The sequence below is a fragment of the Cyclobacterium sp. 1_MG-2023 genome (assembly GCF_030546805.1).
Lineage (GTDB): Bacteria > Bacteroidota > Bacteroidia > Cytophagales > Cyclobacteriaceae > Cyclobacterium.
The window spans coordinates 115,343-173,013 of the sequence record NZ_JAUOPC010000010.1 but is presented as its reverse complement, the minus strand read 5'-3'; the positions used below and the strand labels follow the sequence as shown (position 1 = coordinate 173,013).

The window sequence follows — 57,671 nt, the reverse complement described above, 5'->3', positions numbered from 1 at the left end:
CTTCTTGGAATACCCTCATCTTATTGTGGCCTTTAAAAATAGTCGGCTGTACATAGTATCCTGTTTCCAACCCACTGTTCAGGCCTGCTTTATCTCCACCACACAGAATCTGAGCCCCTTCTTTTTTACCAATATCCATATAAGACATGATTTTCTCTAACTGATCATTGGATGATTGTGCGCCCATCATGGTGTCTTCCGCCAAGGGATGCCCCATTTTTATGGCCTTGGTTCTTTCGATAACCTTTTCCATAAAGACATCATATATATCTTCATGAACTAAAATTCTGGAAGGGCAAGTACAAACCTCACCTTGATTAAAGGCAAACAAAACAGCCCCTTCTACAGCCTTATCAAAATAATCATCATCGGCATCCCCCACGGATTTCATGAAAATATTTGGAGATTTACCACCCAACTCCATGGTCACAGGCACCAAATTCTCAGAGGCATATTGCATAATCAATCGGCCCGTGGTTGTTTCTCCTGTGAAGGAAACCTTGGCCACCCTTTTTGAACTGGCTAAAGGCTTTCCTGCCTCCGGACCAAAACCGGTAATCACATTTAGTACTCCGGGAGGCAATATATCTCCGATCAACTCCATCATTACCATGATGCTTGTGGGCGTTTGTTCCGCCGGTTTTACAATGGTACAACAGCCTGCTGCCAAGGCCGGAGCAATTTTCCAGGTAGCCATTAATAAAGGGAAGTTCCAAGGGATGATTTGAGCTACCACACCTAATGGTTCATGTAAGGCTATACTTACCGTATTTTCGTCATGCTCAGAAATTGTACTTTCATCGGCTCTTATCACACCGGCAAAATACCTGAAATGGTCAATTACCAAGGGCAAGTCCGCCCCTCTGGTTTCTCTCAATGCCTTTCCATTGTCTACCGTCTCAATTCGAGCCAGCATTTCGAGATTGTCTTCAATTACATCCGCAATTTTATTTAATAATTTACTTCTCTCTGCCGGAGAAGTTTTGGACCAAGTTTTGAAGGCTTCATGGGCAGCATCCAGAGCCAATTCCACATCCTCCTTGTTTCCTCTCGCTGCCTTGGTAAATGGCTTTCCATCTATGGGAGAAATATTATCAAAATATTCACCAGTAGTAGGCGCCACCCACTTGCCTCCAATAAAATGATCGTATTTTTCTTTCACCTCCGGTCTTTCCACCGGCTTATTTTGGGATAATGTTTGTGTTGACATTTTTTTATTATTTTGAGTTTTATCAAATTTAGTAGTAAATTAATTTCTAAAATCGACCTGAAGGACCATCTTATCCACTTGATTTATCATTTTTAAGAATTTATGTGGTAATTAATATTAATAGAGGTTGAAAAAATATAAGGCAAAGTTTATGCTACCCAAAATAACCTATCGTTAATTAATTATGCCACGAAAACCCATCATAGCAGGAGTACCTTGGAGAAATGAAAGAGACCTGAAAACACTTGTCGAAAACAGGACAACCTATTCATTAAACAATTGTGAGCTCAATATTTTTGAAACACATAAGCAGGCTTCAAGTGTCAATCTAAGTTTTGGTGACTTGGTATTGACAACAATGATTAAAGGCAAAAAAGTAATGCACCTTTTTGATAAACCGGGCTTTGACTACCTGCCCGGCGAATCCGTAATTGTCCCTCCCAACGAAATAATGAAAATTGATTTTCCTGAAGCCAAATGGGACAATCCTACACAATGTATAGCCCTCTCAATTTCTCAGGAAATGATTGAAAATACTTTTAACCTATTGAATGAAAAATTACCCGATAAGGTTTGGCAAAAGCAATGGGGACTGGATTTGAATTATTTTCATCTAATAAATAATCAGGATTTATCCGAAATCATCAATCGTTTTATTAGAATAGGCGTGAAGGAAAGGTCTAAAGAAAAAGACCTGATAGCAAGTTTGGCTTTAAAGGAATTACTAATCCGATTGTCCCAGACTCAGGCGAGGGACATTCTAGAAAAGACCTATAAATCGCTGGCAAATAGCAATAGAATTGCCCACGTGGTTAACTATATCAAACAAAATTTGCAGGAAGATTTAACATTGGAAGTTTTAAGCGCCAAGGCTTGTATGAGTAAAACACACTTTTCGCGAACATTCAAAGAAGAGTTTGGTATCAGTCCTATGGAATACATCTTAGAACAAAGATTAAATAATGCGGCTCAATTATTACAGCAATCAGCCTTTCAGGTTCAACAAGTATGTGCAATGGCAGGATTTAATAATGTTACTTACTTTATCAGGGCATTTAAAAATAAGTTTGGGGAAACGCCGAAAGTATATCAGGCCAGGCACATTTACCTGCCTTAATTCGAGCTTATTTTAAAGATACGAATTTCTGTTTTGTCAATTTTTATTAAACCCAAAACATGCAATAGACAATCGATTAGGTGCTGAAATTACATCAAAATCAGCCGACTCGTTGCTGTTTTCAATTTCACCATATCAATGCTATGCTAAAACCTCCAAACCCCATTTTTTGGTAAAGCTGATATTTAGGGATTAGTTATTATTGCTAATAGCAATAATAACTCTTGCGCCGTTTTTTAATTCTTGAATCTAAATTGAGGTTTTTATAAAAAAATTCACCTTATTTTTTCACCCAAAAGATAGCCTATTAACTAGCCTCTCCAATTAAGTAACAATTACAAAAAACAGTTCTGCTGTGGTACATTCTTATTGCATAGGGGTATTTAACTAACAATCACTAATAATTAAACAATGAAGAAGACTTTTAAAGCTGGGCTTGTTATACTGATCGCCCTGTTAAATTGCAATTATCTCTTGGGGCAAGAGAATACGGAGCAATTCTGGAAACCTATAGAAGACAACCCCTATTTGCAGGAACGTAGGGAGGTAATCCCAACTGATAAGCCCGTAGAGCAAGTGGCAATATTGAATGAAGCTGTGTATACAGTAAAAGATGGGAGGTTATTGATTTTGCAAGGGCAGCAACTAGTACCGGTAAAAGGAGCCCCGGAAGAAATTCATAAAATTGAAGTATTAAAAGGTGATCTATGGGTAAGCAGCAATTCAGGTCTCTATCTTTTTGATGCAAAAAAATGGAGTAAAATCAGCGCTGAAAAATTTGTTGATTTCTGTCTACACCTGAATCAAGTCCATGTGGCTACCTCTGAATCCATTTTCAAATATGAAAATGGAAAAATAACAAATATTATGCCTGAAGGAGGCTATCTTTCTAGTGATGTAACCATGTTTATGGAAGATGGTAGTCAACTCCTTGCAGACCCTGTAACCTTAGGGCCCATTACAGCCATAGAAAGTTATAGCCAAACCTTGCATATTTTGCAACCTGGTAAATTGGTACAATTGGCTGGAAAGGTGGTCAATGAACACCTGATTGACTGGGGTAATTTACCCTCAAAAAACACCAGAGACTTACTTAGTATAGGAAGTAAACTTTATATCAGTACAGACCGAGGTTTAGGCCTACTGAGAGGGACCTCTCTTACGCAGATTAAAGGAGAAGATGGCTTACCGGTAGAAAACACGGCGCAAATGATCCGAGGTTTTGACAGCGACATGTGGATAGGAACTACTCGGGGTCTGATCAGAATGACTGCTGATGAATTCCATTATTTTGGTTCCGGGCTTTGGTTACCTGACAATAAGGTCAATGGTATTGCAAGCACCAAAAATAAAGTAATAGCTGCCACTGATGGAGGATTGGGAATTATTCACTATGAACCTTATACCCTACAGAAAAAAGCAGCCCATTACGAAGAATGGATGGAGGCTTACGGCCATAAAAGAATGGGCTTTACCCATTTATTATCCAAGAGAAATGGAGAATGGGTTAGAGATATCAGTGACAATGATGGCGCCCATACGGCCACTTATTTAGCAGCCATGAGTTATAAATACGCTGTGACCGGTGATGAAGCGGACAGAGAAGAAGCATTGGATGCTTTTCAGGCCATGTTATTTTTGGAAAGGGTTACACCTATAGATGGTCTAATTTCAAGAGCTGTTTTCTCAAGAAAGGGAGATCCGGGAACTTTGGACAATAGAGGATCAGGCGGTCTGCCTGCCAAATGGTATGCTACTGCAGATAGCTTATGGTACTGGAAAGGAGATGCCTCAAGTGATGAAGTCATTGCCCATTATTATTCAGTAGCTATCTTCCATGATTTGGTGGCCAAAGGAAAAGAGAAGGAACTGGCAAAGGAGCACATGACAAGAATGACCTCCTATATTATGGAAAATGGCTGGAAATTAGTTGATGCCGATGGGGAAACTACCAGGTGGGGCCGATGGAATCCGGAATATTTGCTAAGGCCATATGGCTATGAAGACAGAGGTATAAATGGCTTGGAAGTACTGGCGTTTACTTATGCCACTTATGCACTAACCGGAGAGGATAAATACAAAAAGGGTTATGATCAATTGGTGAAATGGGGATACCCTGAAAACACAATCAAGCAAAAGAAAACTTTCCCACCTTCACAAATCGCTCCATGGGATGACAACCTAGCCTTAGAGTCTTATATGATTTTACTTCCTTATGAAAAAGATCCTGACTTGCGCTCCACCTATTTACGAAGTTTGGAAAGGACTTTCGAAATCAAACGCATGGAAAAAATTCCATGGTTTAATTTTACCTATGCAGCCTTAACAGGCAATGATGCAGATCTCGGAGCCGCCACTCAACATCTCAGGGAATGGCCACTGGACTGTACCGATTATAGTTATAATAACTCTCACAGAGATGATTTGTTTGTAGAAGACGGATACATTTCTTACGAAGGTGGGGTAAAGGCCATGTCTCCTAGAGAAGTTGCTGCCCTTAGGGAATCCAGAAGAGCGATTGTTTTGGATGGTGGCAGAAATGGCAATAGGATTATGGAGCCAACCGGCTATTTAAGAGATTATTGGAAAGGCAGGTATTACGGTTTTATTACTGCACCAACAGTTACGGATAAAAATTTAGTGACTGTGGAAAAATTTAGTGAATCCAATCTAGGTGCAAAACCTTATAATGGAACCAAAAGGCCTGATTATTTAAAATAATTTGAATAAAATTAAAAGCTAAAATAGGTGACTAGGCTAAAATAGCTTCAGTCACCTATTTTTTTGACTTATATTAAATCAGTAAAAAAAAATTGGACTAAACCTCTGTCTATTCACCAATTATAAGTTCAACCAATAATTCAATTTCATCACAAAAGCTCTTTGTTTAGAGGCAAATGAATCCGGGAAATAATTGTCTGTATACACCATGAATAAATCCGAAACAGGAGCATATCGCCATTGTAAACGGGTATTGATATTAATATTGTCGATCTGATTATTGTATTGTATAAAAGTCGTCCAAAAGAGACTTCTAGTGAAGGTTAAATCAAACCTCGGGCCGATCAAAATTAAATCCACATCTTTTTGAGGTTCCGGTAGCCTTAGCCGACTGTAACTTAAATTCATGGATATATTGGCAGTATAACCTACCCTCCATTGTGCTGTCCCCATGAAATTGGCCAAATTTCCATTATAATATTGACCGACTTGACCTGTTCCTACCAAGGAAAAAGCTTTTCTTGGATCAGTCTTCATTTCTACTCCAAAATAATTGTATCTATAAGAAGTGCCCTGAGCTAAAGGTTCTCCACCAGTCCTTGTAGGGTCAAAAGGAAAAAATAAATAGGTATATTGATTATTGACACTAAAAGTAACTTCTGCATAAGAATGCAAGCGAACCAAGTAATTCAGGGTATGCAGTTCATCGGTGATCCCCAATGCCGGTGTCCATAAGGTCTCCGACTCAAATCCCGGCCCATGACGATTGATAAGTTTAGAATCCGGAAAAAAAGTGTAACTCATGATTGGTGCAATTCTCTGGTAACCAACTCTAGGAGTATACCCCACCAAAGGATTGTAGTTTTCGCCTACTTTGGAATAAGACAAACCTGCCATTAAGTTTACATCGGTAAAAGTAAGTTGAGCATGGCCTGTTCCTGTATTCTGCTGTTTATCTACTTCAAATGTTTTGTGGTAAAAAAACTTTCCAGTCCATCGGTTATCTTTTGAAAACAAATTGTAATCAATACCCACCAATCGATTGTGTTGGCCATTGACCAAATTCAAGCCCCCCTGTTCCATATCCATGGTTTCTCTATTGATAAGCATTACTCCTACATTGGAACGGTTAAAAACCTTACGCTGCAAGGCAGCCACTGTAAAGTTTTTTCCTGAGATTCCTCTGAGTGGATCGTTGGCGGTCTGCATATTCATCGCTCCTATTCTCCAGTCTTCGTTCAACTTCCCACTTAACCTAGCACCATATAGGATCTGATTTTGCACATTTTGACCTGTATTTTCGTCCCTGTCCACGCCTATTCTTCTAGAGAAAAAAGGCCTGATTCTGTCTGTCCCGAAATCAGCAAAAAGATCCACATTCTCCAGAAAGAACTGTCGTCTTTCCGGAAAAAAGATTTCAAAACGATCTAAATTGGTCACCTGTTCATCTACTTCAACTTGAGAAAAATCAGGATTAACGGTAAGGTCCAAATTCATTGCAGGACCTATCCCGATTTTAGCATCCCCTCCAAAGGATGGTTTCATTGGTTCCTTTATCCCCTTGATAGAATTATTGGACGAGGCAACTGCCGCATAAGGGATTATAGAATAATTTCCTCCTGATTTGGGCAAAGGTTCAGAAAAATGAAGGTTACGTGAAAAAGCAGTATGGGTCACATTAAAGGTTTTAGGAATGGGAGTCCATGTAGTTTTTTCGGAGTATTTACTGTCTATCCTATAAAAATTAATGTTCCAGTCTTTTGCTCCATCCTTATACCTTAAGGTAGACAAGGGAATACCTATTTCCACAATCCAATGGTCCTCATGTATCGTTGCCTCTGAATACCACTTATTGTCCCAAGCCAAATTAAAGTCGGTAGATAGCAATCCACCATTACCTACCATGGCCTCCCTTTGCACACCATAGGGATTGACCCCAAAAATATAGCCATTGGTTTTGTCATTGAAGGTGTCAATCACAATACTGATTCCATCGTTTTGATTGCCCCGATAATCCCTTCTTAAGGAAGTACTCACATATTTTTCACGAGGCTCGGGGTTTAAAAGTATGGCGGCTATATAAATGAATTTATCATCAAAAGCTACCTTTACCTTGGTCTCAGCAATGGCCTTCTCCGTATCTGTAGGGAAAGTCTGAATAAAATCACTTTGCCAGCCTACCTCTCTCCAAATTGGTTCATTGAGAATCCCATCTATATTGACCGGCTTCTCTGCCTTCTCCGCAAAAATCCCGGGATGCCCAGCCTCTTGACCTAAAAGAATAATAGATGTAAATAATGAAATTATGGAGGTGAAAATTAGTCTATACATAAATAAAGGTGTTCAAAGGCTAAGTTAAGCCTTCAAACACCAAATATTTTATTAGTTTTACACTAATGGTATATTAAAAAGTAATTTATAATAACTTTTAATTATTCCTTATTTGTCACCCAAACATTTATGTAACCGGTGGGCAACTCCATCACTACTTTTAAATTCTCGTATTCTGTCTTCAGATCTAATACATCAGCCTGATCAGCAAGCGAGACCTCTCCAACAAGTCGATAAATATCCATTTCACCATATTTGAATTGATTGGTGGCTGTGACCCATATTTTTGCCTTAGCCTTGGATGAATAACTTTTCCAAGATAGTTTGAGTGATTTACCATCCAATTCGCCGGACAAATGACTGGCATAAGCTTCTCCTAAAAGTCCGGCCCCATCCAGCTCCATGGCTTGATTTTTAGGAATATTAATGTCCATAAAATGCGCAATGGTTGGGAAAATAGATACTATTCCCGGCGTTTGTTGAAAAACAGCATTGAATTTTTTATTGGTAACAATCCATGTTGCACGCTCCTCATCAGTTTGTCCTCCATGTCCACGACCTCCAACTTTTCTTCCATGATCAGTCGTAATTATGATCATCCAATCCTCATTATGCGCCTCCATTCTCTTCTGTATCGCATTCCAAATTAACCCCACCTGCCTGTCTGCTTCCTGAATACCTGCATCCATCTGTGGGCTTTCCCCAAATCTGTGCCCCATGTCATCTGTATATTGTAAATACACCCACGTCATGTCTGGACTTTTCTCCAATACATCATTTGCTGCATAAGCAGCAACAGCTTGATCAATTCTTTTGATATAATCACTTTTATCGTCATGAGGATAAGAAAGCGTATCTATTTCCAAGCCATCAAAATGATAATCCAACTGCAAATGACCTGTTGCTTCTAAATTCTCTCCCACCAGCTTTGTTCTATTGTCCAACCAAGTAGAATAAACTGCAGTGGTTTTATGCGGGTAACTGTTCTTAAAATTTCTGAATATGGTTGGGTAATTGTAGTTCGGTTGACGAATTCCATTGCCTTTGACATTGTGTTTGTTTACCCAAACTCCTGTTAGCAAACTATTGTATCCCACAGCTGAAATGGTAGGTGTTTCTGAATAGCCTCCTTTTTCACCTCCCACATAAGCATGACTGTAACCACCTTGGGAAGCAATATCATCAAGGTTTGGTGTTGGATTTTGCTCCAAAAGCTCCCTTTGGATTCCATCTAAAATAATAAAAAGGGTCTTTTTCTCTTGGGCATTGGCAACCAATGTAAGCATGGTGCTAAACATAAAAATAATGGCCAACCTCATTGTGTTTTTCTTCATCTATTTAGGGTATTAAATTCAATTATAGATTAACATAAGTAAGCTGTTAAAACCAAATGGTTCCAACAGCTTACCTGATACTCTTTTCTTAACTGTTTATTCCCAACCAAAAATTTGTTCAAGGTTTGGATTGAGTGTTACCTGTTGTATAGGGATAGGTCTATAATAGTACTTGGGCTCGATAAAATTTCTAGGAGTGACTTCAGTAACCATGGTTCCTCCATCTTCACCATTTTCAAGATAGACTGTCACATTATCATCTATGGTACCCGCTTTATAATAAATAAGCTTTTCCCCCAGCTCATTCACTTCCTTATTATCATCTTCAGGGATATCAGTATTTTCATCTACTAATTTCACATCCGGAATACCATCCCCTGTTAAATCAAAATTTCCCAGTCCTGAAAAATACATGCCTTCCGGAATATTTTCCATCAATTTGCCTGCCCCATAGCGCATCAAATCATCAAATCTATAACCTTCAACAGCCAATTCCACTCTTCTTTCCCTACGGATTTCTAGTAATACACCTGCCATTGGGCCGGCAACATTGGGGTATTTGTTTTGCATAAAAGGATCAGGTTGTGCATTTGCCTGGTTTATGTTCAATGCCGGCATTCCTACTCTACTTCTTAGTAGATTGATGGATGCGTCCAAATCTGCTTGGGTTAATGTTCCCAGCTCAGCTATAGCTTCAGCATAGATCAAAAGTACCTCTGCAAACCTATACACAGGAAAGTCTAAGCCTCCCAATTCAAGGTTGTCGGTAGTATTACTATATCCTTTGTGTTGGTAGTAACCGGTAAAATTTCTGTTCAGTAAAGGAATATACGCACTGGTTTCCGGTTCTCTGATCCAGCCGGGATAAACCAAAGTTTGGTACAATCTAGGATCTCTGTTTTGAAATTCTTCTACATAAGAAAAATTTTCAAAGTCCGGCTTGTCAGTAAAGCTAGAGCCGTCTGCCATCAGATAAGCCTGAACCAAATCTCTGGCCGGAGATTGTTCATAAGTCCCAAAAACCCCGGTATTGACATCACTACTTTTGTCCTTATTACGGTCATAAGCATTAAACAATATCACTTCACTATTACTTGTCAAGTCTTGCCTATTGAACAATGCCTTATAATCATTTTCAGGCATACCGGTATTATAAATACTGAATTCCCCAGAATCCATTATGATTTTTGAAATCTCACTTGCCTTGGTCAAGAAAGTATTGGCTGTACTCTGCAAAGCCAATTCATCATGGTACTTTCTAAAAGTTCCCTCATAAAGGGCAAACCTTGCATAAAACAGCTTCACAGCCCAATTTCCGGGAGTACCGGTTGGCACCTCTTCTCGCACATGTTGGCTGGCGAACTCCAAATCCTCCATGATTCCATCTACTACCATTTCCCTGGAATCCCTACCCTTGTACAATTCTTCATCTGTAGGAGAAAGCAATTGATCATACCAAGGCACATCAGAATAACGTTGTACCATATCAGAATAAAAAATGGCCCTGTAATACCTGGCTATTCCTTCAAAATGTTCAATCGCTTCAACACTTGCATCCGCCTGTCGGCTATTTTCTAAGAAATAATTAATATTTCTTAACCTACTCCAATCCCATCCACCGGTTATGTTTTGAGAATTTGGCGTACCTGTCATGACGCTTTTCACTTCAACCGCTCCGGTAGTAGCAAGGTTATCACTACTTTGATCTGCTTGGTACTCGAACATGCCCGGAAGTGACAATAATCCATTGACGTAAAGCTCCAAATCCTGTTCTGTTTTGAAAAACTCTTCAGGAGCAATGGAAGTTTGCGGATACCTGTCCATAAAATCTTCATCGCATGAGGCAATCCAGAATATATTCAGTATGAATAAATAATATGTATATTTTTTCATTTTAATTTTTCGTTTATAGGTCAATATTTACCCCAAATGAAAACTTTCTTTGGAATGGGTAAGCCCATCCATTACCTCCATTGATGGCTTCAGGATCAAGAAATGACTTGATGGCTGAAAACTCATATAAGTTCTCTCCGGAAGCAAAAACCCTAATTCTACTGGCTTTAACCTTGGATACCCAATGCTCAGGTAAATTATAACCGATGGTTAGGTTCTTTACCCTAACATAGGCAGCATTTAACAAATAGCCTGTTTGTGAGATATCTAGGCCTGAACCGTAGTTGGCATCTGCCAGCCAGGATTGGAGAACTGGGTAACTCGAATCCGTATTTACATCTGCCAATCCTGCATCAATGTAAGATTGACTGTGCTGAGCACGCATCGCATCACTGTCTGCTTCTCCTCTATAGTAATCTAAATTCCAAGGGTAGATATTGGCATAGGGCTGTTGGTATGGCCCCCAGAAAAGGTAATGCCTAGGATAATAATCCTGCTTGCCTACGCCTTGAAGGAATAGAGAAACATCAAAGCCATTCCAAGCCACACTTAGATTTGCCCCCAACTGGTACCTAGGACGGCTGTTTCCAATTAGTTTAAGGTCTTTAGGATCATTGGCAGAAAGTCCTTCCTCAATCTTTCCATCGTTGTTAAGGTCCACATATTTAGGCCAGCCGGGAACAATGTCCAAAGCACCCCAAGGAATAATAGCAGATTGATCCAGTTGACTGATTTCATCTTCTGAGGCAAATAGCCCATCATTGGTTAGTCCCCAAATTTCACCAACTTCCTGACCTACCCTATAATTTGAAAACAAGCCTTGTTCATTTTCAAATCTGGTAATGTATGATCTGGAATCTGATACAAAAAACTTAGATGCGAATTCAATTGGCTTGTCATAGGCGCCAAATTGATTTCTATAATTCAATGAAAGCTCCCATCCTTTGGTTTGCAAGTCTGCAGCATTTTGTTGTGGTGGCGAAGTCCCCAAAACACCCGGCAATTCTACCGGATTGGTCAACATGTCTTTGGTATCTCTTATAAAATAATCAAAGGTAGCAAAGAACCTGTCTTGCCATAAGCCAATATCTACACCAAAATTTGTAGTCACTACCCTTTCCCAGGTATAGAAATTGGGATCAACTGCCAATAAAGGCGAACTGGAGACCACAACTTGCCTATTGTTATCTATTAAATAACTAGAAAGCCCTGTTGGCAAGGATTGTAAATATCCAAAATTAGACACATTTTGATTTCCTAAACTACCATAAGAGGCTCTAAACTTGAGTGTAGGATCAGCTGTTAATTCCTTAAAAAAGCCTTCATCACTAATTATCCAAGCTGCCGAAAGTGAAGGGAAAAATCCCCACCTACTTGAACTTGGGAATCTGGACGAACCATCATAACGGCCATTGAATTCCAGAATATATTTGTTGTCATAGGTGTAATTAGCCCTACCAAACACACTTTGGGTAGCATAAGAGCTGTAACCCGGTGTGATAAAAGAATCTCCTGTAGTTAAGCCTATATAGGGTAAAGATGAAGAGATCAACACCCTTCTTTCAGACTGAACAGACGAATAGGAATAACTTTCTTGGTTATAACCGGCAAGCAAACTTATGGTATGGTCGCCAAAAGTTTTAGTATAATTACTGTATAAGTCAAAAATAGTATTCTGTAGATTACCATTACGCTGAACCACAGAACCATCTCCACCTTCCGTTCTTACATCATCAGGGCCAAAGCCTATATTGTAACTTTTTGTATTCCAGCCATAGATCCATTGCTCTCTTTTGAAACTTGCATTTCCTGTCACCGTTAAGTCTCCGTCTAAAAAGGTACCTATGGCCCTAAAGATATTGTGAAAGCCAAACATGTCTTCGACGTTTCTACCTCCATCAACCAATCTAGCTGCCAATCTACCTGCATCTGTATTGGCCCAGGTTCCGTCCGGATTTTCCGCTACTTCGATCGGAGTAAGTGAATAGATATCCGTAATGTTATTGGTAGACTCTTCTCGTTTCGTTTGATAAATATTAAGGTTGTTGTCCAATTTCAACCATTTCTTAGGCGTGGCGGTAAGCCTTGCTCTCAAGGAATACCTGTCCCAATTGTCCGGCTGCAATTTGTTCATCCCATTTTCTCTGGTATAATCACCCGATACATAATAGGTTATGGGCATCCCATCATTATTGGAACTACCACTGATGGACAAACTTTGGTTGGTAGAAAAACTGGAACTGTTGAAAAAGTAATCGTACCAGTCATTGTTTCCCATATAAGCCCATTGTGTTGGATTGTTGGGATCAACTCTTACATCCTCTATTGAAGGGTCTTCAGATCTTTCTTTGGCCCAAGAATAATGGTAATCATTGAAATTAATATAGTTCCAAGGTGTATTGCTTGTGGCTTGATCCATCACCCTGCTATAAATATAAGGGTCGGTAACCGGTTGAGGCATTACCGTAGGTTTTCCCCAAGAGAAATTACTGTTATAAGAAATTACTTGCTTGCTTCCCCCCTGCTTGGTGGTGATCAAAACCACACCAAATGCAGCCCTTGCACCATAAATGGCTGCAGAGGCAGCATCACGCAAAACTGAAAATGATTCAATATCGGCAGGATTCAATCGTAACAGGTCATCATAAGCTGCAGCTACACCATCTATTACAATAAGAGGACCACCACCATTAATAGATGTAAACCCTCTAATATTGATATTGGGAATACTGCCGGGTCTACCACCGGAATAGGTAATATTCAACCCGGGACTTACCCCTTGCAAACTCTGCATTACATTTCCCACCGGACGATTAATAATATCTTCACCCGATACTTGGTCAACTGCGCCGGTTAGATTAATCTTTTTCTGGGAACCGTAACCCACAACTACCACCTGTTCAAGTAGGGTTTCTTCCGCTACTAAAGTGATGTCAATGTTTTTCCGGTTACCCACGACTACATTCTGGGACTCAAACCCTATAAATGAGAAAACCAATTCAGCTTGAGCATTAGCAACTTCTATGCTATAAACTCCGTCTAAATCCGTAATACTTACGTTTCCACCACCTGTTTGGTAGACAGAAACTCCCGGCAAGGGGATGTCTTCTATTCCATCTTTTACTACTCCAGTGACCACTACTTGTGCCTGAAGTGTAAAAACGTACAGCAGGAAATAAGCTAAAAGCCCAATTTTCAAGCTGATTTTCTTAAATAATTGTAAAATTTTCACCATAAATTTTGAATATAAGTTGGTATTAATTGAGTGATTCTGCTTAATGGGTGCAAGTTAGTTGATGAATATTATCAGAACATTAACCGGATTTTATCCTTTGTTTATTGAATATTCATTCAATATAAATTATAATAAAATTAGTAATTTTTAGACTAATTAATAAATATGAATGATTATTTTCGCATCTTTATTATAAACTAAAATATGAAGTCAAGTATTCGAACAGTTCGGAAGAAGGAAATTATTGAAGGTTTTTATGAACTGTGTAAGCGGGAAGGTTTAGAAAATGTATCGATAGCAAAGATTGGTAAACAGCTGGGAATGCCTCCTAGTCTGATCATGCATTATTTTTCAAACAAGCGATTATTGGTCTTGGGACTTATCGATCATATTTTGCATCAATATCAATTGATCTACAAGCCAATTCTTTTAAAATTTGAAAAGGACAGTAGCCTGGATCCCAACTTATTGGTTGACAGACTATTTTCTAGAGAGTGGAATTTATTATTTGATGATGGTGTATTCTTTAGTTGTTACGCCTTTATTTTCAGGGATTCAACCATAAGGAACGAGTATAAAAAATTACACTTAAGGTTAAGAAGCACTTTAAAAACTATCCTTGATAAGGATAAAAATCTTTCACAAAAAAATACAGATTTGTTGGCGGAGAAAATTTTTGTGGTCATTGAAGGGGCGTACTATTATTTGTCTATGATTGACGAACCCAAGGAGTACCAGAGAAAATTAGACATTTTCAAAAATCAGGTGTTGGAACTTATTCAAATGAAACAAAAAACTGAAAATTAGAAAAAAAGAACAAAAAAAATCTAATGCATCAATTTTCCCTTCTAACTAAAAATGAAGCAATGGCAAAAAGCTTAGGCTTCCGGTTACGATTTTCTGACTAGGCGAAAAATAAGCGATTTGAATAAAATAATTTCAAATAGAATTATTCCTATCGGACATTATTTATCCTAGATAAAACGTACTTCATATATTATTAACCGCAAATTAAAAACGGAGGCCTCATTTTCATAAATTTTTTAAGCCAAAATCATGAAATAAGCCAAAATTTTAGCCATATAAAAATTAGTCTTTTTAAAAAATAATAGATTAATTTGGGCAAATATGAAAAAACGAAGCACTTTTGTTTTTAATCTCGTGAATTATTGGCAACATTTTATAATATTTTTTATTTGCATCCTATTTGGTACAGCTTGTAATAATACAATTACCCAAATTGAGGAACCATCCCCCGAAATTACGGCAGCATTAGAAAATGCAAGCATTATATTAAACAATGGTAAACTAAACCATTCCTACCAATATTTTGACAGCATCTTTACTCAGACACCTTATAAAACTTATTTGGATCTTTGGGAAGGATATAATTTCTACGCTACGCATTATTTAAAGTATGAGTTTGATCTCATCAAAGCAGAACGGTATTTAGATAGCATGTATTATGTTCTACAAAAGGGAAAAAAGCTGAATAATTACAGGTATGTGCAAACCAAATTTATGGAAGGGGATATTTTAAAGGCCAACCATAAATTTAACATGGCTTTTCAAAATTTTTTTAGCGGAAGGGAATTTGCCCTAGAAAATCTTGACAATTGTAATGTAAGCAATTTAACTTACAGGTTAGGGATTTTTCGATATGACCAAAAGCAATATCAAGAAGCCATCCCTTTTTTCAAAAAGGCAATAGAAGAAAACAGGTCATGTTGGGGCAATGGCAATATTACTCAGAATATTAATGAGCCTCAACTGTACAGAAATACAATGGCGCTTTGTTATGAAAGAATGGAAAAATATGACAGTGCCGCCTACTATTATGTAGATGCACTGGCCTACCTTGAAGAGATCAAACCACGCTATCCTGAGAAGAAACTGTTTATCAATTCTGCCATTGGAGTAGTAAAGGGGAACCTAGGTGGAGTGATGGCCAAATTAGGTAATATGCCTGTGGCCAAAAGTCTTTTAAAAACCAGCATTATAATCAATAGCCAACCAAATTATGATCACAGTGATGCGCAAACAGCTAAGCTTAAATTGGCTGATATATATATTGAAGATTATGAATTGGCCAAAGCAAAGAAATATTTAGACGAGTTAGACAAAGAACTACCGGTTGCTGAAATTAAAGACAGAAATTATTACAATGCCTTACTTCGCTGGTATTTAGTAAAGGAAGCCTATTATGAAAGAAAAGGTGATACAAGGAATGCATTAAAAGTGATGAAGTCTTACCACCACCTGAATGACTCCTTACAATTAATCGACAATAATTTAAAGTTCGTAGACATAGAAGGATCTTTTAGAAATGCCGCACAGAAATATGAACTTTCCATTTTAAACAAGGACAATAAAATAAAAAATATATACTTAGCAACTGCAGCAGGTTTCACCATTCTTTTGACCATATTTTTAATTGTCAATTGGTATAACCTGAAAAAATCTATAAAAGCAAATGACCTTATCCTCCAAAAAAATAGTGACCTCCAAGACACCTTGAATGCATTGGAGCTAAGCCAAGCAGAAAATGCCAAAATCATGTACATGGTGGCTCATGATTTGAGAAACCCAATCGGTAGCACATTGATGATCGCCAATTTAATATTAGAAGACCCGGATATTAAAGTAGAAAACAAATACCTTTTGGAAAACATAAAAACGTCTTGCAATAACTCCATGAACCTTATTACGGAAATGCTCCTTCCGAATAAACAACAAAGTAAAATAAAGAAAGAATCAGTGGAAATTGACAGGCTTCTTAAATATTGTGTTGAGATATTAAAACATAAAGCACATGAAAAGCGTCAAAAAATTCACCTAGATATTTTCCCCGTCTCTGCACTGATCAATAAAGAAAAAATGTGGAGAGTCCTGACTAACCTAATTGCAAATGCAATCAAATTCACACCAAATGGGAAAAATATTAATATATTGATGAAAAACACCCATGAAAAGGTAACCATTATCATTAAGGATGAAGGGATAGGCATTCCAAATTCAATTAAAGATCAACTATTTGAATGGGACACCATGAGTAAAAGAGAAGGAACAAATGGTGAGAAACCTTTTGGCATGGGTTTGGCCATTTCCAAACAAATTATCTCTGCTCATGAAGGGAAAATTTGGTTTGAATCTCAGGAAAATGAAGGGGCTACCTTCTATGTTGAATTTCCAATAAAAAGTTAATTTTACTAAGAAGAAATAGATAGCTAAAACCAATTCAACCTAACTTTTTCTTTAAGGTCTTTTGAATTTTCCTCCTTACTAAAAGCAACTGATATATAATTATTTAATTCACAGCAATCCACTACAAATAAAGCCCGCCTTTGAAAATAAATTTTCCAAGGATAAATGGTTTGAATTACATTTTTTTAATGCAATTTTGAGGCTTAAAATAAGCTTTGCATTGAATACCCTCTTGGAATGAACAAATACATTGACTTAATAAAGCAGACTTTCGATTTCCCTACAAAAGAATTTGAGGTATCGGACAATCAACTTCATTATAATGGCGTTAACCTTCTAGACATCATTGAAGAATATGGCACACCTCTAAAGTTAACTTACCTACCTAAAATCTCTGAAAATATTCAGAATGCTAAAAAGTATTTTGGTAATGCCATGAAAAACCATGACTACCAAGGAAGCTACACTTATTGTTATTGCACCAAATCTTCTCACTTTAGTTTTGTGGTAGATCAGGCACTTAAAAACGGAGTGCATATTGAGACCAGTAGCACTTTTGATATTCCCTTGGTAAGAAACCTATACGAAAAAGGAAAGATCACAAAAGATACCTTAATCGTCTGTAATGGGTTTAAACGAGACCTATACAAACAATACATTTCAGAGTTACTCAATGATGGGTTTGTCAATTGCATCCCTGTTTTGGACAATATTACTGAGATAGATTATTACTTGGAACATGTAAAGGTTCCTTTTAAGGTTGGAATTCGAATCGCTGCAGACGAGGAGCCAACGTTTGGATTTTATACTTCGCGATTGGGAGTGAGGTACAATGATATCATCAATTTGTATGAAGAAAAAATAAAAAACAATCCCAATGTAAGTCTCAAAATGCTTCATTTCTTTATCAATTCAGGTATCAGGGACACAGCATATTATTGGTCTGAATTGACACGATTTATTCAAAAATATGTAGAGTTGAAAAAGGTAGCTCATGAATTGGACACCATGGATATCGGTGGAGGCTGGCCTATCAAAACCAATGTGTTTTTTGATTATGACTATCAGTACATGGCCGACCAGATCATTAAAAATATCAAATGGATGTGCGCCAAAAACAATACGATAGAACCAAACATTCTGACTGAATTTGGAAGTTATACGGTTGGAGAAAGTGGTGCTGTATTGTATTCTATTTTAGATGAAAAGCTGCAAAATGATAAAGAATTATGGTACATGATTGACGGTTCATTTATCACCCAACTTCCCGATAGCTGGGGGCTAAACCAGAAATACATTATGCTGGCGGTGAATAATTGGAACAAAGAATACCATAATATTTCATTGGGAGGACTGACTTGCGATAGTATGGACTATTACAATTCGGAATCTCACCAATTCAATATATACTTGCCTAAAAGGGAAAAGAACAACCAACAATACATAGGCTTCTTTCATACAGGAGCTTACCAAGAATCTCTGGGTGGATACGGTGGGATACAACATTGTCTTATTCCCGCACCCAAGCATGTAATTATTGATAGAGATGCTGAGGGCAAAATTCATCATCAACTATTTGCACCGGAACAGGAAAGCAATGACATGATGAAAATTTTGGGTTATTAACAACCTCCAACTTTTAAACAAAAAAAATAGCGCTTCCTTTAAAAGGAAGCGCTATTTTTTTGTTTAAGGAGCTTAGCTCAAACGAACACAAACTAACCATATAGTCATATAGGTCATAAAAATAAGCTATGAAAATTTTTTCATAGCTTAAGTCAATTAACAATAAACCCAAAATAACCAAAGTTGCAATAGCAGGATTTGAACCTGCGATGATTTCTCATCTCCAATCCCCTCTCCGGGGTATTACAATTACCATTTCTTTCGATTTGGTATTACAAATATACCTATAAATATTATTTTACAAAAGTATTCGCTACTTTTTTATATTTTTTTTTAACTACTATGTTTAACTAAAATAATTGAGATAACTATTAAAGTTGTAGTATGAAGCATAATTTATTCCTTTGAGTTCAATAAAACCCTTATAAAAGCGTTTTTTCAACATTTATTTTTTTCTAGCATTTATTTTCAACCTATAATTAACAAATCATCGTAATTTCACAACGACTGCTGGTTTAAGAATAATAAATTTCGATAGGATATTTGGGTTTCATTGTAAAACCAAATGTTTAACATCAAGTCAGTAATCTTAATTTTTATGCAGACCTACTGAGAGATAAATAAAAAAACATATAAAGGATACCAAGATTAGTTCAATACATGAATAATTAGAGATTCAAATTGAATCTCTATGTAAAAAAAGCATTAATCACTTTTTCATTTAAAAAAATAGACTTTGAAATTCCTATTCAGTAGGGAACATTGGTGGAATTATAAAAAATTTTTACTAATCATCCTTAAAGGTTATTTTCCAAATATTACCTCCTAATTTCCTTCCTCCATATTCAATTACATATAAATTTTCACCCACCAAAACAGCGTCTACAGGTTGAGAAAAACCGGTTGCTATTCTGTACGTATACAATTTATAATTCTCCTCTCGTTCAGAAAACTGTAAATCTAGCAACAACAGATCCTCCCCTTGAGAAGTAAATGGTTGCATAAGTGCTGACTTTTCACCATTGGTAAACCTTAGGGTCAATGACTTGCCCTGATATCTACCCGGAAGCACATGCGCATTATCAGATACTAGACCCAGTGGAGAAGAGTGCGGCGTAAATGTTGTCATCCCCACACCTAAATCTGATGCATCCTGAATTTCACCGGTGAATTTATTTCTGAATTTATCAGCATCCGGACCATAATTCACTATACTCTTTCCAAATTTAATGCCTTCAGGTTTTTTTGGAAACTGAGGATCATTGTAAAAGTCATCCGGCCAGGCTGCGGCTCCTTCATTTAAGAATGGATCTTTGGATGGATCAGGAAACCAATCAGAATACTGCTGTGGTGTTTCCAGTCCTCCCATAACCCAAGGGTAGCCATAGTGAAAACCTTCTCGAACCCAAAACATGTCCTCATTTTGATCATAATCACCGGAGTTAACGACAGCAAGGAGTCTTCCTTCAGGATCTAATGTTAGGTCATAGGCATTTCTAAGTCCTTCTGCATACAAGTAACCTTTTTCTTTCAGGAATTTCAGATCATCCGGAAGTAAAAGGTTCTCCGCTTCAATGGGAATACGGAAAATCTTAGAAGTAAGGGCCACATCACGTGAATCCGGGTAAGCACCTAAATTATCTTGAACTTCTCCATGATCAGTTCGACTGCCACTTACCACAAATATACTTTTCCCATCATCACTTACCTGTAAAGCAGACCAACCATGGTCGAAAGGAGTATTCGTAGTACCATATTCTGCAGTTGTGAACATCACCGTCACTTGGGCAAAGCCTGATTTATCCCAGTTTACCCGAACCATTCTTCCCAAAGTTCCTTTGTCCTCGTTGACCCTAACATTGCCGGATAAAAACAGTTTTCCATTGTGCATGGTGGCTCCTTGAAGCCTACTGATTCCATGATCTGACAATTCAAGCATTTTTTCCAATTGATGTGGATCATCCATAGGCAACCTATAAACATCTCCTCCAATAGTGGCATACCAGAGGTATTCATCTGGCCCTTCCCATATTCTCACCACCCTGGGGACTACCTTAGTAAAATGTTCGATTTCCAAATCCGGCACAAGGGGTTCCGGGTTAATTGTATTCGCTTCAATAGGCTCCATTTCATTAAGTTGCTGAATAAAGTTTACCAAAGCCCATCGCTCTTCTTCTATCAACAAGTCCCTAAATGAAGGCATGACTCCTTTTCCTTCTGCTATTTTATAGAAAATCTCTCCAGCCGATTGAGCTTGTACTATTTCTGAAGTCAAATCTGCAGGCTGAGCGCCCATTGCTTGCCCGGCCGCTCCGTCTCCCCTTCCTCCTGCTCCATGGCATGTAGAGCAATAAATTTGAAATAAATCCCCCCCTTTTTCTATGCTATTTTCATCTACTTCAGGCTGTTGAGGCAATGCTATTGAATCAGGTACCACCCAAGAAGTTTCTGATTTTACTTTATTTCCTCTAGGATTCTGACAGGAAATCGTGGACAACAAAAAGCATAATAATACCAATAGAAAACGGCCATTCATAATTTTGGGTTTATAATTAAATTATCCCCATAATTTAAAAAAATGTTGATAAGATTATATCATTTCCTATTTATTTTTGTTAAAAAAGCAAAATTAATATTAATCCTTACACTTTTCTTCCCCTCCTTAGCAAGGAGTGCCTAATTATTTCATTTTGAAACTAAGGAATGAACAATAAAAATTTACTAACTTAGATTACTCCGTTATTAATTACACTTGTTATTGCAAATCATGAAAAAACTAGTAGTAACCATAATTTTATTGACCGGAATCAACCTTGCTTCCATGGCTCAAATAGGTGCCAACCAAATTAATATTGGCTTTGATGCAGGAGGTGTGCTCAATGAATATTATCAATCCCAATTCCCTGCTGGTTTTGGGCCTTCCGTTAAAGGTTTATTAGGCATGTCAATGAACGCGCAATTTTCAGTTTCAGGCCATTATTTGTATTTCCCCTTAAATTCAAATAATATTCTTCCAAAAGGCGAGAGCATAAGCTTACACCAAATTCCGGTATTTATTGGATACAGAGTGTATAGGGAATCTTTCTTTTTTGAACCCCAAATTGGTGCAGCATTGTTGATCAACAGTAGCAAAAACCAACTGGGCAAAACCTCCTCAAAAGACCTTGAATTTGCTTTTTCCGCAGAAATAGGCTACGTATTTAATCAGTTAGAATTGAGCCTTAGGTATCAGCAATCTGGGGGCTCTCCTTTCCAATTGGCTTTCTTGGGAGCCAGAGTAGCTTATGTCTTAGGAGGAATAAACTAGTTGCTTATTTTTTATTAAGTACTGTCCATCTAGATTAAAAAAAAAATGCCTCTAAACATCAATTAGAGGCATTTTTTTTATTAAATCTTTGCTATTGTATTATATTTTCGACCATTAATTTTACAAGTAAAATATTTTGAAAGATAACAGCAAACCTTTCCTTAGCACATTTTTTGATTAAGTCGTATATACTGAATTGAACATCACATAATCAGTGGTAAGGTCTGATCCCCAGCCTGTAGCTTCTTGCTTTCCGGTATTTAGTTCTAAATGAACGATTATATGAGATTCTCTAAGTAGTTTTTTCATATAATTTTTATCGAATTTTGTCGGAGCACCTTTTAGAAGCACCTGAACCTGGCTGTCTGCATCTCCAAGGTACAAATTGGCTTTTTTGTAATTAAAGCTGATTCCTGCATTTCCACAGGCTGCAATAATCCTACCCCAGTTGGGATCACGACCAAACATGGCTGTCTTCACCAAGGTTGAGTCGGAAATGGCCCTAATCAGCTTCATGGCTACATTTTCGGAGATAGCTTTTGTCACTTTATACTCAATAAATTTTGATGCACCTTCGCCGTCAGAAACAATTAGCTTGGCCAAGTGGGTCAAAAGTTCTTTGAGTTTCTCTTTAAATTTAAGGTATAGCGGATCCTCTTCGCTGGTAATTTTTTCATTTCCGGCCATTCCATTGGCCAAAATAGCCACCATATCATTGGTAGAAGTATCTCCATCTACAGTGATCATATTAAACGACCTGTCTACACAATATTTAAGTGTTTTTTGCAGCAACTTCTCATCAATGGCTATATCTGTAGCCAAGAATGAAAGCATGGTTGCCATGTTCGGGTGGATCATACCTGAACCTTTGGCCACACCTCCAATAGCGATGGTTTTTCCTTCCCATTCAAAATCTACAAAACCTTCTTTAGCAAAAGTATCTGTCGTTAGGATTGCATTGGCTAAAAAGGAACCTGCTTTGGCATCATTGGATAATTTTGGTACCGTGGTTTTGATGCCTTCCACCACATCTTCTGTAGGGAAAGGCTCTCCAATTAAACCGGTAGAAGCTACAATCACATCTTCCGGGGAAATTTTCAGGGCAGCAGCAACTGTATCTGCCATGGCTTCTGCCCCTTTTCTCCCCTGCTCCCCTGTACAAGCATTGGCATTTCCTGCGTTGCAAACGATCACTTGAGCCCTATTATTGGAAAGATTTCGTTGGGTAACCTTGATAGGTTCCGCCTGAACTTTATTTTGAGTAAGTGTAGCAGCTGCTGCTGCCGGTACTTCCGAAAATATGATGGCCAAGTCCCTTCTCATGGATTTCACTCCGGAATGAGCCCCCCAACATTTAATTCCTTTTACACTTGTTATATTCTTAATCATTAGATTTTTTTATTTATGGTTGCATTGGCACCTGTAGAAGACCAATGGATTCGTTCAATCCCAACATAATGTTCATATTATGAACAGCTTGACCAGCAGCACCTTTGACCAAGTTATCTATTGCAGTTATCACGATCGCTTTTCCGGTTCTTTGGTCCCAAAATGGATATACATCTGCATAGTTACTTCCCCTTACTTCCTTTATCGAAGGCGCTTGATTTCTCAACCTTACAAAGGGTTTATTCCTATAAAAATCCCTGTAAAGATCGGTCAACTTTTCTTGGTCCATCTCTGTATCAATGCATATATAAGAAGTAGCCAAAATACCTCTATCTACCGGTAATAGATGGGGTGTAAACTGTAAAATAACTGATTTTTTCAGTAAAAACGAAAGCTGTTCCTGAATTTCTACGGTGTGCCTATGTGTCCCTATTCCATAGGCTTTAAAATTGTCATTTACATTGGAAAAATGGGTGGTATTACTGGCTTTTACCCCAGCGCCCGTGATTCCTGATTTGGCATCAATTATCGCTCCCGCGGTATTTCCAATGCCGGCTTCAAATAAGGGTGCAAGGCTTAAAACGGAAGCGGTGGGATAACAGCCAGGGTTGGCTATTAAGCTAGCCTCACTTATGTCTTCAAAATGCAATTCAGGCATTCCATAAACAGCTTTGTCAAATCCTTTGTGAAATGTATGGTCTTTTTTATACCAATCTTCATACACTTCCGGGCTTGACAATCTAAAATCTCCGGACAAATCGATAATTTTCACCCCTTCATCTATCCAACGTTTTACAAATTCCATGGATACGCCATGCGGAAGGGCGAGAAATACTACATCTACCTCAGCCACATTTACATCATCCGCTCCAATCAATTCAAAATCAATTATCCCCGTAAATTGACCATGCATATCTGAAAAGCGTTTCCCTTTATGGCTTTCGGAAGTTATACTTACGATATCCACTTCAGGGTGATGAATTAAAATCCTGGCCAATTCAGAGCCCGTATATCCGGATGCCCCTACTATGCTAACTTTATATTTACTTTTTCTCATTTTGTTCAATTGATCCAATTAATCTATCCAATTTTTCCAAAACTGTATTTACATCTTCATCCGGAATATTTAGAGGAGGAACAAGTCGAATCACTGATTCAGCAGTTCCGTTCACTATAATTCCATCATCCAAAAGTGCTTTTACTATAGGGGCTGCCGGGCGATCTAAAACGATACCAATCATCAGTCCCATGCCCCTCACTTCTTTGATCATAGGGTGCTTGGCTTTCCAAGATTCTATCGTATTCATTATCCAATTCCCTTTTTCAAAGGACCTTTCAACCAAACCTTCTTCGAGTACGGCTTTTAATGTGGCCAATGCAGCTGCCGAGGCCAAAGGATTTCCTCCAAAGGTGGTTCCATGGTCTCCAAAATCTATTGCATTTCCCACTTTTTCATTACAAAGAAATGCACCAATAGGCACTCCGCCACCTAGGCCTTTGGCCAGGGTCATGATATCCGGCTGAATACCAAAATGCTCTTTTGCGAAAAGTTTACCTGTTCGCCCTACACCACACTGGATTTCATCAAAAATCAACAATACATTCTGTTCATCACATAACTCACGCACCTGCTGCAAATATTCTTTCTCTGCAGGAATTATTCCTCCCTCTCCTTGAATAGGTTCTAAAATTACTGCAGCAGTTTTTTCGTTTATGGCTGCTTTCAATGCATTTACATCATTGAATGCAACTTGAGAAAAACCTGCCGGTATTGGAGCAAAACCCTGCTGGTATTTCTCCTGACCTGTAGCTATGGTAGCAAGTGTACGTCCATGAAAAGAATTTTTCATGGAAATTATTTCTCCCCCTTTATTGTGCTTGCTGGCATATTTTCTAGCAATTTTAATTGCTCCTTCAACCGATTCCGCTCCACTATTGGTAAGGAATACGTGTTTTAATCCGGTCAAATCAACCAGTAATTTACTGACAGCGACTTGAGGAGGGCTCACAAAAAAATTGGAGATATGCATCAATTCAGCTGCCTGATCTTGGACAGCCTCAACTACTTTAGGGTGACAGTGCCCTAAGTTATTCACAGCAATTCCGGCCAGCATATCAATGTATTCTTTTCCGTCAGCATCCCAAAGCCTACTTCCTTTCCCTTTAATGAATGCCAAGGGGAAGCGTTTAAAAGTGGGTAAATAATTTTTCTTGTCTTCTTCGTACAAATACTCGTTCGAAATATGCATGCTTAAAGTTTAATTGTTGTTCCTTTTGAAATTTGTTTGATAAGATAATCTGAAATTTGTTCAGGACGGGTACCATTTAAAATTACTGCTTTTTTAACGCCTGATTTAACGGCGTTGACGCAGGATTCAATCTTTGGAATCATACCACCGGATATGGCTTTGCCATAAAATTCAGGAATTGTAGTGGTATCTATTTCCCTAATAATTGAGTCCGGATTAGGATATTCCTTGTACAGTCCATCCACATCTGTCAATACTATATAAGCATCTGCTTGGATAGCAGCTGCAATTTTACCCGCAAAAACATCTCCATTTATATTGTAATCATTTCCTTCTTCGTCCGAGGCTATGCAAGTGATTACAGGGGTAAAGGCATTGTCCAACAAGGATTCGATTAACAATGGATTAACCCTAACTATATCTCCTACCTGACCTAGATCCACTTTTAGCTCTTCTCCACTCTCATCTTTTCGAATATGCCACCTTTTCTGAGCAATGGCTAACTTCCCATCTTTTCCTGAAAGACCTACAGCTTTTAGTCCTTGCTTGTTTAATAAATTGACAAGGGAACTGTTTACTTCACCTTTTAAGGTCTTTTCTATGCAAAACATGGCCGCTAAACTTGTGTGTCTGTGCCCATCAAAAAATTCCGATTTTATTCCCGCAGCTGCCAAGGATTTATTAATAAATGGCCCTCCTCCGTGAACGAGTACTACCTGAATGCCATGACTTTGCAGTACTTTAATTTTATTAGCAATGTCATGTTTCAACTCTTCACTGACCATTGCATTCCCACCGTATTTAATGAGAATTTTGCGATATTCCATTGTATATATTTATTTCGTCAATATTAGAAATTCCAAAACTTAGCAAAATAAAAAAGCAATAATTATACCAAGGGAAGAAATTTATACTGAAAAAATCATAATGAATGAATTCGTTTAAATATTGATATGGAATATTGAAATAATGAAACCCCACTTACAAGTCTTGACAGACTGTCATGGAATAAAGGAGCCGATGGTTTAACAACCATGCTTAGATCTGTTTTAAAAAACCTTATATTAACAAAAGCATCTTTTAATTCTATCATTAATCCAATCCACCATATGTCGCCTACTATGCGTGCTAGGACAACCTTTCAAACTGTCCCGACAAGGTCACTTCTTTACCATTGATTTTGGTATAAAACCGCCCTCCTCTTTCGCTTAATTGATCCGCCACCAGCTCATTCTTTTTTAGTCTTTCAGCCCAAAAGGGCACAAGCATAGCATGGGAAGATCCGGTGGCGTAATCTTCCAGCTGATTGACATGGGGAACTAGGGTTCTGCTTACGAAATCAACCTTATCTCCTGGAGCAGTAACAGCATAACCAAATATTTCAGATTCTCTTAACCTGTCAAAGTCCGGGTTCATTTGTTTGACAGCATTAGCTGAATCCGTAAGGATCAGGTGTTTATTGGCTGTTTCATAAATACCTAAAACCGGTATATCCAATCCTTCCCTAATCGACTCCGGACACTCAGGAAGCTCCCTGATAATGGGAATGGCTTCAAGACTCATATGGAAAATATCTTCTTCAACCGTGACAATGATTTCCCCTCCATCGTAACAGAGCATGATATCCTTTTTGTTTAAATGATCTGAAAGAAATATTCCTGCAGCAGCAGCCCCATGACCACACAGATTAATTTCAGCATCCGGCGCAAACCACCTCACATTGCATCTACCTTCTTCATCAATATTCACAAATGAAGTAGCTGGAAGCCCAATAACGGTTGCTTTCTGCTGCATTTCTTCAGTATTCAACATTTTATCACAAAGAAAAACTGCGGCCGGATTTCCTTTGAAACCCAATTCTTTTGAAGTGAAAACGGATATAACTGCTGGTTCCATGGTTGCGTTCGTTTAGTTAGTTGGCTCTCCAAAAATATGGAGTGAATAATACCAATATAGTAAAGAGTTCCAATCTTCCCAACAACATCAAAAAGCTAAGAAACAATTTTGCAAATGGAGAAAAGAATGCAAAATTGTCTATAGGACCTACCCGCCCAATGCCCGGCCCCACATTTCCCATTGAAGTGGCTACCGCTCCAAAAGAAGTAATCAAATCGTAACCAGCGATGGACATCACGATAGAACCTAAAACAAAGATCATCAGGTACAATAAGAGAAAATTCATTATATGCGTAATGACTTTACCTGTTACTCTTTCTCCATTTATTTTTAAAGGCACTACTGCCCTGGGGTGCACGATACGCTTGAACTCAAGGGTAGAGTTTTTTACAAAAGTAAGGTGCCTGATAAATTTTATCCCACCACTAGTGGAACCGGCACAAGCTCCCATAAACAGCATCATAAAAAATATGATGGTCAAACCATTGGTATACCCTGTATAATCGGCCGTAACATAGCCCGTGGTGGTTATCAAAGAAACCACTTGAAAAAGCACATCCCGCAAAGATTTTTCAAAGCTATCATCGGCCAAAAAATATACTGCACTGAAAATCCCTATGACCAAAATGCAGACACTTATAAAATATGCCCTAAACTCATCACTGGCCCATACCCTTCTAAAATGCCCTTTGAAGGCAAAGTAGATTAACGTAAAATTGGTACCCGCTAAAAACATAAAAAACACAGCCGTATATTGAATGGCAGGACTATCAAAAAAGGCCATGCTATTGTTTTTCGTGGAGAACCCACCAGTGGACATTGTGGTGAGAGAATGATTCATGGCATCAAAAAAAGACATCCCTTCCAAATAATAAATTACCACCAGAAGAAGGGTAAGGCCAAAGTAAATTAACCATAACCTTTTGGCTGTCTCCCTGATCCTTGGATGTACTTTGTCGGAAGTAGGTCCCGGTGATTCGGCCACAAATAGCTCAATCCCCCCAATTCCTAATAAGGGGAAAATAGCGACCGTCAACACTATAATCCCTAAGCCTCCGATCCATTGGGTCATGCTTCTCCAAAGGAGTATACCTTCAGGCAAACGTTCTATGTCGGTAAGTATGGAGGCACCGGTAGTAGTAAATCCTGAGACAGTTTCAAATATGGCATCTGAATAATTGGGTATGCTTCCGCTTAGAAGATAGGGCATCATTCCAAAAACAGACATAATGATCCAGCTTAATGCGACAATCATATAGCCTTCCCTTTTCCGAATGTTTTGATCTTGTTTGGCAAATGAAAAGAAGAAAGTCCCGCCAATGGTCAGGCAGATTAAAGCTGATCCAATTAGAGTTATTTGATCCCCACTTTGGTAATAATAAGAGAAAGCAACACTTGGAAACATCAGCACCCCCAAGAGCATCATCAACCCTCCCATGACTTTTAAAATGGCCTTATAATGAATCATGGTTAGTTAAATAATTTTTCCAGTACAGGTTTGGCTTCCGGTAGTGCCAAAACAATGGCTTTGTCGTGAAGCTGCAATTGAAATTGACCATCAGGAATAAAAACTTCTTCTCCTCTAATCACACCCGCCACCACAGCCGTATTGGGAAAATGCAGCGCCTTCAAGTTTTTCTTGGTTAGTTTATTGTTTTTTGTTACAGCATACTGCACAAACTCTGCCTCTACTCCCTGGATCCCTGAAACAGCTTCTACTTGCCCCTTTTTCAGGTACCTACTTACGTGATTTGCCGCCACCAACTTTTTATTTATTAGAGAATCTACACCTATACTGTGTGAAATATGGATGTATTCTCTGGTATCTACATGGGCTATGGTTTTATATACACCGTGATTTTTAGCGCTTAGACTGGTAATAATATTTGTCTCTGAACTGTCTGTCAAAGCCAAAAATCCGTCCATGGTTTCCAGACCTTCTTCAATCAAGAGATTGATGTTTTTGTAATCTCCATGGATAATCAGGGCAGTATCCAGCCTTTCTGCCAACCATTTACATCGCTCTTTCTCATTATGAATCAGAGTTACTCCATAATCATCCTCCAATTCTCTGGCTGTAGAGTAGGCCAAGTCATCTCCTCCAATGATCATTACATCATGAATATCCTTTTCCTTATGGTGGACAAGGTCTTTAACTGTATTTACAGATTTGTTGTTAGAAATAAAAAAAACATGGTCATTGTTCCTTATAAAAATGTCTCCTCTGGGGATAATGGTTCTTTGGTCACGAACAATGGCAATAATCCTAATTTCCTTAAAAATCGGGTCGGTGCGTGTATCAGATAGTTTTCTATTGATCAATGGAGAATATCGGTCCAAGGTAATGCCTACCACACTCAACCTACCATCTTCAAATTCAATCACATCAGAAAAACTTGAACGTTTCATCAACCGCGATATCTCCTTGCTACATAGCATAGAAGGAGAAATAATCGAGTCTATCCCAAGATTTTCGAAATACACTTTATTCTCCGGGTATAAATAATCATGATTTCTTACCCTAGCAATTACTTTTTTGGCCCCCAATTGTTTGGCTAAGACGGCCGTACAAATATTGGTTTTCTCTGAGGTAGTAACAGCCAACATCAACTCAGCATTGTGAATGTTTGCCTTTTTCAAAACATCAATTGAAGCAGAATCTCCTTCTATGGTCAATACATCCAGTCTGGAGCCAATATTGTCCAGAACATCTTTGTCCAAATCAATTAATATAATATTCTTACTTTCGTAATAAAGCTGTTCTGCCAGGTGAAACCCCATATCTCCTGCACCAGCGATCACGATATTTACTGCCATAGCGTCGTATTAAATATTCAAAGGTAATATTAATCAAAAAAGGTGCAAGACCAATAATTATTAACTGATTTCCTCATAATATAACTGCTTGCCAAATATTAATTGGATTAAAGCTTAATCGAATTTTTCAAAAACCAATGCAGTTCTGTTCGTCATATAGATACTTAACTGTTGTTTTTGGTCTGTAAAATAAGCCAGTCTATTGTCTATTCGGCCAAAACCTCCATACTGCTTGTCATCCGAATTCAGCACAAGCCTATATTGCCCCATTTCGGGTGCTTTAAATTTGTAATCAGCAATGGAAACCAATGGATTGAAAGAAAATGCAAACAGTAAGTCACCTCTCCGAAAAACAATTACCTTATTTGCCGGATCAGCGTGCACCTGATCGGCAAAAGGTGCACACAGCACCCTGTGCTCCTTAATGAGGGCTAGCATGGATTTGTCCCAGTGAAGCAAAAATTGATATTTAAGGTCCTTGTCTTCTGCCAAGCTCCACTGTCTTCGCGCATACTTATAGCTCCAATTGTTCCCTTCTCTTGGAAAATCTACCCATTCAGGATGGCCAAATTCATTGCCCATAAAATTTAGGTACCCCTCTCCTCCAAGGCCTATTGTGAAAAGCCTTAGCAATTTATGTAAAGCTATTCCCCTATCAATAACAATATTCTCATCCTCCACTTGCATATGAAAATACATTTCCTTATCCATCAGCCAGAAAGCGATGGATTTATCCCCTACCAGAGCTTGATCATGGGATTCTGCATAGGCAATTGTTTTTTCTTTATACCTACGATCGCTTAGCTCTTTCCAAAACTCAAGGATATCCCATTCTTCGTCTTTCTTCTCTTTGAGCATTTTAATGTAAAAATCAGGTACCCCCATGGCTAGCCTATAATCAAATCCTACGCCACCTTCAGCAGGCAACCTACATAGTCCAGGCATACCACTTACATCTTCTGCAATGGAAATGGCTGAAGGTTTCACCTCCTTTATAAGGCTATTTGCCAATTGCAAATAAGTAATAGCATCCCAATCTACATCCTTCAAAAAATACTTCTCAAAATGGTCAAATGTGGTCAACCCATGATGAAAATAAAGCATAGAAGTAACCCCATCGAACCGAAAACCATCAAAATGGAATTCCTCCAACCAATATTTTAAGTTAGAAAGTAAAAATCGTTTGACTTCCCATTTTCCATAATCAAACAATTTAGAGTCCCATACCTCATGGTATCCTCTTGGACCGGAATGAAAATACTGGTGGTCCGATCCATCGAAAGCATTCAAGCCTTCAGATACATTTTGTACGGCATGAGAATGCACTACATCCATGATCACCGCCAGCCCTAATTGATGGGCCTTATTGACGAGGTACTTTAAATCTTCAGGGGTTCCAAATCTACTAGAAGGACAGAAAAAACTAGAAACATGATAGCCAAAAGAACCGTAATAGGGATGTTCCATTACTGCCATTAATTGTATGGCATTGTATCCCAAGGCTTTGATTTTTGGTAATATTTTATCCGCAAAATCCACATAAGTACCAACGGCTTCTTCTTCAAGCCCCATACCTACATGACACTCATAAATCAACAAGCCTTCTTTGCTGTAAACAGGAATAAAATCCGTATCCGTCCAATCGAAAGGCTTATCCGGTGACCATATTTGGCCCGAAAAATCTTTACTTGTTTCATCTTGAACCACCCTTCTGATATAAGAAGGAATACGGTCTAAGCCTCCCTTATCTGAAATGACATGTACTTTTACCAAACTTTCATGAACAAGTTTGTCTTTGTATGTATCATAAGGCAATTCAATTTCCCAGACACCCCATTCATCCATTTTAAGGGGATGGCTATTTCTATTCCAATTGTTAAAATCACCAATTAAAAATAAAGCTTTGGCTTCCGGAGCCCATTCCCTATAAATCCATGCTTGCTTAGACTTGTCAAAATTGATCCCAAAGTACTCATGACCCGAAGCAAATTCCTTTAAGCCTTTATTTGGAGTTTTAATTTCATCATATGCTCTTTGAAACCTCACCCATCTTTGGTAAATTTCTTCTTTGTAATCCTCTAACCAGGGATCTTCTTGAACAATTTTCAGTTTCATATAGCTCTGCAAAAGTGATTAAATAATATATTAAAAAAATGCAATTATTTATTTATAGGGTAGCCATTCATTTTCCAATGATCATAACCTCCTTCTAAATTGAATACTTGACTAAATCCTTTTTCTATCAATAAGTCAGCGGCCTTCTTACTCCGCCCCCCTACTTTACAATACACCAGCACTTTCTGATTTTTATCTAGTGAAGCAATCTTGTCAACAAAATCTTCTTGAAGAATATCCATATTCACTGCTCCTGGAATCAAACCTTGGGCCACTTCTTCTTTGGTGCGTACATCCAATATTACTGCACCCAACTCCTTTTCTGCCAATAAAAAAGACTGAGGGGCAATATTGATAGCCTGTGTGCTTTCTTCGGATAGATTTTGATGTGAGGTTTTATTTTTTGAAACCAGCGGATTAATCCTTGCGTAAGCTGCTTCATCAAACTGAACTTTGTATTCTCCCTCCCACCTGGCATCTGCTTGATAATAATCAGTGCTTATCAATTGTGCACCACTTGAAAATGCCATTTCACTTCTCTTTGTATCATTTAATCTGGCTTCTTTCGTTCCTGCATCTGCCCTTGTTCTTACTATGTATCCTTTATTGACATATTCCGATATTTGATCATGATGATTGATTGGATCGTTGATGATATGTATGGCAGACATAGGATGTTCTTCCGGAACGTTTACAAAAATGAGGCCTTCCCCCTTGGCAAGATACTTTCCAATCTTTTCTTCTCCCTCATCCAGAATAAAAATAAACTTCCCTCTGGCTTCATCCAATTCAGGCCAACCGGATTCCAACACCGCGGTTTTTAGATCTTTAAAGTCTCCTTGAATACTTCGAGGGGTGATTAATTTTTCTGTACCCAGATAATCCACAATTTCTTTGTCCAATAATTTAAAGGCTTCTTGGTCAAATGGTATTGCCTCGGTAAACCCCAAATCAGGATAGTTTTCATCTTTTGCATTGATACTTATAAAGATTGGTAAATGATGGGGGTGAAAGGAAGACCAAGCCTTAAGGTCTTTCAGGTACTCCCTAAATAAAGCATGATGACTCAGAAAATCTATATCTTGAACGTGAAACACCTTAAAACCCGGTTTATCAAAACCATTGTCCCATTGCAATGAATCAACCATTTCTTTCCCCAATGGATTGCTAAACTTCCCTCCTTCAGGATCATGATAAATATCTAGTTCAAATAATCTTAGTCCGGCCTCAAGCTGTTTCCAAAGATTGGGATGACTATAGTCCAGACTTTCTGCCATTTCCGGATTTTCTCCTTTTATCTTGTTTAACAATGGCCCAGGAATTGCTTTTTTATAACTATTATGGGTACCAATTAATTGAATTTCATTGATTGTCAATGCTTTCTGTACATGAACTTTTTCTTCTTTATTGTCGCAACTGACAAAGAATATTAATAGACAAATCGCAAGACACCTTAAAATCATAAGCATTTATTTTTCTAACTTTAAATATATCGAATCTAACTCAATTATTTAACTCGAGTAGAGAACTCTGCCCAAAGCGGAAGATGGTCTGAAATTCTCCAAGACAATTGAAAAGGAGTCAATCCTTTATTTTTCTTAATGTGGGGTCCAAAATCAAAAACACCGCCATTTAGGTATCGAATAGAAAGTTGAGGGATTTTAAATTGATTTTCAAACCAGGCAATCTGGGAGTAAAATTTTGTTTGATTGTCTATTAATGTTCTGCGCACATCCCATAAATCTTCCGGCACAGATAAACCAGTTGAAACAAATGCTTCGTAACGAGGGTCTCCCATTCTATCTATATTAAAATCTCCTAAAAGTATTAGGCTTTGATCAAATGAGCGCATATTAGAAGCCCAGTCCCGTAACCATTCAGCGATTGCAGTCAGCTCCCCTTCCCTGTCCGAGGCTTTTTTACCGTACAAAACATGAGCACTAACAAGAATAAAAGTTTTATCTTCTACTTTAAAGCCTACCGCGTAAGGCGTCCGGGCAAATTGTCGATTGAAAGCCCCTTCTTTTATTTTCTCATCTTTTTGCTCAGGCACTACAAGCTCACATGCCAAACCGGATAATTTAACTTTTCGGGTATCAAATAAAAATCCAATCCTTTCATCATTACCCACGTCTCCACCTGAAACATCTGTTAATATAAAACTCCAGTGATTTCCTAACAGCTTAAGCATATGCCGAAAAGCCTTCAAATCTCCTTTTAGTTCCTGTACAGCTATGATATCAAATCTTGAAATAATTTGCGCGATCGCCATTATGGAATGAAGATCTCTTTTAGGTGAGTCAGAATCTTCGGCTTCCCACTTTTCAGTCAACCCACCAAAAGCACGAATATTCCAAGTGGCTATTAAAATATTATGATCCAATTTCTTAAAAGGAAGTCCCTTGTCCAACACTGTATTGAGCGCCTCCATTTCTTCCAAAATATATTCAGGAGCTAAGCTCAAAATTTTTGAAGATTTCTGGTTCATGATAAAATTGATTATGGAAAACAATTTTAAATAAAAATAAGGTTTTTTATGCTTTATTAAAACCATAACCAATATTCATTCAGAATATTAAAAAAATTTAGTACTAAAAAGTGATAGACTAATAATCCAATATTAGTGAATAAGCCACCTTAGCAATGCAATAAAAATCCCTACCATTCCACCAACTACGGCCCCATTTAGCCGGATGTATTGCAAATCATTTCCTACCTTATTTTTTATCTGTAGCATTATCCCTTCATCATCGAGTTTTGCCAAACTGCTTCTCACCATTTCCCCCAATTCAGGATGGTATTTCGTTACCAATTGAGTGATGGTTGACCTCATCCAAATGTCTATTTGACTTTTACTTTGAACATCCTCGCGCAGCTCGTTTAAAAATCGTTTCAATTGCCTGTCAATTAACTGTTTAACAGGAGTGTTTTCAGTCGAAAATTGTTCTTGAATACTTTCTTGTATTTGGGACAATAGCTTTTGTATCATGCCTTTGGTTTGTTCATTTAAAACCCAGTTCCGCTTTAATTTTTCCACATAAGCCAAAGTTTTCTCATCTTCATTTTCCAGATTGGCTGAAAATTCCAAAACATAGCCTTCTAATTTTTTCCTTATGGGGTGGTCCTTGTCGTTTTTCACTTCCTCTAATAGTGCCAAGACCAAATCCATTATCCTGTCTATCATAAGGTCAGGGTCAATTCCTCCGGTTTTCTTCCCTATCCAAACAGCAGATTTTTTGACCCAATCCCTATTTGCATAAGAAAGCAGGGCATCTTTTAATTTACCTAAAATCAAAGCTCTTGTATCCGGTTCTTGGATAGAAAGCGCAAATTGATCCAAGGCTACAGCCATAAATTCATGGTGTTTGCCTTTTACCATCACTTCATTTAACCAGACCCCAAGCGGTTTGGCTATGTCGGTACTTTGTAGCCTATCTTTTAATAATTTTTGAATGAGTACCACAAGTTTAGGATTATCCAATTCACCGGATAACCTTATAAATACATTGCTAAAAAAATCAAGTAATTTTTTTCGGCTGCCATCAGATTCTAAGGCTTGCAATACCCCATCTGAGATTTTTAGTTTGGTTAGTCTTTCCCTTAACACCTCCGGTGACAACCACTGAGTGGTTACTAAATCTACAATGCCTTCCGTCAATTTTGATCTGTTCTTAACTATAATATTGGTATGCTTTCTTACATAAGGAATGGGTATTTCATAAAAAAGTGCACTTACGGCAAACCAATCTGCCAGCCCCCCTATTGTACCGGCCTCAAATCCGGTGGCCAATATCCGCCAAATGTCGCCCTTTAGAAAGTCAAAATAAATCCCAAGTTCTAATAGTAGAAAGCCTGATATGGCAATAAGTAAAGAATTTCTTCCAATTTTACTCTTCAAAATATAAAATTTACTGAATTAAATTTATTTGTAACAATTAAACGACCATTATACGAAAGCACAGGCTTGGAGAAGCAAATTTTGATCCATTTTTATAAATGATTAATAAATTTAAGTAGACTCTTGCTTAAGGAAATATTTATTCGCTATTTTATTAACCGTTCCTAAAAGTATATTTTAAAGCCAATTATTTATGGCAATAGTGAACAGACAGGCCCTGTCTCTAGGGATTTTTTTATTAAACAGCTATTAATCTTCATGTGGAATAGGTATTTATTATTTATTAAAAATATTTGTTTAGCTACCGAACAAAATGCTGATCCCCTCGATCATTGGAGGGATAGACTCTTTGTTTCTGGAATCGCTTTCTTACTTCCTTTTTGCCTCATAGGCCTAATTCCGGGACTAATCATGTCCTACATTAATCAATTTATTCCTCTCTTTATTTTCGATTCGATTGCATTTATCGTCTCAGTAATAGTAGCCTTGGTACCAAGAATCCCCCTTGTAATTCGTAAATGGGCGATTTTTATGGTTTTTTATGGTATAGGTGTTGTCCTTATTTTTTTTATTGGCAATTATGGCCCCGGATTAATGTACCTTCTGGCTGTCTCCATTCTCATGATTTTATTCTTACCGAACAACCAGGCTTATATTAGTTTTTACTTTAACCTTGCCACTTGCATTATATTTAGTTTGTTGATACACTTTAAACTAATTTCCAATCTTCCAAAGCTTCCGAATTTGGATTTGGTTCATTGGATAACTGTATCTTCAAATCTTATTTTCTTAAGTGCCATGTTTTCATTTCTTATCCCCAAACTATTCTCAAGACTAGAAAATAGCTTAAGAGAACAAGTTACACTTCAAGAACAATTGAAAAAAGGTACTGTAAAACTGGAACAATCCCTTGAAGAAGTAGAATCTAAAAACAAAGAGTTGGAGCACTTTACTTATGTTATATCTCATGACTTGCAAGAACCTTTGCGAATGATTTCCGGCTTTTTAGAACTGCTTAAAATAAAATATTATGGAAAATTGGATGAAAAGGCAAATACTTATATATCCTATGCCGTAGATGGAGCCAACCGAATGCGAATGCTTATTTTGGACTTATCGGAATATTCTAGGATCAATAAAATTACTGATGATCCGGTTCTCCTTAATCCAAAAAAAATTCTTGAAGACCTACAACTTACTTTTCAAAATGAAATTCAAACCAAGAAGGCAGAAATTACCACTGAAAACTTAAAGCCATTTTTTGGTTACCCTAGCTTTTTTTCTGTTTTGTTACAAAACCTTATCGCAAATGCTTTGAAATATTCGGACCCCGGCCGACCACCAAAAATTCAATTTTCAATGACCGAAAGGGAAAAGGATTATCTATTTGAGCTTACAGACAATGGGGTTGGTATAGAAGCAGAGTATTTTGATAAAATATTTATACTTTTCCAAAGACTACACAAAAAAACCTCTGGTAAAGGAACAGGAATGGGCTTGGCAATTGTCAAAAAAATAACAGATATGTTGGGAGGAGAAATTTGGGTTTCATCAGAGGTAGGAAAAGGCTCTACATTTACCTTTACCCTACCCATATATCAAGATGTCAATTAAGCCTACTCTTTGTTCCTTACATATATTAATTTCTCTCTCCGTTCAACTTCAAAATTGGGAATTGCACTTACCAAGGGGGTAAGTTTCTGAAAACCATAATTTCTGGAATCAAAGTTAGGTTGCTTCTTTTGTAGCAAATTCCCTATATCCCCCATAAAAGCCCAACCATCATCCTCTGCCAAATCAGAAATTGTACTGGAAATTAATCGGATAAGTTTTGGGTTGATTTTATCTAGCTGGACGGAACCAACCTCTTTGTTTTTTCCATTTTCCTTGCTTACACTGGCTTGTAAAATCTCCAAGTAAATAAACTTATCACAGGCGACAATAAATGGATTCGGGGTTTTCTTCTCTCCCATGCCAATCACCAACATTCTTGATTCCCGTAATCTGGTTGCTAATTTGGTGAAATCACTGTCACTGGATACCAAACAAAATCCATTTACCTTATCTGAATACAAAATATCCATTGCATCTATGATCATGGCTGAATCGGTCGCATTTTTACCTGTGGTATATCCATATTGCTGAATAGGGTTAATGGCATTTTCCAATAGCACATTCTTCCACTTTCCTAGTTGAGGTTTTGTCCAATCCCCATAAATCCTTTTAATGGTCGGATTGCCATATTTAGCAATTTCCTCCATCATTTCCGTTACCTGCGTAGAAGGTACGTTATCTGCATCAATTAGTACAGCAATTTTTATGTCTTTTTCCATATGGTCTTAGTAACAGGGTTAAATTTTTAACAATGATAGTTATCGGCTAATTCCAGCAGCCACAATCAATCAAACGCCCAATATGTAATGTTTTTTTCTTGTTAATCATCCAAAGCCAGGATTAAAACAGCACAAATTTAAACAATTCTTAAAAGATTGGTGAACATTAATAATCTAATCAACTATTCAATTGCCAATAATGCCGAATTTGCATCATTTAAAGATTCTTTTCAAATAGTTAGCACAATTGAATTTGAGCAACACCTTGTTTTGAATGAAGCATTAGGCCCAATTCAAACCATAAGTGACACAGTTTATTAGGTTTTATTTTACTCACTTTGCTCAATTTTCTGATTGATAAAATATTCATTATTGTCGTATTTCGATGCTTTTGCCCACTTGACATTGGTTTTTGGTAAATATTGAGCCAAACGCTTTTTAATACCTTCATAGCCTTGTCTATCTGCAAGATTGTACCATTCATTGGGATCTTTTTCTACCGCATACAACTCTTCAGCACCATCTTCATAGTGAATGTACCTGTACTCCTTGGTGACTATTGCATGGTTATTTCTTGCCCAAGTAACGATTGCAGGTTTATCCCAATTTAGTTTTGGGTCCTTTACCAAGGGATAAATGCTTTCTGCCTCAATATTTTTGGGCTTGGGGAGCTTGGCTAATTCCGCCAATGTTGGATAGATGGAAAACAATTCCACAGGCGTTTCCACTTTTTCACCTTTTGGAATATCCGGCCCGGCATAAATTAATGGGGCAGCAGTTGCACTGTTCCAAAGGGCAACTTTAGCAAAAGTGTTTTTTTCTCCCAGCCTATAGCCATGGTCAGACCACAGGACTACGATGGTATTTTTTGCATGTGGGCTTTGTTCCAAGGCATTCAGCACTTTCCCTATATAATGATCGACAAAGGATACACTGGCCAAATAGCCTTGAAGAATGTTTTTCCATTGGCCATTGGCCAATGCCCATTCTGTGGTGGGCATCATTGGTAGATCGTCAATCTCAAGAGCAATTGGAGGTAAATCCTCACGGTCAGTCTTCAAGTATGGAGGAAGGGTTAGTTTGGCCGTATCATACAGGTCAAACCATTTTTGAGGAACATACCAAGGTACATGAGGCCGCAAAAAGCCTACGGAAAGGAAAAAGGGTTGATCATATGTCCTATTGAGCCGTTCAGCAGCCCATTCTGCAGTATGATAATCCGGCATTTGCTTGTCTTCGGCCGGAAAAGGGCCCCAGTCAGTAGATGTTCTTTTCTTGTCCCAATGAAAATTTTGCGCAGCATAAGGACCAAAACCTTTAGCACGACCACCGCTTTCATCAAATATATCCTTTGGGGCATGATTGTGGTAAATCTTGCCTATCCCCATCGTATAATACCCATGCTCCTTGAAGTACTGATGCATCATTTTAGCATCCTGTGTAGCCTTGTTTGTCTCTTTGATATCGTTGTCATCAATAAATCCATAAATACCTGTTGTGGAAGGTCGCAGACCTGTCATTATCGCTGTTCGGGATGGGCTGCACATCGGGGATTGGCATTGGGCATTGGTGAATAGTAAACCTTTCTTAATAAGCTTGTCCATATTGGGCGTTAGGGCGTCGGGATGTCCCATCCCCCCCACAAAATTGTTTAAGTCATCCACCGCAATCATTAGTACATTGGGTAATTCCTGCTGGCTTTTTACGATGGTGCTACTTAGACAGAAGCTTATTAAAAACAATAAAAGGTATTTTTGGGACATGGTTTATTTTTAATTGTTAATGGGTTAATTATAAATGGTTAATGAGGTAATGGTTAATTGTTAATTATTAATTGTTAATGGGTTAATTGATAATTAACCATTAAAGAATTGATAATTGATTCAAAATTCTAGTTTCAATAAATAGGCTTGTCTGGATCCGGTGTGTACTGAATTAAAACCTATCATATCTCCTTTTGGGCTCCACCGGCAGTGAATATCACAACGCCAGTAGCTTTTGAAAGATTCAGGGGTCACAAATTGACCTAAAGTTCGAACAGCATTGGTTTTCATATCCATTAAATAGATTTTTTGCTCCCTGAATGCATTTTCTCTTGCATAGGTATCTGTAACCATCCATTTTTCATCAGGTGAAAAAGTTCCATGCCCATCAAAATCCAAAAGACCATTGCCCAACCTTTTATAATCCTTTTTACCTGTGGTGTACAATACGTGTGAATACTGTTTGCCTTCAAAAGAACTAGTGACCATTAATTCTTCATCATTCAACCAATCAAAATGGGAGCCGGCCCAGTCGTCCGGAAAGCACCTTTGAAGACCGGTACCATCTGTATTTACTATCAACGAAGTAGTATTTCTATTAGGAATTGCCCTAGCCAACCAAAATAATTTAGACCCGCCACGACTGAATAAAGTATGGTTAAAATACTCGATACCATCCTCAGGGATTTCCGGAACAAGGTCTTTAACATCAGCAATGCTAACAATAAGTTCAGATTCACCTGTTTCCAAGTCTATCAAAAATATCCCATCGTCTTCAGGGAATTGAACATTCTCTTTTTTATCCTGACCTTCTCCACCGTAGCCATAATCGCTTCTGGTAATTCGCAAGCGCGAAAAATTAATACTTACTGCTTTCTTTCCATCAGGTGACACTGCACTTACGGGATGAGGAATGGTTTTAATTTCTTCTTGAGTATGGACATTCATGATTACAGAGACAAACTTTCCTTCCCTTAGGTCATTGTAAATGATTAAAGAATCAGGAGAGGAAGCCAGCCAATGTGCCATGCAACCCTGCTGAAAATTCCATGCCTTGGTCGTAGTAAGCGGCTTAAATTCCATGGTTTCAAGGTCAACCATACCAAGCGTTGCTTCGTCTTTCTCTGTCGGAAGCCTATCTACAATATCTGTTTCCAAAACTGTTGCATACCGCTGATTGGCACTAAAGGAGTTGATTCCATAATAACTTGCATAAAGGTGTTCCTTTCCATTGTCTACCAATTGGATTGGATCTGATACTTCCGGAAAATGAACAAGATTGGGGTCACTCTTCTCCTCAATGGAAGATCGCTCCGTACAAGAAATCACAATTAAACAACTAAGCAGGATAAAAATTAAATGTCTCATTGAATTGAATTTGGTTATTTGGTGGATTTAAGCTAGCTAAACAAAAGAATTGGCGACACAAAATAGCATGAGAGAGTCAGTTTTTCAAATCTCATTTTTAATAAAAGTCGACATTGCCATTATTTAAGTCAAATGAGACTCTTAATTTAATATTTTTATTGTAACACCGAAGGGAAAACTGAAAGTTACCGATTTAGACCATAAAATCTATTTCTGTACTCTCAAAGAGAATACACGCCATGATAATTATGGGGATTGATACCTTCAAAGCCTGGGGAAACATACAATCCATTTACTTCTCATTAGCGATATTAGGTGCTATTTTGGCTCTTATAATTCAGAAGCAGCAACAACCATCTATCAATTTTTTTCATTCACTGGATCCTATTCTATTAACCATATGCCAGAAAACAGCTGGATTTTAATATTTACGCCGTTTTGCTTTCCATTCTGCTCTGCCGTATTCACCCAAACTTAATTTACCGTCCATTGAATCGTCACTCACTACTCCTGTAAATTCGAAATTTAGGCGTACTCCTTGGTTAGTATAAGAACTTCGAAATAAAATATCATTGCCATGAAGCGTACCGGTTAGCTCACGAGGTCCGAAACTAGCATGGTGGGTACCAAAAATTTCATTTCCTTTTTGTTCAAACATGAGCGTTTGGTTTACTATACTTGCTACGAATTGAATCTCTAGGTCCCAAAGGCCACTTAAGTCCAAGGCAGCAGGACCACTAGGCTTTTGCATCTGAGGTGGATTGGAAAGCAACTCATAAACGCAATTGGCGATTACCTTCTCCTCGCCTGCTGCTAGTTGGGAAGGATTGATCCGTATGTTAGGCTCCATATTTGGAGGGAAAGGAAGGTAACTCCCGGCACCGCTGACAGCAATTCGGGGATTGTTGTCCCACAAAAGCTCTTCAACATCTTGGCCTGTGAGTGGAATTAAAGAAATATCCCATTTCACTTGAAGAGAAGGCGATCGATTAGACCTTCCTTTTGGGAGAATAAGCGCTGTCTTCACCCCAGGAACCTGCTCGAGACGATTAGAAATATAATCGGCCCAAGAAATCCACATTCTCCACTCTGTAGCATGATCCCGCTTTTCCCACATTTCTACTGCTGTCAGCATCCCCATTATCTCCTCACGTCCCACCTTAAACCCACGACCAAAGCCGTGGTGTGGCGCACTAGTGATCCAAGCAGCTTGGACCAAATCTTTGCGTCCTATCAATAGGCCGGCACATTGTGGACCTCGCAAATATTTACCTCCACTATAGGCTACCATATCTGCCCCTTGGGCTATATGTGGATTTGGGACTTCAAGTCCCTCAGCCGCTGCATCCACAAGGATTGGCACATTAAGTGGCTTGGCAAGAGCTGCGATTATTTTCAGTGAGAGGGGTCCCTCCTCAGATGCACCACTTGCCAAGACCATAATCATAGCTGTTCGGGGACCCAAGGCAGCTTTCAGCTCCTCAGGGGTTTTCACTTCTACCATTCTCACTCCCACTGCCTTTGCCGCAGCGTCGTAAGCTGATCGAGAATAAGATGGAATAATCACTTCATCCTTCATTCCATCCAGATTAGGGATTTGCCAAATCTTATCAGGGTCGCCTCCAGTCACACATCCAGCTGTCGCAACAGTTATTGCAGCGGATGCACCGGAAGTCACCACGCCCCATTCCGCCCCTGTAATTTCTGCTAAGCGAAGTCCTACTCCATTCATCAATTCATCAATTTGAACAAAGTCCTTTACCGCCTCGTCCATCGCTACCTGTACTTCCGGCAGGACCCTGGTTGCACCAACGACCGTAACAGTACCCCGTGCATTAATCAGTGGACGTACTCCTATCGAGTCATAGATACTTTTGCCAAGAACCTTTTTACTTGGGAACAGATTGGTGGTAGGCATTGACTTAGCACTATTTGTACCTGCAAGAGCTCCTAAAAACAGACCGCCAAATGGTAGGCTTGATAAAATACTTATTACTTTTCTTCTGCTAATCATGATCAATCTTTTTCAAAATAAAAGGTAATAGTATATCGTTAAAATTTTGCTCTAAATTAGAATTTTAATTTAGTTCTTATGGAGAAAAAATGTATTATAGTTATTTGAGGAAGATAAAACCCAATAGACGCGGCACTGAATCACCAAAATTCAAACTTCTTAAATTATTTGATGCTATTCAATCGCAAGGTCAGTGCTTCGTAAACAGGAAATAAGCGCAAACATTTTCTGTCTCACTTATACCCATTCTATTAGTTCCGGAATCCTATTTCCTCGAATTTGTTTTCGAGGCAAGGATTTGGTAAACTTCAACCCATAAATTGACATACACTATCTCTTAAATAGACCTAAAATCAGTATATTTAAGCTATGGAAATCAAAAAACCGGATAATGTCAATGAACCGGATTTGGAATACGGAAACTATTCCTATGCCGATTACCTAGAATGGCAGATGGAGGAGGTGGTCGAACTTATCAAAGGTAGGATTTTTAAAAAAGCTGCGACCGCACCGAAAAGGATTCACCAAAAGGTGTCGGGAGAGTTTTTTCTCAGAATTGGCAATTTTCTAAAAGGTGAAAAATGTCAGGTTTATTCTACACCCTTCGATGTGCGTTTCCCAAAAACATCCAAAGAAAATCATCAAATCCACGATATGGTTTAGCTGGATATTAAATAGTATTTAAAACCAATATTAAGATGAGGCTATCCGATCAATAATAAAAAAGTTTATGTGATTCCTTTCTATGAAGGTTATTTTTGAATTATACATCCCTATAAAAGTTTATCTGCCTTGAAAAATATAAATCGATTGTTGTTTCTAAGTAGCCTGCTCACTTTAACTTTTTTAAGCGAGTGGGCTTATGCTCAGTTATCAGAAAATCAAGATAGTCAATTGTATCAACTCGATAACCCGATATCAGTACAGTACCTGAAAAGGAATCTTCGAAAATCTCAACCTAGATTAGTTTTAAATCAAGATATTGAAAAAAGGCTAAGAGAAAAGCTTCAAACTGATCCTTTTATTCAGCATATTTTCCAGGCAATCAAGCACAATACTGAATCAGTATTGGCAATGGATTTAATTACAGTTGAAGTTCCTGATAACCCCCGATCACAAAAAAATCAGCTCGGTATTTCCAGAAATTTCTTATATCGCGTCAATATGCTGGGGATGGTCTATTTTGTAGAAAAGGATCCGGAAATTTTGCAAAGGATAAATGATGAAGTGGTAGCTGCATGCAACTTCCCTACTTGGAACCCTAAGCATTTTCTCGATGTCGGTGAAATGTCTTTGGCCATCGCCTTGGTGCTAGATTGGACTGCCGGCAAATTACCCACATCAACCATCTCTTTGGCGAAAAAATCATTAATAGAAAAAGGAATAATGCCCAGTTGGCCCAAAAATGGGGAGACTCCTCGATGGGTTAATGGGACAAACAACTGGAATCAAGTTTGCAATGCCGGTATGATTGCAGCCTCCATTGCCATTGCTGAGGAAAACCCGGCATTGGCAGCAAAAACCATGAAAAGATCAATCGAAGGCATGAATCATGCACTTGCAGAATATGCTCCGGATGGAGCTTATCCTGAGGGAGCGACCTATTGGGGATATGGGACAATGTTTTCAGTAGTAACTGCGGCAATGCTGGAGAGTGCCTTTGGAACAGATTTTGGAATAGGTGAATATCCGGGTTTTAAAGAGAGTGCTAATTTCGCAGTTTTAACCTTGGCTCCTTCCAAACTTTTATACAATTATGCCGATAGCCCCGACATTCCGGAGCTGTATATAGATTTTACCTTGAGTTGGTTTGCCGCCAAAACAGGAGATAAGAATTATTTGAACCATGAAAGATTTATGCAAACGCCTGAGGAGATAGGAAAGCTATCACGGCTGGCAGGAGCAGGATTGGTTTGGACAGCACAATTCGAAGAAAAGGGATCAGGATTTATTCCAAATGCTTGGAAAGGTGAAGGAGCCAACCCATTGGTAATATTTACCGGTCAGGGAGAGAATAAAGAAGGTTATTATTTTGGAGGAAAAGGAGGTAGAGGATCGATAAGTCATGGGAATATGGATGCTGGTTCTTTTATTTTTGAATTAAATGGCGTACGATGGGTAATCGACCCGGGCAATCAGAGCTATGGCTTATTGTCAAGAGCCGGTTTCGATCTATGGAGCAGATGTCAGGAATGTGATCGATGGAAATTACTTACCAAGAATAATTTTGGACATAGTACCATCTCAGTGGATAATAAGCGGCATGTGGTCGATGGTTTGGCTACGATAGTATACTTTAAAGGTGGAGAAAAGCCTGAAGCCACTTTTGACCTTACACCGACATTTGAAGGCCAGCTGAAAAGTGCAAGGAGAAAATTTACAAAAGACAGCCAAAGGTCTATTATCATCGAAGACCAAATTGAAACCAACGATGCTACAAAATTGATCACCTGGCAACTTATGACGCAGGCAAATATTAAGCTTGTAGATGGTGGAGCTGTATTGACTCAAGAGGGCAAAACCCTAAGGTTAGAAAATTTGTCACATCCGGAGATTTCCTTGTCTGTCATCTCTCTGGATCCGGCTCCACTCGAATTGGATCGGCAAATTGAAAACCTAAAAAGGATAGAACTAAGGATTCCTGCATGGATTTTAGCGGGAAATAAAGGAGAAATAAAAGTGCGTCTTTCTGGGGAATAAAATTAATGTGTTATAGGCTTTAAATTTGATCAGGGCTGGAAGAGGGGCAGTAATTATCTCGTATTGCTTTCTAAAAACTGTTTTGCTTTTTGGGCCAAATAATGGTTATCTGAATTACTCAATAAGCGTACTTTTTCAAGGCTGCTACCATCGTACATTTCCTGCATTTGATATATTTCTAAAAGAATAACCACGAGAGGAACCTCCTGATCAAGGATTACATCATTGAAAAACGCTGCTGTTTCCGGGTATACAATTGGAGCTTTTTTAAACAAGTCCAGTATCCATTTCTTCCTACCGATGTCCATTTGTGGAAACAGGTCTATTAAATTTGACTGAAAGACTTCGGAAGATAAATTTTGGGGACTAATTGTTTGTATGGCTTTTTCTGAGAGGCTAAACTCACTGCTTTTTATAAACTCAAAAATCAATGGACTTAATGTTGGATATTGATCAAGCTTTCCTGCCAATTGCTCTAAAGTCCACAATACATCTGAAAGGTTTTCACTTTCTAGCAAAAGACCAATATAATCGGAATCAAAATACCCTATAGTCCATTCCTTAATCACCCCACTAGTAGGGCCGTAAATCAGGTGCCATAACTTATAAGTAGTGTAGGCCGCCCCTTCTACCACGTAATCTAGAATAAATTTAGAAGTAGCACTAGACACCCCATCGATCTCCTTATCATTGTATTGGGATTCAGAATTTTCGTCTTTGGAACCCTCCATCACAATTTCATTATAGGAATAACTATCAAGGGGAAGAAAAGGATCTGCTAACAAAGCATTCAGTCTAAGGTATTCTTCTTCTGTAAAAGGCTCATGGTCATGCTTACTGAGGTATTCTTTTTCCGGCAATTCAAAGCCAAGATACCTACCTGTAGGATTCCAATAAAGAATAACATCTAAAAGTCTGCATTTATCATCAAAACATACACTTGTCACTACATTTCTAGAAAAGAAAACTGGGTCACCTTTTGCCGACAAATGCCCGTAAAGCGTATCCAAAGAAATTTCTTCTTCAAAATCAATCACCTTTTTTTTAATTGTTACAGCTTCAATAGCTAAGGTCTTGTCATTGATATATTGTATGGTTCCCGTATTAGAAACGGGAACCATACTGATAAAGATCGCAACTATAATTAATCGTAAATATTCTTTTATAGCTTTGTTCATTAACTTTTTAGGATTTTGCTGTAGGAACAATTGCCCCATGACTTTTTAGGAGGTTTCTCACTTCGTCCAAAGGTACATCGGCAGGTGATACATTTCGCTGGCAAGCAATCACCGCTGTAGCTGCGGCCACCTGCCCCATGGCCATACTGGATGCCTGGACCCTCAATGCTGAATTGGCCAATCTGTCACTGGACAAGCACCTACCGGCTACCATAAAGTTTTTGCTCTTTTTAGGAATCAATGCTCTCAATGGAACGGTTGCTACTATCCCATCACTCAATTGTTTAGGTGTTACCCCATGTTCAATTATATGCAAATCTATGGGGTAGTAGGAATAAGAGAGTGCATCCTTATAAACTTTACCTGAAGTATAATCCTCGTGTGTGATTTGATACAAACCATCGATCCTATAGGTCTCCCTTATACCAATTTCTGTGCGCATGTCTTCTATCACAATATTTTCACAGCCAGGTAATCTTTTTAGGAACTTCAAGTGTTTTAATAGTGAAGTCCTAGCTTTGACGTTGGCAGTTGTATGTGATTCAGAAGTAGTGGAGTCTGCTCCTCTAATGTGTTGAATATTATCTCCTTTTGTACGTAAAAGGCCAACAATATTCCCCCGAAATTCCTCCCTGATCAATTCTCCACTGTTTATGGCTGCCTCATATTCCTTTTTGATCATATCCAAATCCAAGGTCTCTATATCATAGCCACCTAACCTAAATATAAGTGTTCCGGGTTGTGTTTCACCTTCTTTCAACAAATCAAATCCCGCAATATTTGCTGCAATTGCATTTCCTGAGCAATCGATAATTTGCTTGCACTTTATCTTTGTAGTAATCCCTTTACCAACCGTCTCCATTTCCCAGCATCCATTATTGAATTCTATTTTGGTAGGTGTTTCGTAATAGCGTAAATTAACGCCTGCTTCCATACATTTCTGTTCCAACAATACAGAATATAATGGCCCGTTTAGCTTTACCTGATGGTGCCAATGTTGCCTTCCATGAGGAATTGAAAAATTGGGTAGTGAATCTCCATTAAGTTCGACAGCCTCTTGCACCATTTCCCAACCAATACCACTAATTATCTGCTTTCCCCAAGCAAAGAATATTCCCGGAAAAGCTACACCTGCAGTAGTAGTGGTACCTCCTAATTGACTGACACATTCTATTAAGGTAACATTTTGCCCAGCTCTTCCTGCCTGAATAGCGGCTACTGCTCCGGCAGTTCCTCCACCTACCACGACGATGTCTGTGGAAATATTCTTCTGAACAACTTTGTAAGGTTCTTTTAAAACATCTCCTTTAGAAAATGGTGAGGCTGCCACACCCAAGGAAAGCGTTCCCATTGCAGCAATCATGTCTCTTCTTTTCATATGCCTTGTTTTAATTAATAACCTGGATTTTGATCTGTATCCGGATCAAGAGCTCCATTAAAATTTAACTCCGATAGTGGAATTGGCCACAAATAATGGGCATCCGCTATGGTTATGCCTTTATTTTTCATTACCATTTCTTGTGCTCTTCCTACCCTCTTTAAATCCAACCATCGCTTTCCTTCGAAAATAAACTCGTAAGCTCTTTCTTGTAATAAGGCATCAAGGAACTCTGTGATTTCACCTGAAGAAAAAGTAAAATCAACTTCTGAAGGTGAATCAATGGCTATACCATAAGCCCTTCTTTTAATTTTATTCAAGGCTTCTAGAGCTTCAGAAGTTACCGCATTGGCATTTCTCGCCGAAGCCTCAGCAAAAATTAAAAGAACTTCTGCATATCTGTAAATGGGTAAATCATTTCCACCATCACTCCTTCCAATTGCATCAAGCTCCATATATTTGTTGCTTACCAATGTATTTGGGCCCAAACCAAAATCTATTTGATCCCATAATTCTTTTCTTAAATCTCCATCTTCCCAATTGATATAGAAAGGGTTAGAAGCATCGCTATAATGCGCATAAGCCCCTCCAAAATTAAAATAACCTGTGCTTGGATGGTTCAAAATAAATAACATGAAGTTTCCCTGTCCAATCTCTCTGGAATATTTAAAATAAAATACTTCTTCAGTACTTGTTACAAGATCAGCGCCAAAAATATCCGTACGAAAGTCATTGACTTCTTCTACTGGCACCAATGAATAATTATTTGAGTCAATAACCTCCTTACTTTTCGCCATCGCTTGATCATAGTTCCCTAAGGACAAATGAACATCCGCAAGTAAAGTTTTAGCTGCATAGATAGTGGGCCTTCCAATAAGATCGGCAGTTGCTTTGAGATGCATTTCAGCATATTCAAGATCTGACAAGATCAAATCATATACATCAGAAACAGAACTTCTTGGCAGATCAATTTCCAACATGTTGTCCTCTGTTCTCAAAGGGACACCAGCCCAGTTTCTTACCAGATCAAAATAACTTAATGCTCTAAGAAACTTTGCTTCAGCAATATAATAATTGACATCTTCCTCACTAATATTATTGCCATTTGGCGCATTAAAAATAACCAAATTCGCATTTCTAATGGCCTGATAGAATGAATTCCACCTTGAGCCTGCTGTATTAATATTGGTTGCATTAAGGCCGGCAAAATCATTGTATTGTGCCCGACTTCCTCTACCATATCCCCAGTCTGTATGCGCATCTAATATTGCAATTTGTTCTGCTCTGGTGGAACGCAAAGGAGAGTAAATTGCATTCACTGCAGTCTCTACTTCCTCAGCCGTATTGTAAAAGTTTTCTACAGCAACAGTTTTAGGTTGTTCCAGTAATAAGTCCTCACAACTTGCAAATAGCAAAAGGAATACTGGAAGAATATATAATTGAATGGTTGTTATCCTTTTCATCTTTTTTCACTTTAAATTGAATATTTTTTTTCATTATCCTTTTAAAAACCCAACCTTATACCCATTGTGAGGGATTTTGGAATAGGATAACTGTAATGATCAATTCCCAGTTGGGTACCTGCACCTCTAGAATTTACTTCAGGGTCCCACCAGGAATAACCAGTCAAAGTGATGAAATTTTGAGCACTCACATAAACTTGAGCACTATTGAGTGCCTTTTTAAACAATATGGAAGCAGGCACATTGTAAGCCAATTGAATATTCTTAAACCTTAAATAAGAACCATCCTCTATAAACCTATCGGATACCCTAACGGCTGTATTTCTACTTATTAGAGGATATTTAGCATTGGGATTTTCGGGTGTCCAATGATCATACAACACTTCTCTTGGCATGTTCATTCCCTGCCCAAAATCCATTGTACTGGTAATTGAACTTACATTAAAAATATCATTGCCATGTGATCCCTGAATAAAGAAACTGAATTCAAAGTTCTTATAATTCATAGTGGAATTAAATCCATAAATAAAATCAGGATTGGGGTCTCCAATATAAGTTTTATCGTTGTCATTAATAATACCATTGTCATCTTGGTCAACAAAATTGATGTTGCCATTTTCATCATATCCATCTTCCTGATAGCCATAAAATTGACCTATAGGCCTTCCTTCCCTTAAAATTGTTACATTGTCTCCTACAACCAACACACCTACATAGGCGCCTAGGATATCTTCTCCATTATGTAGGCTTATAACTTTGTTTTTATTAAAAGAAATATTTCCGAAAACATCCCATTTAAAGTCCCCAGTCAAAACTTTACCATCTAGGCTCAATTCAACTCCTTTATTTTGAACCTTTCCAACATTTTGAATAGTAGTGGTAAACCCTAGAGAACTTGGAAGTCTTACAGTATTAAGCAAGTCACGTGTGTTTTTGATGTAATAATCGGCATTAAATAAAATTCTGTCTTCCAAAAAACCAAAATCAACACCAATATCAATTTGCTCTGTAGTTTCCCACTTCAAATCGCCAGGCAGTACTGTACTTGGTGCAAATGTATTGTAAAGATTGTTTTGAAAAACAGTGTTTCCTGGACTCAATTGGTTTAGAGTTGCATAGGAAGAAATAGCCTGACTTCCTGTAAGTCCCCAACTGGTCCTAACCTTTAAATCTGAAAGCCAGTTACTATTTTCAACAAATGATTCTTTAAATACCCTATAGGCAAAAGCACCTGAAGGGAAGAAACCCCATTTATTGCCTGGACTATACTTGGAAGAACCGTCAGTTCTAAAACTAAATGTGAATAAGAACCGATCGTCAAACGTGTAATTAACCCTACTCAAGTAGGATAATAAAACGGAATTTGAATATCCACTGCTTGGGATACCCGGAGTTTGCGCAGCTTGTAGGCTATAGGTCTCAAAAGCATCACTTAAGAACCCTACCCCGCTTGCACTGAGATATGTATTGGTGAAATCCTGGTAAGTAAATCCAATAAGTGCATTCAGTTGGTGTCTACTGGAGATAGTTTTATCGTAACTAAGTGTATTCTCACTTAAAAGGCTCCTAAATTGGCTTGTAGTCACATTTGCTCTACCATCGGAATTAAAGAAATTTCTAGTCGTATAGCCATCAGTTCTGTCATCTCTATTTTCTATACCTCCTGAAATTTTCAATGTCAAGTCTGGAATGGGCTTGTAAACAAAGGCCATATTGGTCAATACCACGTTAGCCTTCACAATACTCATTTGTTCATTAAGGAAATTTAACGGGTTGACAATATCAGGAGCGATAAAAGGGTATTCATTTCCCAAAACATTGTAACTACCATCCTCATTAAAGGGCTGGGAGATTGGAGCTGCAGACAGTGCTGCACCAATCATTGAATTTCCACGCGAACCACCTCCACTGTCTCTTCTTTCAGTTTTTAGGTGAGTAAGGTTACTATTGAAAAGCAGCGAGATTTTATCACTTATGGTATGGTTGACATTAGCTCTAAGGGAGTACCTGTCATAATCACTTCCTTTAATTATGCCATCCTGCCCAAAAAAACTGCCTGAAATGGAATATTTTGTTTTGGCACTTCCTCCACTTACATTTAAAGAGGTGGATACAATTGGTGCTTTCGTGAAAATTAAATTCTGCCAATCAAAGCCTTCTCCAAAATTAGCTACTTCCTGTTCTGTAAAGTACAAAGGTATATTGTCATTGGCTGCCTGAATATTCTGGATTTGAGCATATTCACTACCATTCATTAAATCTAAAGTATTGCGAATGGATTGCATGCTGTAACTCGTTTCAAAATCCACTTTGGAAGTACCTTCTTTTCCTTGCTTGGTGGTAATCAAAACAACACCATTGGCTCCTCTTGAACCATAAATTGCCGTAGCTGAGGCATCTTTTAACACTTCAATACTTTCTATATCGAAGTTATTCAAATTTGTAGGGTTTCCTGAAAAAGGAAAACCATCTACAACATAAAGTGGCTCATTACCTCCCTGAATGGAATTTGTTCCACGAATTCTTACGCTTAAACCTGCTCCGGGTGCACCACTGTTTTGAATGATCTGAACGCCTGCTGCTCGACCCGACATTGCTTGCATCACATTTGAGGTTGGAAAAGCATTGATTTCATCAGCTTTTACACTGGAAACTGAACCTGTTAAATCACTCTTCTTAACTGTACCATAACCGACCACGACTACCTCTTCTAGGGCAGTATCGTCAAGCTCCATTGAAATGTTTAATTGAGATTGATTACCAACAATCAAATTTTTTGTCTTGTAACCAATAAATGATATTACTAAGGTAGCACCTTCTTCAACTTCGATTGAGAAATTTCCATCTAAATCCGTTACTGTCCCTTTGGTTGTATTTGCAATAGTAACTGTTGCTCCTGGCAATGGATCCCCATTTTCATCCCTTACGATTCCGTTTACTTCAACTTGCTCATAATTTACATTCACGCCAGTATTTTTTTTATCCATTTTCTTCACATGGATATTGTTGTTCACCTGCTTGAAACTCAGGTCTGTTTGAACTGCAATGTCTGACAATAATAGGTAAAGGCTTTCTCCTTTACTTTCTACACTCACCAAGGGTATATCCTCAATTTCCCTGGAAGCGAAAACGAAATTGTAATCTGTAAGCTTTTCTAACCTTTTAAAGGCTTCTCTCACCTTTACCTCCTTTAAGGAAAGGGATACGGATACTTCCTCTATGCTTTTTACCTGTGCATTGCCGTTAAAGGCCATAAGGAAACTCATGCTCAAACACTGGAGAGTGAAGGCTATTGTAAATAATTTGGTCATGTAGATAACATGCTTAAGTAGGCATTTTTTCATATCTTTACATTGTTTGTTTAGGCTATTCGGTTAAATAAACATTCGTCGGAAATAGGATTGCACTCCTGTTTTCCGGTTTTATTGGAGGTCATAAATGTTAGCGCATTTATGGCCTTTTACTATTAATGCATTTAGTCATTACATAGGCATACTCTTTTAATTAAACTTTAAAGTCACTTTGTCTTTTTTTAAGCTGTATTCAAATCTTGCGGAATGGCTCAAACCTTCCAGCACATTCTCGAGGCTTTGGTCCTTAAATTTACCTGACAATTCTAAATCTGAAGCTGGGCGGTTAATAAAATAAATTTCTACACCGTACCAATTTTCAAGTACTCGCTTGACTTCAAACATGGACACATTTTCAAAAACGATAGCTTTTCTAGTCCATGCCAATATTTTTTCACGGTCAAAAGACATGCTTTTTACATTTTCTTTTTTTAGGTCTATTTCCAACCCCTCTCCTTTTTCCAGCTTAACCCGATGTCCTTCATTTAGATCAATATCTACGGCCACCTTACCCGTTAGCAAAGCAATGTCTACAGGTTCATTTTTATAGGAAGAGATAAGAAAGGATGTTCCAAGAGCAGTAGTAGTAATTGCCCCTGTTTTCACACTAAAAGGCCTTGATTGGTCCTTGGCAACTTCAAAATAGGCTTCTCCTGATAATTCCAAAACACGTCGATTGCTTTCGAAATTCTTGACATATTTTAATGTGCTTCCGGAGTTAAGAATGACTTTTGAACCATCCTGAAGGCTTAGATTGGCTTTTACGCCAGGTGGCGCATAATGTTCGAGCATTTCCACTTTCTCTACTACTTCTTGGGCCTTTTCTTTGGGTAAATTAATACTGATAATAATGGCAAAGGAAAATACTATTGCTAAAATCCCTACCAAGCGGTAAAATTGAGGAATTACTCTTTGGCCATTAGCTCTTTTGTCTCTAGACTGTAGAATTGTGCTTACCGCATTTAATGGAACAGGGTTATTATTTTTTTCTTTAACCACCGTATTTCCAATAGCCTGTTCAATATTACTCCAAGTTTCTTCGATTTTATCAGAAGAAACCCTTGAGGACTTTCTTGACATATTTGCTACTAGTTTCATTGCTAAAGCAATGTCCTCCTCTTTTTTAGGATTTTCATTCAGGTATTTTTCCCAATATTTTTTCGTTGGAGCATCAGGAAAAAGCACCCACTTTTGAAATTCAGGGTCCAAAACAAAATCGGCAATTTTATAATCTCGCTTACACATAGTAGAGTGTTTCAATTAAAGGAGACAGAAGCATACAAAAGTTATCCTCCTTCTAAGAAAAAAAAAGAAAATATTTTCATCCAACTTTATTGCCAAAAAAACACCCCTATATCAAGAACGAATAAAATTTTAAATTACTGTTTATCAATAATTTATACCAAATTACTAAAAAAATATAAAAAAGGAAGGTTACATTTACAGATTATTCTGCTTTGTATTTCAACAACCAAATAGGATATTGTCATTAAATGATCCGACTTTACATTTAAGTCTGATTTTGATAGCTTTTAATGACGATTAACTGAAAAGTAAAACCCAAAATGCCTGAAAAGAGAATCTCACCGGTCTACTTAGCCAAGGAAGAGCGTAATTCTTCGTTTACCAGTTCAATTTTTTCTTCAGAAACTGCTGCATGGGATGCGTTCAGGCAGGGCAATGAATCCGCATTTATCTTTATTTATGAATCTTATTTTGAGACTTTGTTTGCCTATGGATTCAGTATTGTTTCAGATACAAATTTGGTAAAAGATACCTTGCAGGATTTATTCGTAGAGCTCAGGGAAAGGAGGAGAAACCTTGGCAGAACAGATGCCATAAAGTTCTACCTCTTTAAATGCCTCAAAAGAAAACTTATCAGGGAATTGACCAAATGGAGGGGTAAAAGAGAACCGCTTGAGGCCTTGCCGATGGGATTCCAATTCACCCTTTCTTATGAGGCCCAACTAATAGACCGCCAATTGAGCGAGGAGAAAATTACAAAGCTAAATATTGCAGTAGCCGGATTGAGCCCCAGACAAAGAGAAATTATCTATTACAGTTTTTATGAAGGATTTACTTACAGACAGATACAGGAAATGATGGGCTTGGAAAGTCAACAAGCCACAAGAAATTTGATGTATAAGGCCATGCAATACCTAAGGAAATGTATATAGCCAACTTCTGTTTGTCCATAATCATCTAGAAGAAAGACTAAGCACCTATATTTATTTATCTGTGAACACACTGAACAATATCGAAGACTTTTTAACTCACCCGGAGTTCGTCCGGTGGGTTAAAAAGCCTGATAAAGAGTTGAATTCCTATTGGGACCAATGGCGCAAGGCTAATCCCGAGCAATTGCATACCATGCAATTGGCAAAGGAGATTTTACTGAGAACCACATTTCAACCTCCACATTCCCCGTCAGGGTTACAGCAGGAGGTACTTCAAGAAGTGCTTAGACAAAGGAAAAAAAAGGCTAAGCGAACAGAGGTCAAAGAAAAAGAGGAAAAAAAAATAGGAAACCGGTCTTTGTGGAATAGGCTAGGGCAAATAAACAGGGTAGCTGCAATTCTCCTTTTGGCCTTGGCCATTGCCGGGTCATTTGGCTTACTCTCCAAAATGAATTTTATAGTAGAGGAAGAAATGGAGACGGTTGCCACAGTCTTGAAGTTTACCGGTCCGGGAGAGAAATTGCAATTGACATTAGGCGACGGAACCAAGGTATGGGTAAATTCCTCAAGCCAAGTAGAATTTCCAAAAAAATTCACAAAAGATGAACGGATCATCCATCTGAAAGGCGAAGCCTATTTTGAAGTCAAGCGGGATAGTTTAAGACCTTTTAAAGTTAGTACGAATGGATTGACAACGATTGTGCTAGGCACCAGTTTCAATATCAACACCAAAATCCCAGGAAAAATTAAGGTATCTCTCGTAAGTGGAAAAGTTGAAGTAAGTTCTTCCAAAAACCAAACTTCCTTATCCCCGGGTGAGATGTTGGATTACAATAGTTCTGATGGAACCCACAGTGTTGAAGTATTCGATGCAGACAAAGTATTGGCATGGAAAGAAGGGATATTGAAATTCCATAAATCCAGCTTACCTCAAGTAAAGGTGGCCCTGGAAGAATGGTTTGGGGTTAAAATAAAATTACAAAATGCCAATGGGGTTACTTGGGAGTTTTCGGGAACCTATCCTCAGCAGACACTTGAAGAGGTGCTGGAAAGTATGAGCTATATCAAGGGCTTTGATTATCAAATTAAGGGCAAAGAAGCAACCATTAAATTCTAATCATATGAATCACATAGATACTTCATAAAAAAACCGTATAGGAGCTTGCTCCTACACGGCATCAAAAACAACCTGTCCATGGGAATCATTGGGGAATGCACCCTGGCAGGCTGGGCTTACCAAAATCGAATATTTAATAAACCAAGGTAAAATTATGAAAAATAAATTACTAAAGACAATCATTATGTTGTCAAAATGTTTTCTTTATGGTTTTGTATTGCAGACCCTTATGCTCAATCTGGTCATTGCCATGAATGCCAATGGGCAATATAAAACCATAGAAGAGGTTAGGGTCTCTTTATCTGCAGATCAATTAACGCTTGATCGTTTTTTTAGGGAAGTGCAAAGGCAGACACCTTTTAAGTTTTCCTTTGAAAACAGGGATATGGAAAGGAATCTGGACATTAGCTTTGCCAAAAAAGAAGGTTCAGTGATGGACCTCTTAAAAGAAGTATCCATTCAGACTGAATTGTCTTTCCGGCAAATCA

At 38.1% G+C, this 57,671-nt stretch carries 38 protein-coding genes (2 of these 38 running past the window's edge); 12 read left to right on the top strand and 26 right to left on the bottom strand.

Annotation, left to right across the window (positions count from 1 at the left end; all coding sequences use genetic code 11):
* A protein-coding gene (locus Q4534_RS16590) for an aldehyde dehydrogenase family protein (RefSeq protein ID WP_303614267.1) crosses the window boundary here: on the bottom strand, positions 1-1,210 show its 5' portion. 317 nt of this gene lie to the left of the window's left edge; only the first 1,210 of its 1,527 coding nucleotides appear in the window; the start codon lies at positions 1,208-1,210; its stop codon lies off the left edge, out of view.
* Between the two features lie 184 nt (positions 1,211-1,394).
* On the opposite strand from Q4534_RS16590, the gene Q4534_RS16585 reads away from it, so the two are divergent.
* Positions 1,395-2,327 (top strand): AraC family transcriptional regulator, encoded by a 933-nt coding sequence (locus Q4534_RS16585; protein WP_303614266.1) that lies wholly within the window; start codon positions 1,395-1,397, stop codon positions 2,325-2,327.
* 411 nt (positions 2,328-2,738) lie between these two features.
* Positions 2,739-5,048 carry a hypothetical protein gene (locus tag Q4534_RS16580; RefSeq protein WP_303614265.1) on the top strand — a complete coding sequence of 770 codons (2,310 nt, stop codon included), beginning with the start codon at positions 2,739-2,741 and terminating at the stop codon, positions 5,046-5,048.
* Between the two features lie 120 nt (positions 5,049-5,168).
* Here the strand turns inward: Q4534_RS16580 and Q4534_RS16575 are convergent, their stop codons facing one another.
* The 4 genes from Q4534_RS16575 to Q4534_RS16560 form a co-directional block, all read right to left on the bottom strand.
* Positions 5,169-7,379: a carbohydrate binding family 9 domain-containing protein gene (locus Q4534_RS16575; RefSeq protein WP_303614264.1), complete on the bottom strand. Its 2,211-nt coding sequence runs from the start codon at positions 7,377-7,379 to the stop codon at positions 5,169-5,171.
* A 101-nt stretch (positions 7,380-7,480) separates the two neighbouring features.
* On the bottom strand, positions 7,481-8,713 hold the full coding sequence (locus tag Q4534_RS16570) for an alkaline phosphatase family protein (RefSeq protein ID WP_303614263.1): 1,233 nt from the start codon (positions 8,711-8,713) through the stop codon (positions 7,481-7,483).
* Between the two features lie 96 nt (positions 8,714-8,809).
* Positions 8,810-10,606: a RagB/SusD family nutrient uptake outer membrane protein gene (locus Q4534_RS16565; RefSeq protein ID WP_303614262.1), complete on the bottom strand. Its 1,797-nt coding sequence runs from the start codon at positions 10,604-10,606 to the stop codon at positions 8,810-8,812.
* A 13-nt stretch (positions 10,607-10,619) separates the two neighbouring features.
* Entirely contained in the window at positions 10,620-13,841 is a 3,222-nt protein-coding gene (locus Q4534_RS16560) for a TonB-dependent receptor (RefSeq protein ID WP_303614261.1), read from the bottom strand.
* 204 nt (positions 13,842-14,045) lie between these two features.
* Here Q4534_RS16560 and Q4534_RS16555 point away from each other — a divergent pair, with 204 nt between their 5' ends.
* From Q4534_RS16555 to Q4534_RS16545, 3 genes are all read left to right on the top strand, one after another.
* Entirely contained in the window at positions 14,046-14,648 is a 603-nt protein-coding gene (locus Q4534_RS16555) for a TetR family transcriptional regulator (RefSeq protein ID WP_303614260.1), read from the top strand.
* Positions 14,649-14,969: 321 nt separating this feature from the next.
* Positions 14,970-17,045, top strand: a complete 2,076-nt coding sequence (locus Q4534_RS16550) for a tetratricopeptide repeat-containing sensor histidine kinase (RefSeq protein WP_303614259.1) — start codon at positions 14,970-14,972, stop codon at positions 17,043-17,045.
* Between the two features lie 237 nt (positions 17,046-17,282).
* Positions 17,283-18,671, top strand: coding sequence for an arginine decarboxylase (locus Q4534_RS16545; protein WP_303614258.1), 1,389 nt, complete (start codon positions 17,283-17,285; stop codon positions 18,669-18,671).
* Positions 18,672-19,458: 787 nt separating this feature from the next.
* Here the strand turns inward: Q4534_RS16545 and Q4534_RS16540 are convergent.
* Positions 19,459-21,207, bottom strand: coding sequence for a c-type cytochrome (locus Q4534_RS16540; protein WP_303614257.1), 1,749 nt, complete (start codon positions 21,205-21,207; stop codon positions 19,459-19,461).
* Positions 21,208-21,438: 231 nt separating this feature from the next.
* Here Q4534_RS16540 and Q4534_RS16535 point away from each other — a divergent pair, with 231 nt between their 5' ends.
* Entirely contained in the window at positions 21,439-21,978 is a 540-nt protein-coding gene (locus Q4534_RS16535) for a hypothetical protein (protein WP_303614256.1), read from the top strand.
* 177 nt (positions 21,979-22,155) lie between these two features.
* Here the strand turns inward: Q4534_RS16535 and argJ are convergent, their stop codons facing one another.
* From argJ to Q4534_RS16480, 11 genes are all read right to left on the bottom strand, one after another.
* Entirely contained in the window at positions 22,156-23,367 is a 1,212-nt protein-coding gene (gene argJ / locus Q4534_RS16530) for a bifunctional glutamate N-acetyltransferase/amino-acid acetyltransferase ArgJ (protein WP_303614255.1), read from the bottom strand.
* Between the two features lie 13 nt (positions 23,368-23,380).
* Complete coding sequence (gene argC / locus Q4534_RS16525; protein WP_303614254.1) at positions 23,381-24,424, bottom strand: N-acetyl-gamma-glutamyl-phosphate reductase; 1,044 nt, start codon at positions 24,422-24,424, stop codon at positions 23,381-23,383.
* A complete protein-coding gene (locus tag Q4534_RS16520; RefSeq protein ID WP_303614253.1) occupies positions 24,411-25,616 on the bottom strand; it encodes an acetylornithine transaminase in 1,206 nt (401 codons plus the stop codon). Before Q4534_RS16520 ends, argC begins: the two co-directional genes overlap by 14 nt.
* Before the next feature lie 2 nt (positions 25,617-25,618).
* A complete protein-coding gene (argB, locus tag Q4534_RS16515; RefSeq protein ID WP_303614252.1) occupies positions 25,619-26,443 on the bottom strand; it encodes an acetylglutamate kinase in 825 nt (274 codons plus the stop codon).
* Positions 26,444-26,744: 301 nt separating this feature from the next.
* The gene (locus Q4534_RS16510) at positions 26,745-27,512 is read right to left on the bottom strand and encodes a PhzF family phenazine biosynthesis protein (protein WP_303614251.1); all 768 of its coding nucleotides are present in this window, start codon (positions 27,510-27,512) and stop codon (positions 26,745-26,747) included.
* Positions 27,513-27,528: 16 nt separating this feature from the next.
* Complete coding sequence (locus Q4534_RS16505) at positions 27,529-28,980, bottom strand: TrkH family potassium uptake protein (protein ID WP_303614250.1); 1,452 nt, start codon at positions 28,978-28,980, stop codon at positions 27,529-27,531.
* A 2-nt stretch (positions 28,981-28,982) separates the two neighbouring features.
* Positions 28,983-30,329, bottom strand: a complete 1,347-nt coding sequence (gene trkA, locus Q4534_RS16500; RefSeq protein ID WP_303614249.1) for a Trk system potassium transporter TrkA — start codon at positions 30,327-30,329, stop codon at positions 28,983-28,985.
* A gap of 114 nt (positions 30,330-30,443) precedes the next feature.
* The gene (locus tag Q4534_RS16495; RefSeq protein ID WP_303614248.1) at positions 30,444-32,444 is read right to left on the bottom strand and encodes an alpha-amylase family glycosyl hydrolase; all 2,001 of its coding nucleotides are present in this window, start codon (positions 32,442-32,444) and stop codon (positions 30,444-30,446) included.
* Between the two features lie 44 nt (positions 32,445-32,488).
* Complete coding sequence (locus Q4534_RS16490) at positions 32,489-33,907, bottom strand: Ca2+-dependent phosphoinositide-specific phospholipase C (RefSeq protein ID WP_303614247.1); 1,419 nt, start codon at positions 33,905-33,907, stop codon at positions 32,489-32,491.
* A gap of 44 nt (positions 33,908-33,951) precedes the next feature.
* Positions 33,952-34,932, bottom strand: a complete 981-nt coding sequence (locus Q4534_RS16485; protein WP_303614246.1) for an endonuclease/exonuclease/phosphatase family protein — start codon at positions 34,930-34,932, stop codon at positions 33,952-33,954.
* A 132-nt stretch (positions 34,933-35,064) separates the two neighbouring features.
* Positions 35,065-36,342: a DUF445 domain-containing protein gene (locus tag Q4534_RS16480; RefSeq protein ID WP_303614245.1), complete on the bottom strand. Its 1,278-nt coding sequence runs from the start codon at positions 36,340-36,342 to the stop codon at positions 35,065-35,067.
* Between the two features lie 258 nt (positions 36,343-36,600).
* Between Q4534_RS16480 and Q4534_RS16475 the strand changes: the two genes are divergently transcribed.
* Complete coding sequence (locus tag Q4534_RS16475) at positions 36,601-37,956, top strand: ATP-binding protein (RefSeq protein WP_368509161.1); 1,356 nt, start codon at positions 36,601-36,603, stop codon at positions 37,954-37,956.
* 2 nt (positions 37,957-37,958) lie between these two features.
* Here the strand turns inward: Q4534_RS16475 and Q4534_RS16470 are convergent, their stop codons facing one another.
* The 4 genes from Q4534_RS16470 to Q4534_RS16455 form a co-directional block, all read right to left on the bottom strand.
* Positions 37,959-38,675, bottom strand: a complete 717-nt coding sequence (locus Q4534_RS16470) for an NYN domain-containing protein (protein ID WP_303614243.1) — start codon at positions 38,673-38,675, stop codon at positions 37,959-37,961.
* A 329-nt stretch (positions 38,676-39,004) separates the two neighbouring features.
* Positions 39,005-40,438: a sulfatase gene (locus Q4534_RS16465; protein ID WP_303614242.1), complete on the bottom strand. Its 1,434-nt coding sequence runs from the start codon at positions 40,436-40,438 to the stop codon at positions 39,005-39,007.
* A 120-nt stretch (positions 40,439-40,558) separates the two neighbouring features.
* Positions 40,559-41,806 (bottom strand): hypothetical protein, encoded by a 1,248-nt coding sequence (locus Q4534_RS16460; RefSeq protein ID WP_303614241.1) that lies wholly within the window; start codon positions 41,804-41,806, stop codon positions 40,559-40,561.
* Between the two features lie 421 nt (positions 41,807-42,227).
* Complete coding sequence (locus Q4534_RS16455) at positions 42,228-43,820, bottom strand: aminotransferase class V-fold PLP-dependent enzyme (protein ID WP_303614240.1); 1,593 nt, start codon at positions 43,818-43,820, stop codon at positions 42,228-42,230.
* A 369-nt stretch (positions 43,821-44,189) separates the two neighbouring features.
* Between Q4534_RS16455 and Q4534_RS16450 the strand changes: the two genes are divergently transcribed.
* Complete coding sequence (locus Q4534_RS16450) at positions 44,190-44,483, top strand: Uma2 family endonuclease (protein ID WP_368509160.1); 294 nt, start codon at positions 44,190-44,192, stop codon at positions 44,481-44,483.
* A 129-nt stretch (positions 44,484-44,612) separates the two neighbouring features.
* A complete protein-coding gene (locus tag Q4534_RS16445) occupies positions 44,613-46,520 on the top strand; it encodes a heparinase II/III family protein (protein WP_303614239.1) in 1,908 nt (635 codons plus the stop codon).
* A gap of 53 nt (positions 46,521-46,573) precedes the next feature.
* Here Q4534_RS16445 and Q4534_RS16440 read toward each other — a convergent pair whose 3' ends face one another.
* The 5 genes from Q4534_RS16440 to Q4534_RS16420 all read right to left on the bottom strand — a co-directional run bounded on the left by Q4534_RS16440 (position 46,574) and on the right by Q4534_RS16420 (position 55,134).
* Positions 46,574-47,698 carry a hypothetical protein gene (locus Q4534_RS16440; RefSeq protein ID WP_303614238.1) on the bottom strand — a complete coding sequence of 375 codons (1,125 nt, stop codon included), beginning with the start codon at positions 47,696-47,698 and terminating at the stop codon, positions 46,574-46,576.
* A gap of 7 nt (positions 47,699-47,705) precedes the next feature.
* Complete coding sequence (locus Q4534_RS16435; protein WP_303614237.1) at positions 47,706-49,076, bottom strand: FAD-dependent oxidoreductase; 1,371 nt, start codon at positions 49,074-49,076, stop codon at positions 47,706-47,708.
* Positions 49,077-49,090: 14 nt separating this feature from the next.
* Positions 49,091-50,539: a RagB/SusD family nutrient uptake outer membrane protein gene (locus Q4534_RS16430; protein ID WP_303614236.1), complete on the bottom strand. Its 1,449-nt coding sequence runs from the start codon at positions 50,537-50,539 to the stop codon at positions 49,091-49,093.
* 41 nt (positions 50,540-50,580) lie between these two features.
* The gene (locus Q4534_RS16425) at positions 50,581-53,883 is read right to left on the bottom strand and encodes a TonB-dependent receptor (RefSeq protein ID WP_303614235.1); all 3,303 of its coding nucleotides are present in this window, start codon (positions 53,881-53,883) and stop codon (positions 50,581-50,583) included.
* A gap of 156 nt (positions 53,884-54,039) precedes the next feature.
* Positions 54,040-55,134: a FecR family protein gene (locus tag Q4534_RS16420; RefSeq protein WP_303614234.1), complete on the bottom strand. Its 1,095-nt coding sequence runs from the start codon at positions 55,132-55,134 to the stop codon at positions 54,040-54,042.
* 320 nt (positions 55,135-55,454) lie between these two features.
* Here Q4534_RS16420 and Q4534_RS16415 point away from each other — a divergent pair, with 320 nt between their 5' ends.
* The 3 genes from Q4534_RS16415 to Q4534_RS16405 all read left to right on the top strand — a co-directional run.
* Positions 55,455-56,066 carry an RNA polymerase sigma factor gene (locus Q4534_RS16415; protein WP_303614233.1) on the top strand — a complete coding sequence of 204 codons (612 nt, stop codon included), beginning with the start codon at positions 55,455-55,457 and terminating at the stop codon, positions 56,064-56,066.
* Between the two features lie 61 nt (positions 56,067-56,127).
* Complete coding sequence (locus Q4534_RS16410) at positions 56,128-57,183, top strand: FecR family protein (protein WP_303614232.1); 1,056 nt, start codon at positions 56,128-56,130, stop codon at positions 57,181-57,183.
* 154 nt (positions 57,184-57,337) lie between these two features.
* On the top strand, positions 57,338-57,671 hold the 5' end (the start) of the coding sequence (locus Q4534_RS16405; RefSeq protein WP_303614231.1) for a TonB-dependent receptor. 3,062 nt of this gene lie beyond the right edge of the window; only the first 334 of its 3,396 coding nucleotides appear in the window; it begins with the start codon at positions 57,338-57,340; its stop codon lies off the right edge, out of view.

Bases quoted from the DNA above. Each gene is read 5' to 3' on its own strand.
- Q4534_RS16585 (WP_303614266.1), top strand. From the start codon at position 1,395: ATGCCACGAAAACCCATCATAGCAGGAGTACCTTGGAGAAATGAAAGA.
- Q4534_RS16580 (WP_303614265.1), top strand. From the start codon at position 2,739: ATGAAGAAGACTTTTAAAGCTGGGCTTGTTATACTGATCGCCCTGTTA.
- Q4534_RS16575 (WP_303614264.1), bottom strand. From the start codon at position 7,379: ATGTATAGACTAATTTTCACCTCCATAATTTCATTATTTACATCTATT.
- Q4534_RS16570 (WP_303614263.1), bottom strand. From the start codon at position 8,713: ATGAAGAAAAACACAATGAGGTTGGCCATTATTTTTATGTTTAGCACC.
- Q4534_RS16565 (WP_303614262.1), bottom strand. From the start codon at position 10,606: ATGAAAAAATATACATATTATTTATTCATACTGAATATATTCTGGATT.
- Q4534_RS16560 (WP_303614261.1), bottom strand. From the start codon at position 13,841: ATGGTGAAAATTTTACAATTATTTAAGAAAATCAGCTTGAAAATTGGG.
- Q4534_RS16555 (WP_303614260.1), top strand. From the start codon at position 14,046: ATGAAGTCAAGTATTCGAACAGTTCGGAAGAAGGAAATTATTGAAGGT.
- Q4534_RS16550 (WP_303614259.1), top strand. From the start codon at position 14,970: ATGAAAAAACGAAGCACTTTTGTTTTTAATCTCGTGAATTATTGGCAA.
- Q4534_RS16545 (WP_303614258.1), top strand. From the start codon at position 17,283: ATGAACAAATACATTGACTTAATAAAGCAGACTTTCGATTTCCCTACA.
- Q4534_RS16540 (WP_303614257.1), bottom strand. From the start codon at position 21,207: ATGAATGGCCGTTTTCTATTGGTATTATTATGCTTTTTGTTGTCCACG.
- Q4534_RS16535 (WP_303614256.1), top strand. From the start codon at position 21,439: ATGAAAAAACTAGTAGTAACCATAATTTTATTGACCGGAATCAACCTT.
- argJ (WP_303614255.1), bottom strand. From the start codon at position 23,367: ATGATTAAGAATATAACAAGTGTAAAAGGAATTAAATGTTGGGGGGCT.
- argC (WP_303614254.1), bottom strand. From the start codon at position 24,424: ATGAGAAAAAGTAAATATAAAGTTAGCATAGTAGGGGCATCCGGATAT.
- Q4534_RS16520 (WP_303614253.1), bottom strand. From the start codon at position 25,616: ATGCATATTTCGAACGAGTATTTGTACGAAGAAGACAAGAAAAATTAT.
- argB (WP_303614252.1), bottom strand. From the start codon at position 26,443: ATGGAATATCGCAAAATTCTCATTAAATACGGTGGGAATGCAATGGTC.
- Q4534_RS16510 (WP_303614251.1), bottom strand. From the start codon at position 27,512: ATGGAACCAGCAGTTATATCCGTTTTCACTTCAAAAGAATTGGGTTTC.
- Q4534_RS16505 (WP_303614250.1), bottom strand. From the start codon at position 28,980: ATGATTCATTATAAGGCCATTTTAAAAGTCATGGGAGGGTTGATGATG.
- trkA (WP_303614249.1), bottom strand. From the start codon at position 30,329: ATGGCAGTAAATATCGTGATCGCTGGTGCAGGAGATATGGGGTTTCAC.
- Q4534_RS16495 (WP_303614248.1), bottom strand. From the start codon at position 32,444: ATGAAACTGAAAATTGTTCAAGAAGATCCCTGGTTAGAGGATTACAAA.
- Q4534_RS16490 (WP_303614247.1), bottom strand. From the start codon at position 33,907: ATGATTTTAAGGTGTCTTGCGATTTGTCTATTAATATTCTTTGTCAGT.
- Q4534_RS16485 (WP_303614246.1), bottom strand. From the start codon at position 34,932: ATGAACCAGAAATCTTCAAAAATTTTGAGCTTAGCTCCTGAATATATT.
- Q4534_RS16475 (WP_368509161.1), top strand. From the start codon at position 36,601: ATGTGGAATAGGTATTTATTATTTATTAAAAATATTTGTTTAGCTACC.
- Q4534_RS16470 (WP_303614243.1), bottom strand. From the start codon at position 38,675: ATGGAAAAAGACATAAAAATTGCTGTACTAATTGATGCAGATAACGTA.
- Q4534_RS16465 (WP_303614242.1), bottom strand. From the start codon at position 40,438: ATGTCCCAAAAATACCTTTTATTGTTTTTAATAAGCTTCTGTCTAAGT.
- Q4534_RS16460 (WP_303614241.1), bottom strand. From the start codon at position 41,806: ATGAGACATTTAATTTTTATCCTGCTTAGTTGTTTAATTGTGATTTCT.
- Q4534_RS16455 (WP_303614240.1), bottom strand. From the start codon at position 43,820: ATGATTAGCAGAAGAAAAGTAATAAGTATTTTATCAAGCCTACCATTT.
- Q4534_RS16450 (WP_368509160.1), top strand. From the start codon at position 44,190: ATGGAAATCAAAAAACCGGATAATGTCAATGAACCGGATTTGGAATAC.
- Q4534_RS16440 (WP_303614238.1), bottom strand. From the start codon at position 47,698: ATGAACAAAGCTATAAAAGAATATTTACGATTAATTATAGTTGCGATC.
- Q4534_RS16435 (WP_303614237.1), bottom strand. From the start codon at position 49,076: ATGAAAAGAAGAGACATGATTGCTGCAATGGGAACGCTTTCCTTGGGT.
- Q4534_RS16430 (WP_303614236.1), bottom strand. From the start codon at position 50,539: ATGAAAAGGATAACAACCATTCAATTATATATTCTTCCAGTATTCCTT.
- Q4534_RS16425 (WP_303614235.1), bottom strand. From the start codon at position 53,883: ATGAAAAAATGCCTACTTAAGCATGTTATCTACATGACCAAATTATTT.
- Q4534_RS16420 (WP_303614234.1), bottom strand. From the start codon at position 55,134: ATGTGTAAGCGAGATTATAAAATTGCCGATTTTGTTTTGGACCCTGAA.
- Q4534_RS16415 (WP_303614233.1), top strand. From the start codon at position 55,455: ATGCCTGAAAAGAGAATCTCACCGGTCTACTTAGCCAAGGAAGAGCGT.